Origin of the sequence: Peptoniphilus sp. DNF00840, assembly GCF_001553125.1 — a bacterium.
Lineage (GTDB): Bacteria > Bacillota > Clostridia > Tissierellales > Peptoniphilaceae > Peptoniphilus_A > Peptoniphilus_A vaginalis.
The window spans coordinates 1-50,038 of the sequence record NZ_KQ960255.1 but is presented as its reverse complement, the minus strand read 5'-3'; the positions used below and the strand labels follow the sequence as shown (position 1 = coordinate 50,038).

The following is a 50,038-nucleotide window of genomic DNA, read 5'->3' as shown; positions in this document are numbered from 1 at the left end:
TGAATAGTATTTTTATTAATACTACTGGATCGATGCTTGGTCTTCCGTTATCTAGTGAGTATTTATATTCTACTAATTCATAGATGAAATTAAAGTCTATGTATTTGTCTATTTTTCTTAATATGTGATTTTTTGGTACAAGTTGTTCTACTGATATGATCTGTACTTGATCTGTTTTTCTTTTATTGTTTTTTGATAGCATGTGACACCTACTTTCTTAATTCATTTTTACCCTTTTTTCTGTAAATTCAGATGATTTCATTAAAAAAAGCAGACTTTTTTGCCTGCTTTGTCATCAGTCTGAGGACTCACAAGAGTCCTTTCTTTCTCCTATTTAATAGTTTATTCGATTATCTCTTTCCATTCTTCCATATTATTAGATAATCTTAGATATTTATGAGTATGATAAGCTTCAACAAGTTCATAGTAACCCCAGTGTCCCTTGTAAGACATATCCTTATAATTATGAATTGAATTTTGATTTGCATCGATGAAATTCTTGTCAGGGAATCTGTCATACAATTTATTTAACATTGTGGCAACTTCTGCTCTTGTAATAGTGTTATCTGGTTTGAAAGTTCCATCAGGGTAACCCTTAATTCTTTCATTGCCATAAGCTTGGTTAATGGCAGCTTCAAACTTGTGACCTTTAACATCATCAAATGGAGCTACTGCACTGTTTTTCTTGTCAATATGGCTAATTAACTCGGCAAGTTCAGCTCTAGTAATCTTGTCATTAGGTCTGATGTTTTCGCCTTCTTTTTCTAACAAATAACCAGCCTTAAATGCCGCATTAATAGCACCATTGTACCAAAGATTTTCTTTAGTATCTTTATAAATCTTAGCAGACTTATCGCTTAAGTCTAATTTTTGAAGTCTTGCGACTACTGCAATAGCTTCAGCTCTTGTCATATCACCATTAGGTCTAATTGTGTCATCAGGATATCCAAAGATATACTTGTCATGAATATTTTCTTTTTTATCAGCTCGAACAAATACAGGATAAGTTTCTATATATTCATGAACCTTTGGTTCTGTAGGTTCAGGAATAGGAGCTGACTTTTTAGAACATAAAACTGTAAATGTTACATCATCTGGGTCTCCACCTTTTTGTGAATAAAGAAAGTCTCTTCCACCTTCTTCTTGAATAGCCTTCCAATTTACAAAAAGAGAATATATATTTGTGTCATATTTTCTTCTTAGGACGTCATCTTTTAAAAGATTTGGTATAACTTCTCCAAATATTTCAGGATGCTTATCTAACATATAATCAATTGCATCTTTTATTTTTTGATTATCTTTGTTAAAGTGAAGAGTGCTTGTCCAAGTTTCATCTTGAACTACAACATCATTACCAAATTCTTTACGCAGTTCATCCTTATATTCATTCGCTACCCAATCGTCCACATCAGTAATAAATGTAAATAGTACTTTTCCCCCTAATTTACCCTTTATCGTATACTTTTCATTTTCTTTTGCTTCATCTGAAAATTTTAATCCTGGAATGTCTAAATAAAATGTAGAATCCACAGACCCAATAGTATTACTTAAATCATATAAAGATGGCATTTTTTTCTTTGCTCCTTCAGTTAAAGGCATCTCAATTTTTAAAATTGTTTCCTTACTATCAGGATCTGTACTTCTCTCAACTTTTGAAATGTAAAAAACATCTTTGGAACCTTTTAATTTTAATGATTTTTCATCTATATTTTTAGGAACTATTATTTCTTTAGGAAATCTCAAAGTAGTTGAGAAAACACTACCTAGATTGAGTGCTGGCCAAAACCTAAAAATTTGCATTTTGCTAAATTCTACGCCACCATTTGGCATTCCTATAAAAGCAAAGGGGTCTGTTACTGCTTTCTTAATACTTGATACATCTAGTTTTGTAGTTAAATTAAATTCTTCATCTTTGTTAATAGAGAAATACTTATTAGATCCGGTATCTTTCTCATTTGCCAAGATATCTCCATCTAATTTTTGATTTGCCGGAAAAACACTAACTTCTTGTGACCATTTAGATAAATCTATAGGAGATAAAACTCCCAAAAGTCCAAGGATTCCTTTGCCCTCCACTTGAATGGATTTAGATTTGTCAATTAACCTTAAATTTCGTTCTACTTCTGGAACATAATCCATAACTGTATCGCCTTTTTTATAATGGATTGCCATTGGAATCTCTACATTTAAGACAGGTTTGTTCCAATTTGCAGTTTCTGAATTTAAAGCTATATCTGTTTTTAATGTTTTAAATTTTGCTCTAAATATAAGAGTATTACCATCAATAATTGCTTCTTGTGGATCATATAATTGTGAAAGAAAACTATCTTCAGACCATTGAGCTTTTATTTCATCTTTGTTAAATTTCATATTTTTAGGTAACTTTACTTTAAGTTCGTAATAAGAATTTTCAAGATCCCAGTCAGTAGTATTCCATTTATTTGTAGCCTCAGCCAATTGTTCCTTTTTAAACTTATCCTTAGCTCCCCAATCATTTCCAAATTTCTCATCTAACTTTTTTTTGTCCTCTTCATTCCATTGATCATCTGGAACCCACATACCCATGGCTTTTCCCATAAATTCTTTGTAGGAATGTTCTAAAATGCCACCAGGTCCGAACGTATCGCTCGTTATTTTAAGTACATTTTTGTCGTCTTTGTCTTCAGTTATCTTCAAAAAAGTGTTTACATCTAAATTGTCCTTATCAATAGTAAATTCAACTTTGTTTTGTTTTTCAAATTTTGCACTTTCAATGTTACTAAGTTCTAGTTCAACCTTTCTTGCTTTCTCAGCAAAGACATTGAATGGCATAATGCCTACTAACATTACTAGAGCTAAAAATAAGCTCAATGATTTTTTAATTATTTTTTTCATTTGTAACCTCCTTTTATTAAAAAATCAAAAAGAGCAAGAAAACAAAGCTATTAAATAGCCAAATTTTCTTGCTCTTAAAAAATTATATTCAAATAAGGCGAATGAATTTATGATTTCGCCTGAATATACATCTATAGTTGTCTGTCTGTCTGTCTGTCTGTCTGTCTGTCTGTCTTGATTCTAAAGATTCTCCTCATATCTTGTCAAGTCCTTTTTTGGTCTTATATCATGAATATATCACTTTTACATTTTATTTTCAACATTGAAAAATATTTTAAAGAATAAATATATGTAAAAACTTGCCACTTAGGCAAGTCATCACACTAGGCTATCTAAAAACATCATTAATATAAATCCAAAAACTACCCCATAAGTTGATTCTCTCTCGTAGCCATTTGAGTGGGTCTCTGGTATGATTTCATCGCTTATTACAAAGAGCATGGCTCCTCCTGCAAGGGCAAGGATGAAGCCAAGAGTTGCAGAGAAGATGGAAACAAGTCCAACTCCTAAGAAGGCTCCAATGGGTTCAACAAGTCCTGTTAAAGTTGCAATAGCAAAGGCCTTCTTGCGGGTGTAGCCTTCACGAACAAGGGCAAGGGCAACTGCAAGTCCCTCTGGCATATTTTGTAGGGAGATACCAAGGGCAACTGAAAGACCATTTGCAATATTTTCACCGCCAAAGCTTACACCAGTTGCAAGTCCTTCTGGAAAGTTGTGGATGGCAATGGCAATTACAAAAAGCCACATCTTGGATAAGTTCTTTACCTCTGCTCCCTCATGCCTATTGTCTATTAAGTGCTCGTGGGGTGCAAACTTGTCTATTAGATCAAGTAAAAGAGCCCCGAAAAAAATTCCAAGTCCTGTTGACACAACTCCCATAGTTCCATTAGCTATCTCAAGACTTGGTATGACAAGGGAGAAGCAAGTTGCTGCAAGCATAACTCCTGCCGCAGCTGCAAGGAGAATGTCCAGTACCTTCTGGCTCACGCCCTTTGCAAAAAATATAGGGATTGCACCAACCCCTGTCATGAGTCCAGGCACCACACAGCCTAGTATAAGAAAAGTTAAATTCATTTAATCACCTTAATTAAAAGTTTTACATATTAATTATACCACATTAATAAATTTAATTTTTTGTAAAAAATAAAAGCACGAAGGTCGTGCTTTATTATAATTTTTTAAAATCTTATAAAGTTAAAAATTCTTATGAAGTTGAAAATTTTTGCAAAGTCATAAATTTTTATAAAGTTATAAATTCTTGTAAGGTCATAAATCTTTGTAAAGTTATAAATTCTTAGAAAGTCATAGACTTTTATAAGTTTATAAGCTATTAACTGCTCTTCTTATTCCACCGGCTAGCTCGTCAAAGAATTTTGAAACCTTGTCAAAGAGATCTCCTAGGTTAAAGTTTCTAATTCCACTGACAATTAAGTGTTTATCAATTCTTTGATTTCCAATAAAGATGGAAATGTTAAAAAGTTTCATTAGGATAAGAATTCCTGCTATTATTCCCAAAATTTTTAAAGCTTTTTTCATTTTATCACCTAGGTCTTTAATTCTCTTTCAATTTCTTCATAGTTTTCCATGTACTTCTTGCACTCATTTATAAAATTCTTGTCGTGATGAAAGAATCTTAAATGAACTAACTCGTGAAGGACAACTGCCTCAATTTGTTCCAGGGGTCTTGCTGCTAGGTAGAGATTTATTTTTATATCTCCCCTCTGTGGATAGCAGGTCCCCCACCTCATCTTCATCTTCCTTATCTCATAGGACTTGGCTGAGAGTCCCGTCAAGGCTTCGTATCTTGGAAAAATTTCATCCAAGACCTTATTTAGTTCTCGTCTGTAAATTTTTTCAAGTTCTTCTTCTGAGGTGAAGTTTACCTTCTGACCAAACAAGTGGTTCTTGTAGCGTCCCCTTCTCTCGTCTTCCCTCTTTAATCTCTCAATGACTTCCTCATTGTTTTCGATAAAGTCCTTTATGGCTCTGTCACTCATAGACCTTGGGGCAGAAATTTTTATTATCCCGTCTTCTACCCTCAGCCTAAGGGACCTTATCTTCTTTCTATTTATTTCTATATCCATTATATCCTATAATAGGGGAGATAAAAGTCTTGAAAAGGATTCACGTAGCTTAGTAAACTTTAATCTCTTGTCATAAGTTTCCTTAGTTATCTCTGTGCACTCTTCAAGATCTCTCTTAAAGTCTTCCTTTAATTTTTTATTTAATTCTTCGTCATATAAGAATGCATTGACTTCAAAGTTTAGTTCAAAGGACCTTATGTCAAAGTTTGCTGTCCCAACACTTGCTAGATAGTCATCTGAAATCATAACCTTTGTGTGAAGGAAGCCTCCTTCATATTGGTAGACGTGAGCTCCCCACTTTAAAAGTTCTCCCAAGAAGGAAAGTGATGCCCAGTGGACAAAGAGGTGGTCACGCTTGGCTGGGAACATTATGTTGACCTCAACTCCACTTAGGGCTGCAACCTTTATTGCCTTTAGGAGTCCATCATCGGGAACAAAGTATGGAGTTTGGATGTAAATCTCCTTCCTTGCAGAAGTTATTAATTTCTCGTAACCATTTCTTATGGAGTCTGCCTTGGTGTCTGGTCCACTTGTGACAATATTTATGTCTACTCCGTCTTCTATCTCTGGAAAAATTTCTGTAGTGAAGCCCTTGGTATAGTCTTCTGATGCAAACTTGAAGTCTAAGAAAAATCTCCAGGCAAGTCCATTGACTGCTGGACCTTCTATCCTTAGATGGGTGTCTCTCCAATAACCCATGGGACCCTTGGATACATATTCGTCGCCGACGTTGAAGCCACCAACGTAACCAATCCTCTTGTCGATTACAGCAATCTTCCTGTGGTTTCTGTAGTTGATGTGGGTGTTGATCTTGTCAATAATACCTGGAAAGAAAATGGCAAACTTAACTCCAGCCTCTTCAAGAGACTTCCTGTCCCTTAGCTTCATCTTCCTAACACCCATACCGTCAACTAATAAGTACACGTCAAGGCCTTCCTTGGCCTTTGACTTTAGTATATTCATAAATTCAGTGGAGAGTCCATCTGATTTAAAAATATAATATTGAACGTAGATAGTGTGTTTAGCTTTTCTCAAGTCTTCAAAGAGGGCTGCAAACTTTTCTACTCCGTCGTTAAATATCTTTACCTTGTTGTCAGTGTAGAGCATTTCGTTTTCTGCCTTATTGAACATCTCAACCATATCAATGTGGTTGGCAGTCCTAGCTTTTGAAAACCTAAATTTCTTCTTTTTTATATCTATTAATTGAGCCTTTGCTTCCTTGCTTAGGATCTCGTCCTTCTTATGTTTACCCTTAAATATTTTGGACTTTGAAATGTCCTGTCCTATAAAGAGGTAGAGGACAAAACCAAGAAGGGGCAGGAAGTTAATAGCCATTACCCACAAGAGGGTGGATACTGGCTTCTTGTTGTCAAATAAAATTATAAAGGTGGATACTAATAAGTTTACAATAAATAGTAGTGAATAAACTTGAGCAAAGTTTTTAAGCATCCCAAAATATGCACTAAACATCTTCCACTCCTGTCCAAAGATTATTTATTTTTCTTTGATTTATATCTTGTTTGTGAGTTTAAAATTTTCTTTCTAATTCTAAATTCATTAGGTGTAATTTCTATTAGCTCGTCATCTTCAATAAACTCTAGTGCTTCTTCAAGACTCATCTTCTTAACTGGAGAAAGTCTTAGGGCTTCATCAGAACCTGATGCTCTGACGTTAGTTTGTTTCTTTGACTTAGTAACAGAAACTTCAATTTCAATTCCCTTTGGTGATTCACCAACAACTTGACCTTCATAAACATCTTCCCCTGGTTCAACAAATAGGGTACCCCGATCTTGGGCATTGTTAAGTCCATAGGCTGAAGCTGTTCCTGTATCAAAGGAAACAATAGAAGCATTTACCCTTCTTGGGATTTCTCCCTTAAATGGCACATAGGATTCAAAAATAGAATTTAGGATTCCAGAACCCTTAGTGTCTGTCATAAATTCAGTCCTGTAACCAATAAGTCCCCTTGATGGAATGATGAATTCAAGTCTTTGATAGCCCCCATTAGGTTCAACAATGTTAACAAGTTCGCCCTTTCTCCTGCCAAGTTTTTCTATAACAGATCCAGCGTAGACATTGTCAACATCAATAGTAACTCTTTCTGTTGGTTCTAACTTTTTGCCATTTTCGTCGTATTTATAAAGAACTTGTGGCTTAGAAACTTGGAACTCATAACCTTCACGTCTCATATTTTCAATTAAAACTGAAAGGTGAAGTTCTCCCCTACCAGAAACCTTAAAGGAATCAGTGGATTCAGTGTCTTCAACCCTTAGTCCTACGTCAGTTTGTAGTTCTCTATGAAGTCTTGCCTTGATTTGTCTTGAAGTCAAGAACTTTCCAACTCTTCCTGCAAAAGGTGAATCATTTACAGAGAAGTTCATGGAAATAGTTGGCTCAGAAATTTTTACAAATTCAAGGGCTTCTGTATCCTCTGTTGAAGTAATAGTATCCCCAATGTTGATGTCTTCAATACCTGTTACTGCAACAATAGATCCTGAACGTGATGAATCAACTTCAACCCTGTCTAGACCTTCAAATTCATAGATTTGTGCAATCTTAATATTTTCTTTAAAGTCTGGATCAAGTTTGTTAACCCTTACAAGCTTGTCGTTTTCGTTAATAATACCTTGCTCGATTTTTCCAATACCAATTCTTCCAATGTAGTCATTGTAGTCAATTGTTGAAATTAGAAGTTTGAAAGGTTCATCATCTCTTTGTTCTGGTCCTGGAATGTAATTAATAATAGTTTCAAAAAGTGGATCCATACTTTCCATTTTGTCATCTACATCAAGAGCAGAAATACCTTGCTTTGCTGATGCAAATACAAAAGGACATTCAAGAACAGATTCGTCAGCACCTAGTTCAATAAAGAGGTCAAGAACTTCATCCACTACTTCAAGTGGTCTTGCTTCAGGTCTGTCTACCTTGTTGATGCAGACAATAACTGGAAGGCTAAGTTCAAAGGACTTCTTTAACACAAACTTAGTTTGTGGCATAGGACCTTCAAAGGCATCTACTAATAGGACAACACCATTTACCATTTTTAAAACACGTTCAACTTCGCCACCGAAGTCAGCATGTCCTGGAGTGTCAATAATATTAATCTTAACTCCATTGTGGTTGACGGCAGTGTTCTTGGAAAGTATAGTGATACCTCTTTCCTTTTCAATGTCGTTGGAGTCCATTACCCTGTCCTTAACTTGTTGGTTTTCCCTAAAGATACCTGACTGTCTTAGAAGGGCATCAACTAGGGTAGTCTTACCATGGTCAACGTGGGCAATAATAGCTATATTTCTTATATCTTGTCTTTTCAAAAATTCTCATCTCATTTCTTCATGTTTCTATCCTATTTTAAGCTTAAATAAAAAAAAGTGCAACAAAAAAGACCTATAAACTGTGAATTTATCAGTTTATGGGTCTTTTTTTGTGTTTTGGATATAATTAAGAAGCTTATGCAGGGAATAAGTCTGATGCGAATGAACAATGAGCATTAGACTTGTGACTCGCACTTACTTCTTAAATCTTTCAACTAACTCGTCAAAAGTTACATCAACCTGATCTCCTGAGTGCATATTTTTCAAACTATATTTTCTAGTTTTTATTTCTTCTTCGCCAAGAACTATTACATAGTCCACCTTTGTTTGGTCTGCATACTTAAATTTCTTCTTTAACTTCGCAAATTCTGTGTAGACAGAAACCCTCACTCCCTTTTCTTTCAATTCACTTAGGAGTTTAATGCCGTCATGGATGCAGTCATCCATTGGGATAATTAAAAGATCGACTAGGGATTTTTCTTCACTAGAAATTATTTTTGCTTCATTTAATTGATAAAAAAGTCTTGATAGTCCAATGGAAATTCCAACACCTGGTAGGGTCTTGTCTGTGTAGTAGCTTGCAAGGTCTTCGTATCTTCCGCCTGAGCAAACTGATCCAATCTTTGGATAGTTATCAAGAGTGGTTTCATAAACTGTTCCTGTGTAATAGTCAAGTCCTCTTGCAATCTTTAGGTCTATGTCAAAGCAATCTTCGTCTATGCCAAAGTCCCTCATATAAGCAATAACTTGTGTAAGCTCGTCAAGTCCTTCTTGGAAGATCTCATCTTCTATTTTTAATTCTCTTAATTGTTCAAGAATTTCATCTACAGTTCCCTTAATTTTTATAAATTCTAGGATTTTTTCTCCAGAATCTCTTCCTATTCCATTTTCTCCTAGTTCTTTAAGGACACTTTCTTCTCCAATCTTGTCTAACTTGTCTACCGTTCTTAAAACATTCATGGAGTCTTCGATGCCAAGTGATGCAAAGAAGCCCTTTAAGATTTTTCTATTGTTAAGGTGGATTGTGAAATCTGTAAAGCCTAGGTCCTTAAAAGTATGGAAGATAACAACAGGGAATTCTGCATCATTTACAAGAGAAAGTTCTCCCATACCAATTGTGTCAATATCACATTGGTAAAACTCTCTAAAACGTCCCTTTTGAGCCTTCTCTCCCCTGTAGACCTTTCCTATCTGATATCTTTTAAAAGGAAAGGATAGGTCGTTCATGTGCTCAACAGTGTATCTTGCAAGAGGAACTGTTAAGTCAAACCTAAGGCTCATATCAGTGTCTCCCTTTGAGAACCTGTAAATTTGTTTTTCAGTTTCTCCACCACCCTTTGCTAGTAGGACTTCAGATTTTTCTATAACTGGAGTATCTATGGGCAAAAATCCGTGCTTTTCAAAATTTTTTCTTATAATGTCCTTCATCTCATTAAAGAGAATTTGATCCTTTGGTAGTAGTTCCATAAAACCTGGAAGGGTTGATGGTTTTACAATTGTCATAATATCACTCCTGTTTATACATTTTCATTTATCTTCATATTAATAAGTATAATTTTATCACATTTACTTAGCTTTTTGTACTTTTGCTTGCTATTATGTGAAAGTTTTGAAATTTATAAACAATTTAATAGGATTTCCTTAAAATATTTATAAAAAGTGGATAATGTCTTTGACTTGCCAAATTTTATTCAGTATAATCGAATGGTTAACGCTTTTAACAATATATTTTTAGGAGGAAAAATGGAAAGAATGGTAATCGAATTCGGCATGTTTGAAACGCTGTTTCTTGGCGTAATCGGTATCTATCTTGGAGACTTCTTGAGAAAGAAATTTCCAGTATTAGTTAAATATTGTCTTCCTTCTGCAGTAGTGGGTGGCACTCTTATTTCAATTATCACTATGATTTTATACTACGCAGGTATTATGGAGCCTAACTTTGACTTCAAACTTGTCAACACACTATTTTATTGTTTATTCTTCGCAGCTAGTGGTGCTGCAGCCAGCCTTGCCCTATTAAAGCAAGGTGGTAAGCTTGTAGTTATCTTTGCTGTTTTAGCTGCTGTACTTGCAGCTTGTCAAAACGCAGTTGCACTTGGAGTTGGTGGCCTAATGGGGGTTAACCCACTTATCTCAATGATGACTGGTTCAATCCCAATGACAGGTGGCCACGGTAACGCAGCAAGTTTTGCACCAATAGCTGTTGAAGCTGGTCAAACTGCTGCTATGGAAGTTGCCATTGCATCTGCTACCTTTGGACTTATTGCAGGCTCACTTATTGGTGGTCCTTACGGTAACTTTATAGTTAAGAAATTTGGATTTGAAGACCCAGAACTAGATAATCAAGAAAACACTCTTGTTGATACAGCTAAAACTGTTTTGATGAACAAGAAGACTATGATTTCTTCTGTAAACATGATGGTTCTTGCTTGTGGTATTGGCCAATTGATTTTCTTGGGCCTACAAAAGGGTGGTGCTAACATTCCAATTCACGTTTGTTGCATGCTTGGCGGTATCCTTGTTAGAGTCTTTCTTGATAAGACAGGAAGAGTTACTGATTCACTTCTTGAAGCAATTGACACTGTTGGAGATTTTTCTCTTGCACTTTTCGTTTCAATGTCAATTGTAAGTATGAAGTTATGGCAACTTGCAGACCTAGGACCTCAACTAATCGTCCTTCTTCTTGCACAAGTTGTTCTTGTTCTAGTATTCACTTACTTCTTAACATTTAGACTACTTGGCAAGAACTATGACTCAGCCGTTATGGCAGTAGGTCACCTTGGTTTTTCAACAGGCGCTGTTCCAGTTTCAATGACAACTATGAAGACAGTTTGTGACAAGTACAGATTCTCTAAGCTTGCCTTCTTCGTTGTTCCAGTAATTGGTGGATTCATTTCAAATATTTCAAATGCACTAATTATTACTAAGTTCTTGGACATTGCAATTAAGATGAACGCAGGTATGTAAGAAAAGTTTAAAATCTTTTAAATTTAAAATTATTTTAATTTGAAAATTTAAGCACTCAAAAAGGGCTATAGCGAAAACTATAAGCCCTTTTTAATTACTCTATTTATTTACAAATTTTATTCTTAGTAAAGTCCTGAAGCTTTTTCAGAAGTATTAATGAAGATGTTCTTAACTTGTGAATAAGCATCAAGCATCATCTTGTGGTTTTCTCTACCAATACCTGACCTCTTGTAGCCTCCAAAAGGTGCCCCTGCTGGAAGTTGGTTGTAAGTGTTAACCCAAACTCTACCAGTTTCGATTGCTCTTGCAACTCTTATTGCCTTGTTGATGTCTCTTGTCCAAACAGCACCAGCTAGACCGTAGTCTGAATCATTTGCCATTTTTACAACTTCGTCTTCATCCTTGAACTTAATTACAACTGCAACTGGTCCAAAAATTTCTTCTCTTGCAACTTGCATCTTGTTATCTGCATTTGTGATGAGAGTAGGCATTGTGAAATAACCATTTTCTGTGCCATTCTTTGTTGCCTTTTCGCCACCAACGACAATTGTTGCTCCTTCTTTTCTTGCAACTTCTACATAACCAAGAACTTTTTCAGTTTGTGATCTATTTACTTGAGCTCCAACTTGAGTGTCTTCTTCCCAAGGTAGACCAACCTTGATGTTCTTGAATTTTTCAATTGCCTTTTCAACAAATTCATCATAGATATTTTCGTGAACGAAAACTCTTGAACCTGCACAACATACTTGACCTTGGTTAAATAAGATACCCATAGCAAGGCCATCTATTGCAAGGTCCATATCGCAGTCATCAAAGAAGATGTTAGCAGACTTACCACCAAGTTCTAGGGTAGCTGGAATTAATTTTTCTGCTGCAGCTCCTGCAATTTTGTAGCCAACTTCAGTTGAACCAGTGAAGGCAAGTTTTGAAAGTCCCTTATGATGTTGTAGGTATTCACCAGACTTAGATCCAGATCCTGTTACAACGTTGATAACTCCCTTTGGCACTACATCTTTTATCAACTTCATAAGTTCTAATAGTGAAAGTGAAGTTGTTGATGATGGTTTAATTACAACTGCATCCCCTGCTGCTAGGGCTGGAGATAATTTCCAGGCTGCCATCAAGAATGGGAAGTTCCATGGAATAATTTGACCAACAACTCCAAGTGGTTCACGAAGAACTATGGATAGGGTGTTTTCGTCAATGGCATTAGCAGTTCCTTCTTCAGCTAGGATTGCTCCTGCAAAGTATCTAAAGTGTTCAGATGCTAGTGGGATATCAACATTTTTTGTTTCCCTAATTGGCTTACCATTGTCAAGAGTTTCAACCATGGCAAGGTGATCAGCATTTTCATCAATTATATCGGCAATCTTGTTTAAGATTTTTGCTCTTTCGTATCTATTTGTCTTTTTGTATTGGTGGAAGCCTTCCCAAGCTGCCTTAACTGCCTTGTCTACATCAGCTTCACTTGCTTGGGCAATTGATGCAAGTTTTTCTCCATCTGCTGGACAAAATACATCTAATGTTTCCCCATTTTCACTTTCTACAAATTCTCCGCCTATAAATAGGCCATACTTTTTATCTAAATTAATCTTTGGTTTAGTCATTTTACACTCCTTATTTTACTTTAATGTGTCATATAAAGCTTTCACATTAGAAATACCCCTCATAATTAATTTAAAAACCCATAAGTATATATTTTTAATTTTTTACTTAGAGAAAGCTCTCTGATTTCTTTCACTAAAAAAAGACTCTTTGCGAGTCCTTTTTTAAAAATTTCTAATTGATTTTATTTATCAATTTTACTTTAAGTATCCCATTCTAAAAATAAAATTTCTCCCTTGTCCTCATCAAGTACTAGGGCAACGAAATTTCCATACATTCCTTCAAAAATATTCTCAGAAGTTGCTTTAAAATAAATTTCACTCTTCATATCAAGTGATGTGTCAAAACCTCTCTTCTTAACTTCTAAAAGACAAGTTTCAACTTGAGATTTTTTATTTTCATCTGTAATCTCGTAAGCCTTTAATTCCTCTTTTATTTCTCCAAGATCCTCCTTGTCAAAGGATAATAAAATTGCAGCTTCCCCATCTCCATGAAAGCTCGGCTCCTTATAGAATTCTCTTTCCCTCTTCACAGACTTGGGAAGTCTTATCCCAAATTCATTTTCCACTTCCTTCACTGCTTGGTCTCTTGGATCAGACAAGAAATATAAAAGGGGTATAGCGGCAAGAAAAATTATAAACATTGTAATTAAAATTTTTTTAAATTTTTTATCAGTCATCTTCATCACCCTCGTAGCGTAAAATATCTCCAACTTGACATTCTAGGACCCTACAGATTTCTGAAAGTGTAGAAAATCTTACAGCCTTAGCCTTATTGGTCTTTAAGATAGAAAGATTTGAAAGGCTTATGCCAACTTCCTCAGACAATTCTGTCAAAGTCATCTTGTTCTTTGCAAGTTCAACGTCTAAATCAACAATTATTTTTCCCATGGTCCACCTCAAATCGTAAGATCATTTTCTTCTTTTAAATCAATGCCTTCCTTGATGAGGTCGCACAAGAGAAGAAAAATTTGTCCCACAAGCATGGACACAAGACCTGCCCCAACAAAAATAAAATTTGTTATGGACCCATCGAGGTTGAAGTTGGTGTAAAGGATGGCGAGTATAGACAAGAAAAAAATTCCTATAAAGGATAGGGCAACAACTTGAAGATCAAAAAGGGTCTTCCTATCAAAAACTCTGTCCTCCCCATAATTTTTTAATGCCAAGAGTCCAAAGACTAGGGCAAGTATAAGTCCCAAGACCATGGCATTACACAAGACCATCATGGGATACTGCATATTCATAAACATTGGGTAGATTCCCGCCACTAACTTAGAAAATTTATAAACTCCATAGAGTCCGCAAGTTAAGATAAAAATAGCAAGAATCAAAAGTCCTCCAATAAATTTAACTCTAAAAGATTTCATAATAAGCTCCTTTCTTTTCCTTTATTATAATAAGTATTTTTATGTTTTTCAATAATTATTTATTGTTTATCAATAAATAATTTATCTTTTGCATCAAATTTATCAACTCACTTTCAATTTTTTATCTAAATTCTTCTATTTTATAACCCCGACATAAACTCCCAAAAATTTTTAATTATTCAATCCTTATAATTAATTCAAAATTTAAGATTTGTGAAATCCTTTTTATTATTCTTAAGAAAGAATCTCTTTTCTTGGACAAAGTTTTTAAATATAGTAACAAAATTCTATATAAATAAACTATTAGTAAAAAAGATTTTTCTAATCATAAAAAGTGTTCATACTTCGCCTAATTAACAAGCTTCCTTTATAATTTTTGGTCCTTATGTTATAATATAGATAAGAAAAATTTTAATTAGGGGGAGGACGTACATATTATGGAAAAACCTTGGGAGTTTGATGATTTTATTTTTGACGGCGATGTTTTAAAGGGAATGACAAGAAAGGGCAAAGACAAAATCAAAAATGAAGAATTATTTGATATGGTAGTGCCTACTGAAGGACCTGACGGAACAAAGATTAGAGTAATTGGAGAACAATGCTTCTTTAGAAGAAAACTTAACTCTGTTGTAATTCCTGATACTGTAGAAGTAATCCAATACGAAGCTTTTGGTGTTAATAATCTTACTGAAGTAGAAATACCTGATTCAGTTAAGAAGATTGACGCTTACGCTTTCTACAGAAACAAATTAACTGACGTTAAGTTACCAGAAAAAGTTGAATTTATCGGTGACAATGCTTTCTCACTAAACCAAATTGGTGAAATTGCTTTTCCTGATACACTTGAATTCATTGGCGTAAGTGCTTTCTACAAGAACAATCTTACAGAAGTTAACTTACCTAAGAACATTAAAGAAGTCGACATGTATTCATTCAGAAAGAATAACATTCATGAAGTTAAAGTTCCAGCTGGTATGGAAAAACTTGACCGCAGAGCTTTCGAAGAAAACACTGTTGTTAAAGAAGCTTAATATTTATTATAAACTGTTGCTTTGGGGCAACAGTTTTTTATTTCCTTTTTTCAAGTACAAATTAGTTCACAAAAAAACTGCTGCTTAAAGCAAAAATGTTTAAAGCAACAGTTATTTTTTTACATTTCTATTTTTGTGCCTATTCCCTTTTCCTTGGCAAGCTGGTAGATCTTTTCTCCTGCCACAAGGTCTAGGCCTGCAAAGCCTACAGTCTTGAACCAAGTTATTTCTTCCTTGGACTCTCTTCCCACTTCTCTTCCAAGTAGGAGGTCGCCAAGTTCCTGAGCAACTTTCTCTTTTGTAAGTTTTCCTTCTTTCATTGGAATTATAACATCCCCTGCCTCTTCAATGACACCTTCATTAGTATCAGTGAAGATCTTATCAGCCCTCATCAAAAGTTCTGGAGGAGTTTCTTGCATGTCAGGTGTATAGGACCCAACGCAATTGACATGGACCCCCTTCTTCACCTTATTTCCATCAAATACAGGCTTCTTAGAAGTTGTAACAGTAGTTATTATGTCCACCTCTCCTAGGACTTCATCAAGTTCCTTAATCGCAAGTATTTTTGTCCCATATTTTTTTAATTTTTCATCCATCTCTCTTGCAAAGACCTCTGCCCTCTCGTAGTTCACATCATAAACGTAGGCTTCTTCTATGTCTCTTACTGCAAGTACTGCCTCAAGTTGAGTTCCAGCTTGGCCACCAGTTCCTATTAATAGAAAAGATTTTGCATCTTCATTGGCTAGGGCCTCAGTGGCTGCCCCTGAAGCTGATCCAGTCCTCAGTCTAGTAAGTATTGTCCCATCTAGGATTGCCTTTACAAATCCATTTTCCCTGTCAATTAAAATCATTGTTGATGGAGATGTAACAAGACCCCTCTCAATGTTTTCTGGATAGATGTCGATTATCTTCATGCCAAGGGCATTCTTGTCCTTGATGTAGCCCGGCATAAAAATCGCAGTGCTTGATGAGTCCTTGTCTACGTCAATTACAGTTCTTAGAGGAATGTCCGACCCTCCCTGGCTGTAATTTTTTAAAGCTTCCTTGTCTGCCTCAATTATGTCTTTTATGTCAACTGCCTTTAAAATATCTTCTTCTCTTAAAATTAATATTTCCATTTTTCCCTTCCTTCTCTCTTACAAAATTTTCAAATTTAATTTCTTTTTTATAGACCTAAGTATTATAGAAGTAATTAGTGAAATAATAAAAATCCAAAAAATTTCTAGGATGCTTACTAAGACCTTACTTAAGCCAGCAAAGTTTACATAAGTTAGCCCACGGCTGCCCAAAAAGTCCAAGAAGACCAAGTGGATTATAAAAATCACAAAAATATTTTCAGAAACTATCCTTAGAAAAGTCTTTAGCTTTTGACTTTCAATTTTTGTCTTCATACCCATGCCAAAAAGCGAATATGCCAGACCAAAAATCAAAATGTTGTTGCCTTCCCAGGCGTAGAGGTTTAAGCCTTCTCCACTCATCTTAATTACACTTAGGACCAAGAGGATATAGGATGTGATAAAGATTAAAACATAAAAGCCCGACTTCCTGTAAAGAATTTTGGACTTATACTTTTTAAAATATCCTCCCAAAAGGGCAAACATTACATAGTTGTAGGCCCCGCTAAGTTCATAAAATTTAAGGATTTTAAAAATCCTTATATTAAAGACTGTTATTGCAAAATTTATTGTAAGCGAAATTATAATCCAAATTCCCAAAATATATTTTAATTGACCCTCTTCCTTCTTCACAAGAAAATTTCCAAGTGGAGCAAAAATATAGATAAAAATTATTATAAAAATATAGTAGAGGTGATTTTTAAAGTTCCCATCTAAGATGTCGGATACCATGCTTCCAAGGTCAATTGGCTTATGGTAGTGGAAGAATGTAGAAAGGCAGGACAAACTCCTGTAAAACATTTCTGCCAAAATAAAGTAAATGAAAAACTTTACAACCTGTCTAGCAACTTTCTCATAAGAAATCTCGCCTCTTGTGTATAGAAGGTAACCACTTGCCATACAGAAGGCTGGGACGCAAAACCTAAAGAAGGACCCTGCAAACAAAAAATATTTCCAAGTCATAGTCCCCATGTCATAGGCTGATCCAGGTGCAAGGACGTGGATGGCAATAGTTGCTATTATTGCAAAAAATTTTATTAAATCTATCTTATAATCTCTCGTGAACTCCTTCATACCTAACTCCTCAAATAATTTTAATTTAATTTTATCATAAAGGCCGCCCTTTACAATGAAAGACTATAAAGATTTTTATCATCACACTTATTCAAAGGTCTTTGTAAAATTTTTTATATTTAATTGGACTTATTGGACTTATTGGACTTATTGGACTTATTCTACTTCTTGAACTTCTTAAACTCTTCTATCTCCCTAGCTTGTAAAAAATTTATCCAAAAAAGAAAGACAAACAAAAAGACGCCGATCTCTCGACGTCTTAAAAATTTATTTTATTACATTCTATTAAGTTGAACCATTTCTTCAAATGTTTCAAGTTGAGTCTTAGCTTGACCGAAGTCAGTCATTTGTTGGTCATAACCAAGTTTGATTAGTGGAATACCAGCTTTTTCGTAAGCTTGTTTTAATGATGGATATTCCATTTCTTCTGTGTCGTTGAATGTCATCATGAATACTAGACATCCATCAGCATCGTTATCAACTGCTAGGTCAACAACATATTTTGGTCTCTTCCAAATGTCTGGATCGTAAAGAATTGGATCTTCGTCCATTCTTGCAAATTGATCAGCAAGTGCCATGTATGGATCTTCAATTGAAGTATCAACGTCAACCTTGAATCCTCTTGATTCACTTGCAACGTCATCAGCTACTACACAGATGTTGAATTCGTCAAGTACTTCAAGAAGTGCAGGGTTGTCAGTGATAACACCAGAAGTTACTACTCTTGGTCCCTTACATTCTTCTTTTGGCATAGCCTTAAGTGCTTCAATAAGTTCTTTTAACATCTTGTTGTGTTCGTCTTTTAGCATGTGGTGTGATGCCTTAAGAACGTGACTTCTGTCAGATGCCTTAATAGTTTGTGAATAGTCTCCACATAGTTTAACAAATTCTCTCTTAAGAGCTCTGTTTTCGTTGTAAACTTCGAAAGCTTTCTTAAGGTTTTCGTCAGTAATCTTAACGTCACAAATTTCTTCAAGTCTTTCAGCAGCTTGCTTGAAAATTGTAGCATTGTATTTTTTACCAAAGTCTTCTTTTCTGTGTTGTGCATGGTTTAAGAATACCATAGGAATCTTTCTACCAACAGAAACTTTGTAATTTTGAGAGAATGGTCTTAGTGTATCATCAAGTGTTGTTACCATTGATGCGCTAAGTCCGTCAAGTGATCCGTCAAGACCCATTTCTAGACATCTAAGTGCTAGTGAGTAGTAGAATGTTGGGAAATATTCTTTAGCCTTATCAATTGGACCTTGTCCTCCCCAAACTCCGTATGGAACAAGTCCACCTGCATAGATTATTTCTTCAGGTGCGTAGTAAGGGAAAACACCAACTACCTTCTTACCTTCTGCAAGATACTTGTCGATTTGTTCTCTTCCGTTTTCTGCTATATGTTTAAATTCTTTTAATAATTCTTTTATATCAGTCATTTTGCACCCCTATTAAATTGTAGCCTTAGACCAGTCAGTTTCTTTAGTGTTTTCAAAGTTAGTGTAGATATCTTCTCCCTTAGCAATTCTATCTGCCTTTCTTTCGTTCATAATTTCCACTAAACCTTGAACTCTTGTCTTGTATTGTTCTTCAGAGAAGTTTCTTTCGTCAGCTTGGTCACCGTCAAAGTGAACTACTGGAATATCAAGGTCTTCTCTCCATCTTCTTTCGATTTCAGGCATTGCTCCTGACCATGGTTTACATGATCTGTTGTAGTTAACAAGTGCTCCAGAAACTCCGTTTTCTTTAGCCATTGTTTCTCTCCATTCAACACCGTCTTCGATACATACTGAACAAGGTGCTTTACAGTAAGCTGCAGCCATTTCTCTAACAGTTGTGTATTGGAACCCAAAAGCAGGTGCATATACTACTGCAGTTACGTTAACGCCATTTTGTTTTAATGGTTCAAATAAGTGTCTAAGTCCTGGCCAGCAAGGGATACCTTCAAATAGGATTCTGTGTTCTTCTGGGTATTCCCAAGTAGAAGTTCCTTCCTTAACTGATTGTTCGTATTCAGCTGCTAGAAGTTCAAAACCTTCAGCTGCATCAATTTCACATCTTGCAGCAACGATGTCTGCCATGTGGTTAAATAGGTCGAATCCAGAAAGTGGAGATGGTTGGTAAGCCATGTATGAACAAGCCTTTAACCATGCAGCAGCAGTTCTGTTTGCAATTTTACAAGCTTCTTCGAATTTCTTTTCATCAAACTTCTTACCAGTAAGTTTTTCAAGTTGGTGAATAGCATATTCGAATTGACCCATTAAGTAATCAACTTTTTCTTCAGGTACATTAACTGTATTTTGGAATGGAATATCAATCATAATCATTGGAATGTCATGCATTCTTGCGATATTTTCATACCATTTAGTCATCATGTTACAAATGTTGTTACAGCAAAGTACGAAGTCTGGTTGTGGCATCTTTCTTGAGTCAGTTGGTTCTCCAGCTGCGTAAGCAAGTGAAATTCTTGCGTAACCACAAATATCGTTGTCGTATCCCATATCTTCAGCTGTTTGGCAAAGTCTTAAACCGTCTTTTTTAGCTGCAGTTGTAGCTGCGTGGTTTTCTGGATATACAGCGTGTAGTCCAAATGCCTTTGCAAGTTCGATAGGGAATTTAGATGATGACCATCCAACTAATTCTCCTCTTTTTTTTGCATCCCATGCTGCTCCGTAAACTCTATCTACTACATTTCTTAATGCTTGAGCTGCAGGAATATTTCCTTCGATTGGTCTTGGTTTTTTACCAGGTATTTTTTGAATTGTTTCAGCCATAGTTTACCTCCTAAAATAAATTATGCATTAGCCTTTTTTTCTTTTAATTTTTCTAATTTACATTTTTGATATCCAAATAGCGCTGCACCAAGAGCACCATTTAGTTGACATAAAGGTGAAGTGTAGATCTTGTGACCTGTGTTTTCTTCAAGGGCTCTTACCATACCCTTATTTAGAGCAACACCACCTGTGAATATTATGTCATCATTTAAACCAACCCTCTTTGCAAGAGAACCAACTCTTGCGGCGATTGATTTGTGAATCCCCTTAACTATATCTTCAATCTTCGTTCCACTTGCCAGTTGCGAAATAACCTCTGATTCAGCGAAAACTGTACAAGTAGAAGAAATACTAACGTCTTTAGTAGACAGTTCGTCTAACTCTTCTAGTTTGGAAACATCTACTTCAAGAACCTTTGCGATAACATCTAAGAATCTTCCTGTTCCAGCTGCACACTTGTCATTCATTACGAAGTTTTCAAGCATACCATTGTCTCCAATTTTTAGAGCCTTGGCATCTTGTCCCCCAATATCAATGATTGTGCGAACATTTGGGAATAAGAAGTATGCACCCTTAGCGTGACAAGAAAGCTCAGACATTTGGAAGTCAGCTTCTTCTAGTGAAGTCCTTCCGTATCCAGTAGCTAAAACATAGGAAATATCTTCTCTTGTCAAGTTGGCATTTTCTAGAGTTTCTTTAATAGTTCTTGATGGTCCACTAGTTCCAGCTCCTACATCTATACAAGAGCTTGAAATAATCTCCTTGCCATCTTTTAAAATAATACTCTTTGAGGCTGTCGAACCAATATCGACGCCCATTGTATAAATAGCTTCTGCCATACAATCTCCTCTTTATTAACATTAATATCTTACTCTTCTTAATTCTACTATACTTATGTATCTTTGTCAAAAAACCTAGTAGCTAAGAAGTTGAAAATATCAGGCTTTCATGGACTTGAGGCTTTACTATTTATAAGTTTAAAATACAATTTTTTACTTATAGTAAGGTTTATTGTAATATGCAAAAATATTGGATAATCCTTTTGAGATTATCCAATAAATTGTCATATTTTTATATTTTTTAATATTATTTAATATTATTTAGTCTATCGTAATCTCTAATGATTCTTGGAGTAAGCATTTGGTGAACTGGACAAATAGATTTTGGATCTTGGTAAGCACTTTCAGTGAAAGCGATGATGTAATTTCTCCATAGATTCATGTTTACTATTTCGTCTACTAGACCATACTTAGCACAAGAGAATGGTTTTGATTTTTCAGCATAGTCTTGAATTAAATCGTTCATCTTGTCTATTGTAGGTTGAAGATCTTTTCCAGCCTTCTTATCTTTAGCAAGTCTTCTAGAGTACATTGCTGTAGCTGCTGTTTCTCCATTCATTACGTTGATTTCAGTTGCTGCAGAACCAAGTGAGAATGCATTAGTATCATTTCCTTGAGGTCCACCAAGTACATAGTGAGCTGCTGCAGTACCCTTTCTCATTGTAATTTCCATTTGTGGAAGATCAGAGTTTTGGATTGAATAAATAAGTGATTGACCAAGTCCTAGTAATTCAGCTTTTTCTGCATCATCACCTACGTCGATACCAGTAGTATCTTGTAGCCAGATGATAGGAAGTCTGTCTCTAGCACAAAGTGTTACGAATTCATTCATCTTTATTAGACCTTGTCTATAAAGCTTTCCACCGATTGAGATGTGTTTTGGATCATTGTAGTATTCTGGATAACCCATTAATAGACCTTGAACGTTAGCTACAACACCAACTAAAAGTCCATTAACTTTTGCAAGTCCAGTTACCATTTCTCTTCCGTATCCCTTTTTGTATTCCATAAATTCAGAACCATCGAATAGTCTTGAAATTACATCATAAACGTCATAAGCTTTTTTACCATTTTGTGGGATTATTGAGTACATGTCGTTAGGGTCGAATAGAGGATTCTTTGGATCGTCTACTCTGAAGAATTCTCTTTGGAATTTTGGAAGCATTGAAAGGTACTTTCTAATTCCTTCAAGAACGCCTTCTTCTTCAACGTATACTTCTCTCATAAAACCAGTTTGTGCAAAGTGAACGCCAACTGATCCTGGAGGTGTTGTTTTCTTAGCGTTTGCAGTTTGATCTGCAATTTGGTTAGCTCCTTCTTCGTCGATATAACCCTTAGGATTCATACCGCCAAGGATTCCAGCTCCACCAACAGCCATATTTGCATCTTTGTGAGCAATAATAATTGTAGGTGAAATTGAGTGGTATCCACCACCTGCTGGGTTAGTACCATAGATACCAACAATTACAGGAACTCCACATTGGTTAAGTCTAGAGTTTCTGTAGAATGGAGTACCGCCACCACGTCTGTTTGGATAAACTTTTTCTTGTTCGTCAAGCTTAACCCCAGAACAGTTTAGAATATAAACTAGTGGTATTCTAAGTCTTTCAGCAGTATCTGATGCTCTAAGAAGATCATCAGCTTGTCCTGCAATCCAAGCACCTGCAAGTTTCTTGTTATCGCTGGCAACAATGTAAACCCATCTGTCGTCAACTTTAGCAAGACCCTTTATGACACCTGTAGTTCCGTGATCATTATCACCAGGATTGTAAATTGTGTTTAGTGGGCACCATGTACCTTCGTCGATAAGATCAGCAATTCTTTGAAGTGCTGTCATTTCTCCACGTTCATTTACTTTTTCATCTGGTTTACCAGCGGCAAGAGCCTTTTCAGCAAATTCTTGAATTTCTTCTTCAATTTCTCTAAGTTTTTTGAAGTTTTCTTCGTCTACAGCTTTTAAAGGTTTACCAATTGTCTTCATATTTTGGAAATATGAACCAAGTGAATATTGAGCCATTTGTCCTCCTATATTATTCTTCAACAGGCTTCTTAATGAAAGCTTCGCCTGGGTCTATTTCTTCTCTAATAAGTCTGATTACATTTTCGTCTGGTGCTTCAAGTTCAACTGCACGAGATACGTCAATGTCAAATCCAGTGTTTTCAAGTACATCTTCTGGAGATGAAGATGGATAGTATCCTGCAAGATACATTCTCTTAGTGTCTTCATCAAATTTTAAGATACCCTTATCAGTTACAACCATTTGTGGTCCAACATTTTCAGGAATACCTACTCTAGTTCTTCCACCAGGGCCATCGATCCAACCTGGAGAAGTGATATAGTCAACTTTATCTATAAATCTTCTCTTTTCGTGTTGCATCATGATAATTGTATTTACGTAAGTTGCAATACCGTTAGCTCCACCAGATCCTGTAAATCTTGTCTTAGGGTGGTGGTAGTCACCGATTACTGTAGAATTAACATTTCCGTATGGGTCGATTTGAGCTCCACCGATAAATGCGATCATTCTCTTTTTGTCATGTCTCCATTCGTTAGCTTGGAATCCAACGTATGTTGCGTTTGTCCAGTGAACACCACAGTGTGCCATAAATCTGTTGTCACCAACTGATCTTGGAACTTCGATTGGGTCACAGTCCATAAGTCCTGATTCTACAATTAGATAGCAGTTAGGAGCGTAAACTGCCTTTGCAAGAGAAGCACCAATTAGTGGTAGTCCTGTACCTACAATTGCGATTTGACCATCTTTAATTTGTCTTGCAATTGTAACTGCTTGCATTTCCTTATTAGTATAGTTATCGTATCTAGCCATTATTTTTCTTCTCCCTTCTTTAGTACGTCTGTTGCGTATCCAAATCCTGGAACATTCTTAAGTCCAATTACTCTAGTTGCTCCTAGCTTATTAAGGTATGCATTGTGATCTTCAACTCCGTACACCCATTCGTCTAAGAATGCATTGAAATCTTCTTCTGTCTTTGATTTAACATTGTACATCTTATAGAAATCAGCATCATAGTCGTAGTATTTGTAACATTGTGAAGGGTGAGCTCCAAATGGTGCGTGAACTACTGCGTCAACACAGAATCCTGGAATCTTATTTTCGTCAGCGTCGAAGCTCTTAATGTATTCGTCACTTACAAGTTCTTCACAAGTTACGATAACTTTTCTTGCTGCGATTGCAATATCAACATCGTGGAATGTGTTTCCAAGAATTCTTGTAGTTCCATCTGGAGAAGCCATTTGTACGTGAATGATTGCAGTATCAATTTCTGGAACTGGTGCTGCAACTAATTTTTCGCCTTTTTTGAATGGGTTTTCAACATAGATGAATTTGTCATTTGGAAGTTTGTCGATTTTTTCTCTTTCTTCCTTAGAAATTCCCCATTCGTCTACTAAACTTGAACCCATCATAAGTCTAACTGGTAGGTATGGAAGGCCAAGTGCAGCTGCGTGAATTCTTTGCATTTCAACGTCTTGAGAGTAGTCTTCCATTAGAAGTTCTCCCTTTTCAACTGCTGCTCTAAATCTTCTTGATACGTTTGTATATCCTGAGTTAGCAGTGTAGCAATTTATGTATGCTTTTACTCTGCCAGCTCCAATTAGTGTGTCCCAGTCTCCCCCTGCAGGTCCTGCTTCAACTATAAAATCTTTTTGTCCTTGACGTAAGATTTCGTTTACTGCTGCGTAAGGCTTTCTGTTTGTTGTAAATCCCCCAAGAGATATTACATCGCCATCTTCAACATATTTTGCTATGGCGTCTTTAAGATTCATTACTTTACTCAAGTTAAAACCTCCTTATTGTTCCATATATAACTTGATTGCATAAATATTCAGCTCACAATGGAGCTGAATGAATTAATGACTAAATAGAATTAAGAATACACCTGCTGCTACGGCTGAGCCAATAACTCCCGCAACGTTAGGTCCCATTGCGTGCATTAGTAAGAAGTTAGTAGGATTGTATTTTCTACCTTCAACTTGTGAAACACGCGCTGCCATTGGTACAGCTGATACACCAGCTGATCCAATTAGTGGATTAATTTTTCCACCAGTTACAATATATAAAATTTTTCCAAAAATAACACCGCCTGCTGTTGCAAAGCAAAATGCCATAAGTCCAAGAACTATAATCTTTAAAGTTGCTGGTTGTAGGAAAGTTGATCCGTCTGCTGTTGCTCCAACTGTTGTACCAAGCATGATAGTAACAATATTCATGAGAGCATTTTGTACAGTGTCAGATAATCTAGCTACTACTCCTGATTCCTTAAATAGGTTACCAAGCATTAGCATACCAAGAAGTGGTGCTACGTCTGGTAGAAGTAGTGATGTGAAAAGTACTACTACAACTGGGAAAATTACTTTTTCTAGTTTAGTTACTTTTCTAAGAGAAGTCATTACTGTTTCTCTTTCTTTTTTAGTAGTAAGAACCTTCATAATTGGCGGTTGAATCATAGGGATAAGCGCCATATATGAGTAAGCTGCTACTGCGATTGGTGCTAGTAGGTGTGGTGCTAATTGTGATGTTGTAAAGATAGCTGTTGGGCCATCTGCTCCACCGATAATACCAATTGATGCTGCTTCTGGTCCAGTAAATCCAAGCTTAATAGCTACGATAAAGGCAACATAAATACCAAATTGAGCTGCTGAACCAAGTAATAGTGAAATTGGATTAGCAATAAGTGGACCAAAGTCAGTCATTGCTCCTACACCCATGAAAATTAGACATGGAAATAAGTTAGACTTAACACCATTATACATAATTGCTAGTACACCAGATGATTGCCATGGGTCTGCCACGTCCATTAAGCCTGCTAATGGTAAGTTTCTTAAAAGCATACCAAAAGCAATTGGAAGTAATAATAGTGGTTCGAATTCTTTTTTAATCGCTAGATAAATAAGAATGAAGGATACGATAAACATTACCACATTTTGCCACTGTAATGCTGCAAATCCCGATTCACCAAGAATCCCCTGTAATGTTTCTAATAACATGTTCCGACCTCCTATTATTGAACACTTGCTAGTACTGCGTCAGTATCTACTGTTTCTCCAGCTGTTACTTTAAGTGTTACTTTACCTGCACAAGGAGCTACGATTTCATTTTCCATCTTCATAGCTTCAAGAATAAGAATTACATCTCCTGCTGCTACTGTATCTCCATTGTTAACATTAATCTTAAGAACAGTTCCTGGCATTGGTGCCACTACATCTCCTGCTCCGCCTGCTGCAGGTGCTGCTGCTGGAGCTGGTGCTGCTGCAGGAGCTGGTGCTGCTGGTGCAACAGGTGCTGCTGCTGGAGCTGGTGCTACTGGTGCAACAGGTGCTGCTGTTAGTGAACCTGGTGTAAGTGATGCATATCCTCCACCAACTTTTTCAACTTCTACTTCAAAAACTTTTCCATCTACTTTAACTTGATATTTCATTAATTTCTCCTTTTCATAAATAATAGAATAACCTAAAATAATTTATTTCTTTTCGTTTATAGATACGATTCTAAAACTTTCAACTCTCGATCTTTCTTCCATGCTGATTGCTCCAACTATAGCTGCTAATTGTGCAGGGTCCATTGAATTATCAACTGGTTTTGCTGCTTTTGGTGCAGCTTTTTGAGCTCCTTGACTTGCTTTTCCTGAGTCTTCCTTACCTTGAATGCCTCCTACTATCTTAGTAATAATAACAATTGCTATTAATAAAGAAATAAGGGCTAAGAATACTACAGATAAACCTGTCAACGCTACGCCAAAGGCTTGCCCAAGGGTAAGACTAACATCTCCTAACATTATCACACCTCCCCAAGTGATTTCATATTACGGAATCCATTCCAGCTTTTAAGAATATTATAACAAAGACCTATAATTAATTCAATTAAAAAACTCTATGTATCATCAATTAATCAAAATCTTTTGCAAATCAATTATACATTAAAAAGTGAGCAAAATAAAGGAAACCCTTTTTAGAAAAATTTATCGGTTAAACAAATTTTAAGTATTTTTAGCTATTGATTACATTTGTTAAAAAAAGATTTAATTATGATTTATTTTTATCTAAAAATTTATTTTCTGGGCAAAATCTTTGACTAAATGAAAAATCAAATTTTTTATCCTTCCCTTTTTATAAAATTTTTTACTAAAATTATCTTTTTGTAAGCTTTTTTTATTTTCATTCACCCTAAACCGTTTCTACAGAAGACTGCTATCGCCGTTTGAAAAGTGGATTTAAGTTCTAAGGCTTATTTAATAAGTTAAATAATTGGAGTTGGCTACGTCTCGCCATGTGCGAAGTTTGTTGAGGGCGCATTTGAATCCCTAGTCCAAATCTTTGATTCGGTTACAAGTCTCATTCAAAATATTCCCAAAATACCGACTAAATGGAGGATAGACTAACTAGAATCTGACTGCCTAATTATGTGAATTGAGTTTAGACTTCGCTTTTAATAAATAATATTAAAAAAGAAGAAGGTTTTAAGCCTTCCTCTTTAAAAATAACTTTTTCTAATTTTCATTTTTCCAATAATAGCCTGCTGGATCTTCGTCTTTGCCAAACCAAATATGAGAAAAGTTATCGTCTATGCCTACTCCCATAACTTTTAGGTCATCCCAACCCTTATCACCAACTATAACTTTATTGTGACTTGGAGAACTTTTCCATCCTTCTAAAAACTTTTCAGGACTTCCGTAGCCCATAGCGGAAATTTCAAAGCCATCTCCTTGGTAGCTTGTAATTTCTCTTGGTTTGTCCCACATACCACTTGCAAAAGTGTGGTCTGGAGTATAAACAACTGGCGACCAGTTGCCGTTAGCTGACCACGAGTGGAGATTACCTTTGATGCCACGTCTGTCTTTAGCTTCATAAGGCTTGTAGGTTTCTGAATCTTTTACATGGGCTCTGGCAACTTCTGTCAAAGATTTTGAAACACTAAATTCAGGCTTTCCAATTTGTCTTCTATATTCATTAACTCTTTCAACAAGTTCTGCTTCTCTTAAAGTAAAGCCTTGATCAATTAGACTATAAAATCGAGCTGTTAAATATTTTTTGTCTACTTTGCCCTTTAATTTACCTTCTCGGCTTGTAAATATTTCTACTGTTTTAGTTTTTTCATTATAGTCAAGACCAAAGTCAATATAGGTACTTAAGTCTCTTAATTGGACGTAATTGTTCCCATTTATAAGTACGGTGCTAACACTTTGATCTTTTCCATCTATCTCGAAACTCGAATGATTAAAGCAGGCATAGTTAGCATCTTTTAGAGGCTGTAAGTCTGTAGAAAGCTTTTGATAAGCCTGATGATTAGTAAGGCTAACCTTGTTTTTGGCTTCGTTATAAGTTACGTTAAAAGATGACTCTGTGTCCTTTAATAAGGCAGCTAAGTCTCTTACTTTTACATGATTTTTATCATTAATTAAATAGGATTCCATTTTTACCATATTGCCGTCAATAGAAATTTCTTGACTGGTTTTTGGGTATTTAGCCTTAGCTCCGACAACTGAGCTTAGAAGAAGTACTAGGGTAAGACTAAGCATTGCAGATGTTTTTTTCATAGGTTCCTCCAAAATTTTATTTGACTTTATTATATCATAGACTTTGTTTTAATTGTGGAAAATGGTGGGTTATAATAAATTTTATCTACTATTATAATTTTATTTTCAAATTCATAGGACAAGTATGCCAAGGTGTTCAATTAAAATCTTTGTCCCCAAGAAAATTAAAATTACTCCACCTGTAACTTGAGCCTTGTCCTTTAAGGCAAGACCAAAGAACTTCCCAACTTGAACTCCAAAAAAGGAAATACCAAAAGTTGTAAGTCCAATAAGTAGGACTACAAGAGAAATTTTCATTTTTAAAAAGGCAAAGGAAACTCCAACTGCCAAGGCATCAATAGATGTCGCTATTGCCAAGATAAAAAGATTTTTTATGTCTAGTCTATCTTCTTCTATTGGGCAAGTTTTTTCTCTTGCCTCTCTTATCATATTTAGCCCAATAAATCCAAGTAGGACAAAGGCTATCCAATGATCTATCGCCTGAAGTCTTTCAGCAAAGATTGAGCCCAAAAAATATCCCATAAGAGGCATCAATCCTTGGAAGACTCCAAAGAAAAGAGCAATCACAAAGGATTTCTCATAAAAATTTTTCTTAATTGCAAGTCCCTTACAAATGGCTGCTGCGAAAGCATCCATGGAAAGACCAACTCCAACTAAGAATACCCATATTAAATTCATCTTCACTCACCAATCATTCACTCGTCACAAAAAAATAGATGCCTTATAGCATCTATCTTTATCTTATTTTAAAAATTATTTAAGCAATTCATCTAATCTTGCCTTGTCGAATCCAACGATTTGTTGGTCGTCAACACAAATTACAGGAACTCCTGTGTATCCCATAGCCATTAATTCTTGTCTTGCTTCTTTATCTGTTTGCACATTCTTTTCTTCGAAGGCAACTTCCTTATCCTTAAGATAGTCTTTTGCCATTGTGCAATAAGGGCAAGTATTACTTGTATATACTGTTACTTTACTCATATTCATTCCTCCTAACTACTTTTTCATTATACTCCAAGGTCCTTTATAAAATCAAACCTTTTGAGATTTCTTCTATATAAATAAAAATTCCTTCTATTATAAATATATAAATTTTTATTTAAAGCTATAACTTATGCTCAGCGTGTTCAAGTCCGTCCTTAAAGATGCAAAGGACGTGATCATCGTCAAGAGAATAGTAGGCCCTTCTCCCACGTCTTTTTACCTTAATTAGGTTTTGGGACCTAAGTAGGGCAAGTTGATGAGATATTGATGATTGACTCATACCCAGTAGTTCTGAAATATCAGACACGCATAGGGGCCCATTCATCAAGGCGTAAATTATTTTTATCCTTGTTGGGTCCGATAGGGTCTTAAATATTTGGGATAAGTTTTCAATTAAGTTTTCTCTTCTATTAAAATTTGATATATCTTCTTGAACCTTTTCAGGTATATCGTCGATTAAGTTTATTTTCATAATTCCTTACCCCACACTTTTAAAGTTTACACTTAAGATAATAAACTCTTCCAGGCTAAGGGTCTCTGCCCTTCTTCCTTCATCAATTACACTAAGCTCAAGGGCTCTTTTGATCTCGTCCTTGCTGTAAGGAAGTTTTGAGTTGGAAAAAGAATTTAACAAGGTCTTTCTCCTTGTGGTAAAGGCTGCCCTCACTATTTTAAATAAGAAGTCTGTGTCAAGGTCTTCTCTTTCCTTCATTTTTAAGTTTACAACTGCTGAATCAACATTAGGCTTAGGCATAAATACTGAGCTAGGAACTTGGAACTTATACTTGCAGTCTGTGTAATAATTTATAAAGACCGAAAGAGATCCATAGTCCTTGTTGCCAGGTTGAGCTGCTAGTCTCTTTGCAACTTCCTTTTGTACCATTACAGTTATAGAAACTAAATTTACCTTTGATAAAAGTAACTTTTCTATAATAGGTGTGGTCACATAATAGGGTAGGTTTGCAACAACCTTAAAGCCCTCGTCACCAAATTCTTCTTCAGCAATTTTTTCAAGGTCAAGTTCAAGGAAGTCACCATAGATAACTTTTACATTTTCTATATTTAAGGTTTCCTTGTGAAGGTCTCTTAATTTTTCATCTATCTCGACTGCTAGGACCTTCTTTGCCCTTAGTGCCAACTCCTCTGTCATGGTTCCAACGCCTGGACCAATCTCTAGGATATTGTCATCTTCACTTATTTCTGCTGCATCAGCAATTTTTCTAACAATATTTCCATCTATTAAAAAGTTTTGTCCCAGAGACTTTGTAAATCTAAAGCCATACTTGGAAAGAATTTCTGAAAGTTTGCTGGGTTTATATAATCTATCTATGGGAGTTCACTTCCTTCATAGCCTCTTCAAATTCTTCCCTTCTTATGCCAAAGGAATTTAATTTGCTAAGAGTCTTTTTTCCATTTCCATATCCTATCTTTAGGATTTCAGAAAGCATCTCACGTCTTCTGCTTGCATCATCAGAATTCACTAGGTCATTTTTTATCAAGTCAGCCATGGTAAACTCTGTTGACTTTTCTGTCTTTGTTGCCCTAGCAGCCTTTAGTGCCTTTAGGATTTCTTCCGGCGAAGCATTCTCTACTCCAATGTCCCCATGTTTTGTGGAAACCCTTTGAGAAAGGTAGGCATGCTTGGCAGTGGGAATTTCATCTGCAATTCTCTTCCTAATTTGTGATCCAACGTAGTCAGAGTCAGTGAAAATTATTATTCCCTTCTTCTTGTCCATTTCCTTTAAGAGATTTATTAATTTTCTTCCGAAAGCAAAGCCGTGAGTGGTTATAATCTCTGCATCAACTGCCTTTTTAATGGCAATCTCATCGTCACGACCCTCTGCGACAATTACTTCTTTAATTGTCATCTTCATATTCCAAAAAACCTCTTTGTATTTTCTGCCGTTATTTTTTCCACTTCTTCTGGATCAATTTGCCTTAGGTCTGCAATGTATTGGCAGACAAACTTTACAAGCTTAGGTTCATTCCTCTTTCCCCTGTAGGGAACAGGTGTCATATAAGGGCAGTCTGTCTCAAGTAGGAGCCTATCAAGGGGCACCTTCTTTGCAACTTCCTTTGGAGTCTTGGCATTTTTAAAAGTAACCGCACCACCAAGGGCAATGTAGTCCCCCATCTTCTCATACTCTTCCATCATCTCAACTGATTGAGAGAAGCAGTGGATCAAGGCTGTGAATTCATATTTTTCGTGGGCCTCTTTTAAGATGTCAAAGGTATCCTTCACTGCATCACGAGAGTGGATGACAATATTCTTGCCAAGCCTTGCTGCAAGCTCAATTTGTCTCTTAAAGACTTCCTTTTGGACATCTCTTGGAGAGTTGTCATAGTAGTAGTCTAGTCCAATTTCTCCAATTGCCATAACTTTTTCATTTTTTGAAAGTTCAATTAATCTTTCTTCCACCTGGTCATTGTAGGTCTTTGCCTCATGAGGGTGGACCCCAATGGCTGCGTAAATATTTTCATATTTATTTGCAAGTTCCACTGACCTCTCAGATGATGGGAGGTCAGAAGAGTTATTTATTACAAGTTCTATTCCATTATCACCTAGGCTTTTGATTAGGCTTTCTCTATCTTCATCGAAGGCAGGATCATCTAGGTGGACATGTGAATCTATCATCTTATCTCCTATCTAACTTTTGCTCCTGATTTAAGGTCTGCTAAAATTGATGCAAGGCTTAGATTCTTTTCATCATCTTCTGCTGCAAGAATCATTCCCTTGGATTCAACTCCTCTTAACTTAATTGGCTTTAGGTTTACAATCATTAATACCTTCTTGCCAATTAAATCTTCTTTCTTGTAATGGTCCTTGATGCCAGATACAACTTGCCTTTCCATATCGCCAACTTTTAATTTTAATACAAAAAGTTTGTCAGCCTTTGGATGGTCCTCTACATCAAGAACTTCAGCTACCCTTATATCAAGTTTGTCAAAATCATCTATAGTAATTTCTTCTTTTATATCTTCTTTTTCTTCCTTCTTTTCCTTCATAATTCTTGACTCTAGTAGGGCTGTGTTTTCTTCGTTAAATCTTTCGATTTCCGCTTCAATGTCAAGTCTTGGGAAGATAACTTCTCCCTTTTTAACCCTAGTGTCATCAGGAAGTAGGCCAAATACTCTTGAATCATCCCAGCTCACTTTTTCATCAAGACCAAGTTGTTCCCTAATCTTTAGAGAAGTTTCCTTAATGAAGGGATAAATTAAAACAGAAACAATTCTCAAACTTTCTGCCAAGTTATATAAAACAGTGTTTAGTCTGTCCTTCTTGTCATCATCCTTTGCAAGCTTCCAAGGTTCAGTTTCGTCAACATACTTGTTAGTTCTCCTAATTAGCTTCCAAATTGCTTCTAGGGCAACGGAAAATTCGTAGTGTTCCATTGCTTTTTCAACATTATCTACAACAGACACTGCAAGATTTTCTAAATCATCATCAACATCTTCTCTTACGCCCATATCTTTGATAACTCCGTCGTTGTACTTGCCAATCATAGAAACAGTTCTTGAAAGTAGGTTGCCAAGGTCGTTAGCCAAGTCAGAGTTAAGTCTTTGCATAAACTTTTCTATGTTAAAGGATCCGTCAGAACCAAAGGAGAATTCACGAAGTAGGAAGTACTTAAGAGCGTCAACTCCATAAAGCTTTATTATTGGTTCAGGATAAATAACATTTCCCTTAGACTTACTCATCTTGTCATTGTCAAATAGAATCCAGCCGTGACCAAATACCTTGTCAGGTAGAGGTAGGTCAAGGGCCATTAAAATTGCTGGCCAAATAATAACGTGGAATCTTATGATTTCCTTTCCAACAAAATGGACACCAGCTGGCCAAAAGTCGTTAAACTTTTCTTTATCAGTTCCATAACCAATTGCAGTTAAGTAGCAAGTTAGGGCATCAATCCAAACGTAGACAACGTGTTTAGGATCAAAGGGAACCTTAACTCCCCAGTCAAAAGTTGATCTTGAAACAGAAAGATCTTCAAGCCCACCTTCGCCTTCAAAGAAGTTTTTAACCATTTCATTTTTTCTAAAGGCTGGCTCAATAAATTCTGGATGGTCTTCATAATATTTTAAAAGCTTGTCCTTATACTTAGAAAGTCTAAAGAAGTAAGACTCTTCGTTAGTAAGTTCAGTTGGTCTGCCACAGTCAGGACAAGTGTGCCCCTCTTCTAGTTGTGCTTCAGTCCAGAAAGACTCACAAGGCTTACAATAGTAGCCCTTGTATTCACCCTTGTAGATGTCACCCTTGTCATAAAGTTTTTGGAAAATTTCTTGGACGTCCCTTTCGTGGTCCTCATCAGTTGACCTAACAAAATAATCGTAATCAATATCCATAATTGACCAAAGCTTTTTGATGTTCTTAACAATTCCATCAACATAAGCCTTTGGCTCCATGCCAAATTCCTTAGCCTTATCTTCTATCTTTTGACCGTGTTCATCAGTACCAGTAGTAAAGAAAACATCATAGCCTTGCATTGTCTTAAATCTCTTAACGCAATCAACTGCCACAGTACAATAAGTGTGACCAATGTGAAGATTATCACTTGGATAGTAAATTGGCGTTGTAACATAAAATTTTTTATTACTCATAAAACCTCCATAAAAAAACCCAATCCACTGGGATAAGGCCTTGGCATAATCTGTCAATATTCCGATAAATTTCTACATATATTAAAATAATTATAACTGAATAAGATCATAAAATCAATTTCACCCTCTAATTTATCAACTTTCACTTAGCTATAAATAATAAATTTTTCTGATAAAATTTCTATCTTGTTGTATAATAGATAATTGTTTCATAAATTTTTTATAAATAATTTTTAATCAGGAGGTTTTTATGAATAAAAACATACTTAAGGGCCTAATCTTCTCTGGTCTTATTGGTCTTGTTGCCTACTTCTTGGGCAAGAGCTTCCCACTTGTTGGCGGACCAGTCTTTGGTATCCTACTTGGAATCATTTTAAATAATTTTAAAAGACCTGCGTCCTTTGAAGCCGGAATTAAATTCACATCTAAGAAAGTTTTGCAATACGCTGTAATTCTCTTGGGTTTTGGACTAAATCTTAGTGAAATAATTGTTGTTGGTCAGTCATCACTTCTAATTATTCTCTCAACAATTTCTACTGCCTTAATTATTTCCTTTGTTGTTGCAAAAATTCTTAAGATTGATACCAACATTGCAACTCTTGTTGGTGTTGGCTCATCAATTTGTGGTGGATCTGCTATTGCTGCAACTGCACCTGTTATTAATGCAAAGGACGAAGATGTTGCAACTTCAATTTCTGTTATATTTTTGTTTAACATCATCGCCGCTATTATCTTCCCAACTCTTGGGGTTAAGCTTGGCATGACTCACACAGGCTTTGGCATGTGGGCAGGTACTGCCATAAATGATACATCTTCTGTTGTTGCTGCAAGTGGAACTTGGTCCACAATGTTTAATGACGACACAGCTCTTAACTACGCAACAATTGTTAAGCTAACAAGAACTCTTGCCATTATCCCAATCACTCTTGGACTTGGCATCATCAAATCAAAGGAAAGCACCGAAAAGGTTAGCGTCCTAAAAACTTTCCCAACTTTTATTTTGTTCTTCCTTCTTGCATCAATTATCACAACTTTCCTTCCACTACCTGACGCCTTCTTGTCATCAATGAAGTTCTTGTCAAAGTTCTTTATTATCATGGCAATGTCAGCAATTGGTCTTAACACTGATATCAAAAAATTAATTTCTCAAGGTGGCAAGGCAATCATCGAAGGAGCCCTTTGCTGGATAGGAATTATTTTTGTCAGCTTGTTTATGCAACACCTACTCAATATTTGGTAAGACTTTATAAGTTAATAGTATGTAAGATAGCAGTCATTGATTGGCTGCTATTTTTTTGTAAACTTTTATAGAGAAAAGTCATTATAAAAATTAATAGCTATGAGACTTTCAAAATTTTTTAATGCAAGCGACAAGACCAAAAAAAGTCAAAAAATAAAGGCCCTCTCGAGCCTCATTTTTATAAAACCATGGACAAGAATTCCTTTGCCCTTTGTGTCTTTGGATTTGTGAAAAATTCTTTTGAGTCTTCGTCTTCTGCTATGACTCCCTTGTCCATAAAGAGAACCCTGTTGGATACGTCTCTTGCGAAGCCCATCTCGTGAGTTACAACAAGCATTGTAAGACCTTCTTCTGCCAAGTCCCTCATAACATTTAGGACTTCCTTAACCATCTCTGGGTCAAGAGCTGATGTTGGTTCATCAAAAAGTAGAACTTCTGGGTTCATGGCAAGGGACCTTGCTATTGCCACCCTTTGCTTTTGTCCACCAGATAGGGACATTGGCCTTGCGTCCCTAAAGGGATACATTCCAACTTTTTCAAGGAACTTGTCTGCTATCTTAACTGCCTCATCACGAGACCTCTTTAGGACCTTAACTTGTCCTATTACACAGTTTTCAAGAACAGTCATATTGTTAAATAAGTTAAAGGATTGAAAAACCATTCCCACCTTAGTCCTGTAATCATTAATAGAAGATTTTTCTTCTAACATGTTCTCTCCATGGTATCTTATTTCACCAGAGTCTGCTTCCTCTAAGAGGTTGATACACCTTAAAAGAGTTGACTTACCTGACCCAGATGAACCAATTATTGAAACAACTTCGCCCTTTTGGACTGTAAAATTTATTCCCTTTAAAACTTCATTTTCTCCAAAACTTTTTTCCAAGTTTTCTATTTCAAAAATGCCCACCATCTCACACCTCTTCCTTTACTTCTATAACTTCTGCTGTTGATTGAGACCCGTAAATCTTATAAGTTCCATCTCCGTCTAATTTCTTTTCAACAAGTTTCATTACTTGACTCACACTTATTGTTAGGACTAAATAAATAAGAGCTGTTATAAAGAAAACTTCGAAGTATCTAAGATAAGTTCCTGCAGCTGACTTTGAAATGAAGAATAATTCTGAAACAGAAATAACATTAAGAACTGAAGAGTCCTTGATGTTTACAATAAATTCATTGCCCACTGATGGGATAATATTTCTCACAGCTTGAGGAAGAACAACTTCTGTCATTGTTTGCCAGTGAGTCATTCCTATAGATAGGGCTCCTTCAGTTTGTCCCTTGTCTACAGAGATAATTCCACCCCTTATTATCTCTGCCATATAAGCTCCTGTGTTGACAGAAACTATAATTAGGGCTGAAGGCATAGCTGCCATATTCAAATTAAAATATTGAAGGGATCCATAATAAAACATCATAGCCTGTACCATCATTGGAGTTCCCCTAATAACTTGAATATAAACGCTAATTATAACATTTAAAATCTTTAGGCCCACCCTCTTAAAGGCAGATGACTTTTTATTTACTTTTGTTGTTCTTACTATTGCAATTAAAAGACCTATTAAAAAACCAATTAAAGTACCAACAACGGCAATTATAATTGTATTAATAGTCCCCTCAACAAAGAGGGGGCCATATTCTTTTAATAAAAATCCAATCCATCCAAAAAAACTACTTGGCATATTTATCTCCTATATCTTATTCACCTAGTGGTTGGTTAGCCACAGCTTCTTCCATTATTTTTTGTCTTTCATCTTCAGAAATTTTTGAAAGAGCTGCGTTTACCTTATCAAGAAGTTCCTTGTTGCCCTTTTTAACTCCTACTGCAATTGATGTATCTTCAACAGAAGTTTTGAATCCCTTGCCGTCAGCAAATTCAACAAAAGTTAAGTCCTTATTTGCTGCTACTGCTGATAAGGCTCCTGGTCTTTCAGAAACATATCCGTCAATCTTTCCACTTCTTAGAGCAACAATCATTGCTGGGAAAGTTTCAAGAGCAGTTGATTTATTTACGCCTTCCATTTGATCAATAACATCATAGTGGAAAGTGTTAAGTTGACCAGTGATATTTGCTCCCTTAAAATCATTTATGCTCTTTGCATTGGCATAAGGAGAATCCTTTTTAACAACAATTACAAGGTCTGATGTGTAATAAGTGTCTGAGAAGTCAAGAGTTTCCTTTCTTTCTGCAGTTGGGCTCATACCAGCTATAATAAGGTCAATTTTTCCAGATGTAATAGCTGGAGTAAGACCATTCCATTCAGTTTTTACAATTTCAAGTTTTTTGTTCATTGATTCAGCAATTTTCTTTGCGATTTCAACGTCATATCCACCAGCGTATCCACCTGTTGCAATTTTGTAGCCATGCTCTTCACCAGTTTGTGTCCAGTTAAAAGGAGCGTAGTCACATTCCATACCAACCCTTAATGTGTCTGAGTCAGCTGGTGCTGCAGCTGAACCTCCATCACCCTTTGGGTTACAAGCTGTTAAAAGCATTGTTCCTGCCATAGCTCCAATAAGTAATAATCTTCTTGCGTTTCTTCTTAAATTCATGATATACCTCCGTAAAATTCTTCGGTAACTATCAAAAAGTAATAAAAAAACAGTTTGGGAAAACCAAACTGTTAAAATGTCTAAATATGTAAAGACAAAGTATTTAACCTTAGATAGCTCCCCACTAAAACGTGACAGTCATACAAATATTATTTGCATGCCCAGCATATTATCTGTTACCAATAATACACTTCGGCGAAATTTCCTTTCATCTCCCTTCACTGCATGGTCTTGCTCTGAAAGATTACTGATAAATCCCGCGCCTCTATCGTATTTTTCAATACAATTTATTTAATTGTTTCATCAATTATATAAAGGAGATTTTTAAAAGTCAAGGACAATTTTCATTTTCTTGAAAAATAATTATAAAACTTTTTTTGTGCTATTTACTAGTATAACAAACTTGACATTTTCGTTTATTATGATAAACTTTAAATACAAAGTAAGTTTTAACTTTGCTTTAGACGAACGGACTGGAGTTCTAAAACCCATATCCATTGCAGAGTGGGAAACTGTGAAAAACCCGAAATAGAGAATGTCCTATGGCATTCTCTATTTTTATGAAAAGGAATTTTATGATTACAACATTTAAAGAAAGAGTAAAAAATACAATAATAGATTGTTCAAAAATTTATTATAAAAATTTTATAAAAAAAGAATTTTTAATATATTCCAAATCATTTACCAACGCTTCATTTTATACAATTACAGCAAAAAAAGATAATTATTTACATTTAACGGGATTAAATACTCGACTATCACCAAATATGTTTTTCGATAAATGTTTTAGTGGAACATTACAAGAAAATGACTTTGAAATAAATTCTAAACAACAAAAGGGTTCTGTTAGAAGAAAAATTAAAATATTAAGCGAAGCTATGAATATGCCTCTCTTAATAAACGATATGCAAATAGAAGAAAACTTTGAAAAAAACAACATACTTTGTTCTATTGCCACAGCAAATACAAGCTTCACATTGGGATTTACTTTGTTAAAAAACTCTAAACCAAAAACATTGCTTAAGGGTTTTCAGTTAACTAATCCTGGTGAAATAGATTTATTTGTACAACATGATAAAGAAACAAACGAGAACAAAATTATCATAAATAAAATAGAGTTACATAGTATTTTCGATGAAATAAAGCTACAAGTTCCGCATTATTTTAATGAATTTAATGAAACTGATATTAGGTAAATATTAAATACAAAACTTTAAAATATTTATTTAAAGTTTTTGATATCATCAAATACCGGTTTCAAGAAAATATGAATATTATTGCTCCTGGAAGAAAATCTAAAAGAATGGAAAAATTAGTCACAAAAGTTTTATTTTTTGACTAATTTTTAGTACTTATATTTTGTATTTTACTTCCCTTTTTATATCATTGTAATAAATAAACGACCCATCCTTATATTAATAGATGAGTCGTTTTTATTCCCTTTATTCTAAAACTCTAATAATTAAAATTATTTTTCAATTTTCTCTTGAAAAATATCTACAATTGTTTTTTCAGTTCCAATCATTCCAGGTGAAGCTATTGTTCCCATATTTTTCATTGTTTCTTCTGGTGTATCTCCATTTATACCATGAACTTTATTAATATGAACTCCATTTAGGGCAAGCTCACAAGAATCAAATGCTGCTGAAACTGCTGCTATTCCCTTCATAGTACATCCTTGATTTCCACCATCACAAATCATACCTGTTATACTAGAAGCCATATTATTAATAACATATTCCATTGTCTCAAGATTTCCATCTCTTAAATAAGCTAGTCCACAAGCCATACCTGTTCCTGCTGCTATAGCACATCCACAGAAAGCTGATAATCTTCCAGAATATTCTTTAATATACATACAGATTAAATAACTTAAAGCTGTAGCTCTAATCAATTTTTCTTTTGGAAGGTTTCTGATTTTGTATGAAGCGTATAATGGCATTGTTGCAATAATACCGTGGGCCCCTGATCCTGTAATACTCATAGCTGGTTTATCTAATCCAATTACCCTAGCTTCTATTGCACCATTACATAAAAGTTGAGCTGTTTTCAATTCATTGTCAGAGAAAATTTCATCATTATTCATTTTCTTTAACTGTCTTGCAAAAGTTGTTTTAGGACTATTCAATCCTTCTTCAAAAAGCTCATAATTAACTTTAAATGCTTCATTGATAAACTCTATTTCTTCGTATGGAACATTATTAACATATTCTAAGATCTCTTTTAGCGTATATTTTAAAATTAATGGAGTTTCATTGTCACCCTCTTCTTCTGTGTGATGATTTCTTTCTGCTTCAAATATTACTTCTCCATTCAATTCAATTTTTACTATATTTGTGTGTTTATCTTCAATTGTAACTATACACTTGTCTGTATCAGTTTCAACAGTAGCTTCAATGAAAATCCTAGAAGTAATGCCAGATAGTTTTACACCAATTTTCCCTTCATCTACTAATTTTTTAGCTACTTCATTATCTTCAGGAGTAACATCTGAAAGAGATTCTAAGCCTTTTTCTGGATTGCCTGCTACTACTCCTAAAGCTGCCGAAAATATATTTCCAACTTCTTCAGAATTAGGTATTCCACAAGTAAAAGCGTTTTTATACATTCCAGAGTTCATTGAAACTAGGACTGATTTTATTTCTCCTTTTGTATAACTCCTAGCCTTAGAGCAAGCAAAAGCTATAGCTCCTGGTTCAGTAACGCCTAATGCTGGAACCATATCCATTTTTATTAAATTAGTTAATTTTTCCATAATTCTCTCCCTTCGATTAAGTTGTACCAACCTTTTCTTTTATTTTTCTTTTTCTTCAAATATTCTTCCTTTGCCAGTAATACATAGGATTAAAGTCAACACCCAAATAACCCATGGATAAAATGCAGTAAATATCATATCTGTTGCCTTTAGATCAGGTAGGAATCCGTATGTACCTTTCATAGAAGAAAGTCCACCTAATAATAATAGAACGCATCCACCATAAGGTAAAAAGAATGGGAATGAACAAATTGTTGTGGCTAATATATTTGCTCTACGATATGGATGTAGATCACTTTTTTTGCCAATCGCATTAACAAATGGAGCAACACATATATTTGCAATTGTATTAATTGCAGCAATTAATATTCCAAATATTGTTACTAAAGAGAATATTGCTATTTCTGATCCTCTAGGTGTTTTTATTACTGAGTTTGTAAGCCAATCTACAACAGCATCCATACATCCACTAGCAACTAACAATTCCCCCATAGATACAACTATTAATAGTAAAATTGAAACATTTAACATTCCACCGACACCATCAGGTATTGCTCCTGAAATAACACCGTCTTTTATACTAATTAATGCTGATAAGTCAAATAGACCAAATACAAGACCTATAGCAATAGCTACTACTATACCAACACTTAAACAAGCAAAAATATTTTTACCATTAACTGATAAAAGTATAACTATAATTGTTGGAATTAATAAAAATAACCCTTTTGGTATTTGATATTGACTTAATAATTTAGCCGCTTCACCTGGGTCAATAGCTCCTTGTCCACTAGATCCTAAAACAAAAAACATAATTGCAGCAATAATAAATCCTAGAATAACCACAGGAAAACGCAACTTAACAGTCGGCCCTATTTCAGCAACACCATCTTTATATTGATATTCTTGTGTAGTTGCTGCAATAATTGCTGTATCAGATACTGGAGCTAAATTATCCCCTACAGCTGCTCCCGATAGAATAGCACCTGCTAAAATTGCTGAGCTTGAACCTAGAAGTATTCCTGCTGGATAAAGAATAAAACTCATAGTTGATATAGTGCCAAATCCTGAACCAGTTGCAATAGCAAATAAAGCCGAGAAAACAAATGCTGCTAAAGTGAATGTAGCTCCACTCATTTTTAGTTTAACACTTAACCATACTAACCCCTCAACTATATGACCACTTTTAAGAATATTTCCATATATTCCTATTACTAGCCAAAGCATTACAGCAGTAACACCAACTTTGGAACCTAATCCTTGCAAAATTACATCCCAATAATCTTCAATATTCTTAGCAAATAACATACCCACTAAGATACCAACTACACCTGCACCTATCATCATATTTAAGTCTGCTGCGTTTATAAAAGATAATGTAATTGTAACAGATATAAATATTAAGAAAGGTATCAATGCCATAAAACTTCCACCCCTAAAATCTAACTTCTTTTTCATAACTCTCTCTCCTCTCTGTTTAGATTTTGTATATGAAATTTTAATAAAGGGAACAATATAATTATAAATACTAAATTATTTTACACTAATATGATATAAATATAATGATTTACTTCGCGAAAATTTTTATTAACGATATTATAGTTCAATTACTTAACGAAAGTCAAGCAAATGCTTTCTTTACTAAACTAAATTTTTATAAAGTTATCAAGTCTTACAATCTTACAAGTTTCCTTTAACTAATAAAGAATTATCCCGCAATAAATTTCTGAATAAAAAATATAGTGCAAGATAGGAATTACTTCCCTTCTTACACTATTTATCCTACTAAAAAAGCTCCCCTCAGGGAGCCCTTAAAATTTTATTTATTTCCACATGTCAACTTCAGAAGTTGAGTTTAGTCTTTCTCTATTGTGAGAGTTTGCTGCATCAAGAATGTTGTAGTAAGCCCAGAAGCCTTCACTAACGTCAGAGAACTTGTTAAGTGATGAAGTGTTCACATTGTTAAGTGAGCTTTTGTTTGTATTTCTGTTAAATACAGAGTTTAGGATTGTAACAGCTTCTGCTCTTGTGATCTTTGCGTTTGGTTTGAAGCTTCCATCTGGATAACCAGTTACATTTTTGTTACCATAAAGTTTGTCAATTGCATCCTTTGCCCAGTGGTCTTTAACATCTTTGAAGTCTGATGTGCTAGCTTTTTCATTTTTAAAACTGCTAGAAAGCTTTTGTTCAAATTATGCTCTCTTTTTAACGTAGCCAGAAATCATTTGTGCAAATTCTGCTCTTGTTATGCTTTCATTTGGTTTAAATGTTCCATTAGGGTAACCAGAGATTAGTCCCATACCAACAACATAGTTGATTGCCTTTGAGTACCAATCGTTGCTTGCATCAGAAAATTTTGTAGCTTGGGATGTTCCAAAGTTTGCTCCACCATTTAGAAGGGTAGCAAACATTTGAGCTGCTTCTGCTCTTGTTACATTTGCTTGTGGCTTAAATGTTCCATCTGGATAGCCCTTGATGTAAGCAATTGCCTTAACTTCTTCTACTGCATTCTTTGTTACCTTGTATTCAATCTTAGTGATGTTTTTGTCCTTATCTCTAGCTTCGATTTTAATTGTTTCGCCATTTATTAGGGCTCTGTTTAGATATGCTGTAAATACTCCTGCGTTGTTTACATAAGTTGTGGAGATTTTATTGCCATTTGCATCGTAAACTGTGATTTCATCATCAGTATTTGCAGTTCCCTTTACAACTTTTTGTCCGTCAAGGGCTTCTGTAACTTTGAATTTTTTGTTTTCAACAGTTTTTGAATCTGTGTAGAATCTTAAATCTTTAAGATCACTATCATTGATGCTTTTGCTTAGAGTAAGTGTGAATTTTCCATCCTTGTCAGCTCTAACTGTGCCAAGTTTTTCTCCATCAAGATATACTGTGATAAAGTCAAAGGCATGACCCTTAACTCTTCCTGTTAGGACACTTCCAGAAGCACTTAAATCAGTAGCATCTACTCTTGTGCCCTTTATATTTCTGTAGTTGTCGTTTTTAATTTCTTTTTCTGCTGATTCATATCTACCATCTACAGCTTTTACTAAGTAAGTTTCTCCTTCTTTAAGATTTACACTAATCTTAATGTCTCCATTGCTGTAAGCTTGACCTATTCTTTCATAGCTAGAGTAAAATCCGTATCCATATCTTGAGTTTGCTAGTTTAATATAAATATCAGCATTTGATGAAGTATATCCTGTTAAATATTTTCCATCATATTTAAGGTTTGAAAGTGAAAGTCTTTCTCTTTGTCTTCTTTCTTCTTCTCTCTTTTCTCTTTCTTCTTTATCTTTCTTTTCTTTAGCTTCTTTATCTTCTCTTGCTTTCTTTTCTTCTGGTGTTTCTTTCTTTTCTTTATTTGGATCTACATTTCCAGGATCTTGTTTATCCTTTGGTTTTTCTGCTCCAGGTTGTGCTTGTGTTTCGCCTTTATTGTTTGGGTTTCCTGTTCCAAGTGTTGCTGACCCTGGTGTTGGTGCTTGTGTTGTTGCACCTGGAGTGCCTGTAGCTGGTTTTGCTGCTCCTTGATTAGGTGATGGTTTACCTGCAAAAGCAGATACTGGGATTGATGCTGCTAGCACTCCTGCTAGAGCAAGTGTTAAATATTTTTTGCTATATGGTTTCATAAAAATTTCCTCCTAAATCAAAAATATAAAATATATTTATACTCTTATTTCATACTATGTTACTGAGTTTAAAGCTTATTTGTGATAAAAAAGTGATAATTTAGAGCTTTTTATTGGATTTAATCTTTTCTTAATAATTTGTAATTTTACAGAAATAAAATTTTCTATCAAAAAAAGTAATAAAAAGAAAAAAAATTTAAGTCCTCACTTAATAAGAATTTTTATTCATTAATCAAGTTCTAAAAATCTACAGACCCTCATCATAAATTCTTTGCAAGTAAAAAGGACCTGCCTAAGCAAGCCCCTAAATTTATTTTACTTTGACAGACAAGTCGTCTACTTCTACTTCAACTACAATTGTGTCGCCGTCCATTACGTCGCCCCTAATTATCATCTTTGAAATAATAGTTTCAAGCTTGTGAGAGATGTATCTCTTAACAGGTCTTGCACCATATTGTGGGCTAAAGGATGCATTCAAGATAAATTCCAAAGCTCCATCTGTAACTTCGATGTGGATGTCTCTATCTGCAAGTCTCTTTTCAACTTCGGCAATGCTTTGTTTGATGATGCCATAGATTTCACTCTTTTGAAGTGGTTTGAATAATACAATTTCATCAACCCTGTTTAAGAATTCTGGCCTAAAGGATGCCCTCAAGTCATCCATAACATTTTCTCTCGCATCTTCTTTGATCTTGCCATCTTCATCGATGCCGTCAATTAAGAAGTGAGATCCAATGTTTGATGTCATTATAATAACTGTGTTTTTAAAGTCAACAGTCCTGCCTTGGTTGTCAGTAAGTCTACCATCATCAAGAACTTGTAACAAGATGTTGAATACATCTGGATGGGCCTTTTCGATTTCATCAAAGAGGATTACTGAGTATGGTTTTCTCCTTACTGCTTCAGTAAGTTGTCCACCTTCATCATATCCTACATATCCTGGAGGGGATCCAACAAGTCTTGACACAGAATGTTTTTCCATGTACTCGGACATGTCAATCCTTATTAGGTTTCTCTCGTCATCGAAAAGTGTTTCAGTAAGTGCCTTGGCTGTTTCAGTTTTACCAACTCCAGTTGGTCCTAAGAAGATAAAGGAACCTATTGGTTTGTTTTTATCTTTAAGTCCAGCTCTTGCTCTTAAAACTGCGTCTGACACAAGTTCAATAGCCTTGTCTTGACCTATTACCCTCTTGTGGAGGATATCTTCAAGACCTAACAATTTATCTCTTTCAGTCTTATTTAATTTTTCAACAGGGATTCCTGTCCACCTGCTAACTACATAGGCGATTTCATCTTCTGTGACTTCTTCCTTCACCATAGATGATTCGTCTTTTGTAGATGCTTTTTCTCTAGCTGCAAGTTCTTCTTTTAACTTTGGAAGAGTTCCGTATTTTAATTCAGAAAGCCTTTCAAGATCGTAGTTTCTTTCAGCTTCTTCTATTGCGTGGTTAGTGTCTTCGATTTTCTTCTTGATGTCCTTTGTGGAATCAAGTTCCTTCTTTTCTGCTTCCCACTTAGATTTTAATCTGTCAAACTCAGCCTTTTCTTCAGAAAGTTCTTCTTGAAGTTTTTTAAGTCTTTCAGCACTTGCCTCATCAGTTTCCTTTTTAAGGGCTTGATTTTCAATTTCAAGTTGCAAGATTTTTCTTCTAACTTCGTCAATTTCTGTTGGCATTGAGTCGATTTCTGTCCTAAGCATTGCACAAGCTTCGTCCATTAGGTCGATTGCCTTATCTGGCAAGAACCTGTCAGTGATATACCTGTCAGATAAAGTTGCCGCAGCTATAACTGCTGAGTCAGAGATCCTAATTCCGTGGTAGATTTCATATTTATCTTTTAGACCACGAAGGATTGCAATAGTATCTTCAACACTTGGTTCCTTTACCATAACCTTTTGGAATCTTCTTTCAAGGGCAGGGTCCTTTTCGATGTACTTTCTGTACTCGTCAAGAGTTGTTGCCCCAATAGCGTGAAGTTCACCACGAGCAAGCATTGGCTTTAAAAGGTTAGATGCGTCCATAGCACCATCAGTCTTGCCTGCTCCCACAATATTGTGGATTTCGTCGATAAATAAAATTATATCTCCATTGGATTTTAAGACTTCATTTAAAACAGCCTTTAATCTTTCTTCAAATTCACCACGATATTTTGCACCAGCAATTAGGGCCCCCATATCAAGTGAAAAGACAGTTTTGTTTTTTAAGCCTTCTGGCACGTCTTCAGAGACAATTCTTTGAGCAAGTCCACCAGCAATGGCAGTCTTACCAACTCCAGGAGGACCAATTAGAACTGGGTTGTTCTTAGTCCTACGAGAAAGAATCCTGATTACGTTACGAACTTCTTCGTCACGACCAATAACTGGGTCAAGCTTGCCTTCACGAGCAAGTTCAGTTAAATCTTGACCATACTTTTTAAGAGCGTCGTAAGTTCCTTCTGGGTTGTCAGTAGTAACGTGTTGGTTGCCCCTGATTTTTTTAAGGGCATTTAAAAATCCATCCGCATCAATCTTGTTCTTATTAAAGATAGAAGAAGAATCAGTCCACTTCATATTCAAAAGAGCAAGGTAGATGTGTTCAACAGAAAGGTAATCATCACCCATCTTCTTCTTAAAGTCCTCTGCCTTTTGGAAAAGTTCCCTATAAGAAGAGTCGGCATAAACTTCTGCACCTGATTGTTTTGGAAGTCTTTCAATAACCTTTAAGACGTCACTTTTTAACATATCAGGGTTTTTGTCCATATATGTCAAGACCCTAGGAATAAGGCCTTCCTTGTCATTTAAGAGGGCATAGTTGATGTGAATTTCTTTTACCTCTGGATTGCCGTATTCCTTAGCAATATTATATGCACCTTGAACGGCTTCAAGGGATTTTTGAGTAAATTTGTCAAAATTCATATAAACACCTCATTTGTTCAATATATTTAATCAATTAAAAATTGTTATTTACTTAATTTTTCTAATTCCTTATATAATTTTTCTTGTTCTTCAGTTAAGTCCTTAGGATTTACAATATTAAAGACCACATAAAGGTCCCCCACATTTCCCTTAAGGTCCTTAAAGCCCTTAGAAGAAATCCTCATCTTGTTGCCGCCAACAAAACCTTGAGGAATCTTTAACTTTAACTTACCATTAAGAGTCTCTACAGTCTTAGAAGATCCAAGAGCAGCTTCCCATGGATAAATGTTAACAGTCCTTGTAACATCAAGCCCATCGAGGACAAGATCTTTTTCATCCTTGATGTTGATCTTGAACAAGATATCGCCAGGAAGACCAAACTTTTCTCCTTTTACCTTGACCTTCTTGCCCCTAGTGATTCCAGCAGGAACCTTGACAGCGACATCATATTCCTTTTGCTTGTAAGTTAAAGAAACATTCTTTGTCACACCTTCAAAGGCCTCCTTAATAGAAATAGAAAGCTCAGATTCAAATTTATTTCTAGCCTTCTTTTGGGACCTTCCTCTTCCCTTGGAAGAGAAATCTCCGAAGATGTCATTTAAGTTAAAGCCACCAGAGAAATTGCCACCAGACTTAGAAGAACCAAAAATAGTTTCAAAGAAGTCTGAGAAGTCTGCACCGCTTCCTCCTGTGGTATAAGTGTAACCATATTGAGAAGGGTCGAAATCATAGCCAGATGAAAAATCATAATTAGATCCGAAAGTATCATATTTCTTTCTCTTGTCGGGGTCTGACAAGACCTCATAGGCCTCAGAGACTTCCTTAAACTTTTCTGCAGCTGCCTCGTCGCCTTGGTTGACGTCGGGATGATATTTTTTCGCAAGCTTCCTATAAGCCTTCTTTATCTCCTTTTCATCTGCATCTTTAGAAACTCCAAGGATTTCATAATAATCTTTGTATTTCAAAATGTAACCTCCTCATATATATAAACATTTAATCTTACTCTAATTATATCCCAATAAAAAATATTGCAACATAATAGAAGTTAATTAAATAGATTTAAAATTAAGACCTTTATCTAATTTCCGTTTCCGTTTCCGTTTCCGTGAAATTAAAATAAAAATCATAGTCAAATTTAGTTTGACTATCTTTGACTATCTAAATTATACAACATCATTAGCACTCTTGCAAGTAGTCTGCTAATTTATTTTAAAAAATTTTTATTGCCTTGTTTCTATGAAAACGATATACTGTAAGTGTAAAACTAGAAAACAATATTTTAGAGAGGAGTAAACCATGAAGAAACTAAACATTAAAAAAATATCTATCTACTTATCTTTTTTACTTGTATCAATGTTAGTATTTACAGCTTGTAGTAAAAAAGCTAATGCAGATGGTCCTACAATTGCAGTTTCTTGGTCAACTGATGAAGTTGATAAAGATTCAAAGGATAAGGTAGATATAGACACTCAAATGTATGCTGACGCCTTAAGAAAAGCTGGTGCAAAAGTTGTATTTCTTAATGAAATGAAATCTCTTGACCAAGCTAAAGAAGAAATCAAAGATGTTCAAGGCGTTGTCATAACAGGTGGCGATGACTTAAATCCTGCTTTATACAACGAAGAACCAATTCCTACTTTAGAAGAAATTAATCCTAGAAGAGATGATTCCGACGTATTCTTACTTAAGGCTTTGTTAGAAGAAGATAAGCCTACATTAGCAACTTGCAGAGGAATGCAACTTACTAATGTTTTATCGGGTGGAACATTATATCAAGATATAATGGTACAACATCCAACTGACATAATTCACAGAGATCCAAATAAAAAAGTTTTTGTGAAGCATGAAATAAATGTATTTCCTGACAACATCTTAGCTGAAGGATTCGGAAAAAATGGTAACGTAGAAGTTAACTCTTGGCACCACCAAGCAGTTAAAGATTTAGGAAAAAATTTAGAAGTTTTAGCAGAAGCTCCTGATGGTACTATCGAAGCAATAAGAAGAACTGATAAAAAATACTTCTTAGGCTTACAATTCCACCCAGAAGCAATGATAATGGAAGATAATAATAAAGATGCATTAAACCTTTATAAAACTTTCATAGCAAAAGCACAAGAATTATCAAAAGAAGCAAAATAATTTTTTTATTCTAGTTTTACAAAAGCACAGAGGAGCAACTTAGCTCCTCTTTCTTATTAATTTTTATTATTTTATTCCCTTCTATATCAAAAGTTTTATAAATTTATTAAATATTTTAAATTTCTTATTGTCTTATTCGTGTTACTATGATAAACTGGTAACAGATTATTTAATACACTTTTTTAATTAAATTCCTTTTACTCGCCGAGGTCGTCTCGGCAATTTTTTTTGTCCTTTTTTATGACTTAAGGATTTTTTATAAGCCCATAGCTTTTCACGACTTTATAAATTTTTATGAGTCTATCTTGTCTTATGACTTTGTAATTTTTTATAGCTTTGTAATTTTTTATGACTTTATAAATTTTTGCAAGCTCATAAATCTTTACAGGTTTATAAAAATTTATGACGCCATAATTTCTTACAACTTCCTCAACTTTAATTAAGATTTTTAAATTATTCATTTTAAAAGCAATTCCCTTTGACCCTTCTTTTTAAAAGTGATAAAATGAAATTACCATAAAGAGAAGGCGAGAGACAAGCTCATCGACCCTTCAGCAACCTACCATGAGGCAAGGTGCTAATGCTTGTATGATGGATACATATTAATCTTGCATCCATCTTTCGATGGGTGCTTTTTAGTACCATAAATAGTGTAAGAAAG

The 50,038-nt window shown here is 35.2% G+C and carries 44 protein-coding genes, 2 pseudogenes and 2 riboswitches; of the genes and pseudogenes, 5 read left to right on the top strand and 41 right to left on the bottom strand.

Annotated features, from left to right (window positions below; genetic code table 11):
* From HMPREF1864_RS08735 to hisS, 8 genes and pseudogenes are all read right to left on the bottom strand, one after another.
* Window positions 1–202 (bottom strand): annotated as a pseudogene (locus tag HMPREF1864_RS08735) (IS5/IS1182 family transposase); the annotation flags it as partial.
* Between the two features lie 140 nt (window positions 203–342).
* Window positions 343–2,874, bottom strand: a complete 2,532-nt coding sequence (locus HMPREF1864_RS08730) for an S-layer homology domain-containing protein (protein ID WP_231723523.1) — start codon at window positions 2,872–2,874, stop codon at window positions 343–345.
* A gap of 318 nt (window positions 2,875–3,192) precedes the next feature.
* Entirely contained in the window at window positions 3,193–3,948 is a 756-nt protein-coding gene (locus HMPREF1864_RS08325) for a ZIP family metal transporter (RefSeq protein WP_062572324.1), read from the bottom strand.
* Window positions 3,949–4,194: 246 nt separating this feature from the next.
* On the bottom strand, window positions 4,195–4,410 hold the full coding sequence (locus HMPREF1864_RS08320) for a hypothetical protein (protein WP_062572323.1): 216 nt from the start codon (window positions 4,408–4,410) through the stop codon (window positions 4,195–4,197).
* A gap of 8 nt (window positions 4,411–4,418) precedes the next feature.
* Entirely contained in the window at window positions 4,419–4,958 is a 540-nt protein-coding gene (locus HMPREF1864_RS08315) for a M48 family metallopeptidase (protein ID WP_062572322.1), read from the bottom strand.
* A gap of 6 nt (window positions 4,959–4,964) precedes the next feature.
* The gene (cls, locus tag HMPREF1864_RS08310) at window positions 4,965–6,428 is read right to left on the bottom strand and encodes a cardiolipin synthase (RefSeq protein ID WP_062572321.1); all 1,464 of its coding nucleotides are present in this window, start codon (window positions 6,426–6,428) and stop codon (window positions 4,965–4,967) included.
* Between the two features lie 20 nt (window positions 6,429–6,448).
* A complete protein-coding gene (typA, locus tag HMPREF1864_RS08305) occupies window positions 6,449–8,272 on the bottom strand; it encodes a translational GTPase TypA (protein WP_062572320.1) in 1,824 nt (607 codons plus the stop codon).
* A 195-nt stretch (window positions 8,273–8,467) separates the two neighbouring features.
* Window positions 8,468–9,775: a histidine--tRNA ligase gene (gene hisS / locus HMPREF1864_RS08300; RefSeq protein WP_062572319.1), complete on the bottom strand. Its 1,308-nt coding sequence runs from the start codon at window positions 9,773–9,775 to the stop codon at window positions 8,468–8,470.
* A gap of 240 nt (window positions 9,776–10,015) precedes the next feature.
* Here hisS and HMPREF1864_RS08295 point away from each other — a divergent pair, with 240 nt between their 5' ends.
* Entirely contained in the window at window positions 10,016–11,239 is a 1,224-nt protein-coding gene (locus tag HMPREF1864_RS08295) for a sodium/glutamate symporter (protein ID WP_062572318.1), read from the top strand.
* Window positions 11,240–11,361: 122 nt separating this feature from the next.
* Here the strand turns inward: HMPREF1864_RS08295 and HMPREF1864_RS08290 are convergent, their stop codons facing one another.
* The 4 genes from HMPREF1864_RS08290 to HMPREF1864_RS08275 all read right to left on the bottom strand — a co-directional run bounded on the left by HMPREF1864_RS08290 (window position 11,362) and on the right by HMPREF1864_RS08275 (window position 14,213).
* Window positions 11,362–12,846 carry an aldehyde dehydrogenase family protein gene (locus HMPREF1864_RS08290; RefSeq protein ID WP_062572317.1) on the bottom strand — a complete coding sequence of 495 codons (1,485 nt, stop codon included), beginning with the start codon at window positions 12,844–12,846 and terminating at the stop codon, window positions 11,362–11,364.
* A 200-nt stretch (window positions 12,847–13,046) separates the two neighbouring features.
* Window positions 13,047–13,523, bottom strand: coding sequence for a hypothetical protein (locus HMPREF1864_RS08285; RefSeq protein ID WP_062572316.1), 477 nt, complete (start codon window positions 13,521–13,523; stop codon window positions 13,047–13,049).
* Window positions 13,516–13,734: a helix-turn-helix domain-containing protein gene (locus HMPREF1864_RS08280; protein WP_062572315.1), complete on the bottom strand. Its 219-nt coding sequence runs from the start codon at window positions 13,732–13,734 to the stop codon at window positions 13,516–13,518. The genes HMPREF1864_RS08285 and HMPREF1864_RS08280 overlap by 8 nt, the downstream gene beginning before the upstream one ends.
* 8 nt (window positions 13,735–13,742) lie before the next feature.
* Window positions 13,743–14,213, bottom strand: a complete 471-nt coding sequence (locus HMPREF1864_RS08275; RefSeq protein WP_062572314.1) for a DUF2975 domain-containing protein — start codon at window positions 14,211–14,213, stop codon at window positions 13,743–13,745.
* A 437-nt stretch (window positions 14,214–14,650) separates the two neighbouring features.
* On the opposite strand from HMPREF1864_RS08275, the gene HMPREF1864_RS08270 reads away from it, so the two are divergent.
* A complete protein-coding gene (locus HMPREF1864_RS08270; protein WP_062572313.1) occupies window positions 14,651–15,244 on the top strand; it encodes a leucine-rich repeat domain-containing protein in 594 nt (197 codons plus the stop codon).
* 119 nt (window positions 15,245–15,363) lie between these two features.
* Here the strand turns inward: HMPREF1864_RS08270 and HMPREF1864_RS08265 are convergent, their stop codons facing one another.
* The 19 genes from HMPREF1864_RS08265 to metG form a co-directional block, all read right to left on the bottom strand.
* Complete coding sequence (locus tag HMPREF1864_RS08265; protein WP_062572312.1) at window positions 15,364–16,362, bottom strand: ornithine cyclodeaminase; 999 nt, start codon at window positions 16,360–16,362, stop codon at window positions 15,364–15,366.
* A gap of 18 nt (window positions 16,363–16,380) precedes the next feature.
* Window positions 16,381–17,433 (bottom strand): acyltransferase, encoded by a 1,053-nt coding sequence (locus tag HMPREF1864_RS08260; protein ID WP_062572311.1) that lies wholly within the window; start codon window positions 17,431–17,433, stop codon window positions 16,381–16,383.
* Between the two features lie 275 nt (window positions 17,434–17,708).
* Entirely contained in the window at window positions 17,709–18,857 is a 1,149-nt protein-coding gene (locus tag HMPREF1864_RS08255; protein WP_062572310.1) for a 2-hydroxyacyl-CoA dehydratase subunit D, read from the bottom strand.
* A 12-nt stretch (window positions 18,858–18,869) separates the two neighbouring features.
* Window positions 18,870–20,192, bottom strand: a complete 1,323-nt coding sequence (locus HMPREF1864_RS08250; protein ID WP_062572309.1) for a 2-hydroxyacyl-CoA dehydratase subunit D — start codon at window positions 20,190–20,192, stop codon at window positions 18,870–18,872.
* Between the two features lie 20 nt (window positions 20,193–20,212).
* Window positions 20,213–21,031 (bottom strand): acyl-CoA dehydratase activase, encoded by an 819-nt coding sequence (locus HMPREF1864_RS08245; protein ID WP_062572308.1) that lies wholly within the window; start codon window positions 21,029–21,031, stop codon window positions 20,213–20,215.
* A gap of 247 nt (window positions 21,032–21,278) precedes the next feature.
* Entirely contained in the window at window positions 21,279–23,048 is a 1,770-nt protein-coding gene (locus HMPREF1864_RS08240; protein WP_062572307.1) for an acyl-CoA carboxylase subunit beta, read from the bottom strand.
* A 13-nt stretch (window positions 23,049–23,061) separates the two neighbouring features.
* Complete coding sequence (gctB, locus tag HMPREF1864_RS08235; protein ID WP_062572306.1) at window positions 23,062–23,859, bottom strand: glutaconate CoA-transferase subunit B; 798 nt, start codon at window positions 23,857–23,859, stop codon at window positions 23,062–23,064.
* Entirely contained in the window at window positions 23,859–24,830 is a 972-nt protein-coding gene (gctA, locus tag HMPREF1864_RS08230) for a glutaconate CoA-transferase subunit A (RefSeq protein WP_062572305.1), read from the bottom strand. Before gctA ends, gctB begins: the two co-directional genes overlap by 1 nt.
* Window positions 24,831–24,902: 72 nt before the next feature.
* Window positions 24,903–26,039: a sodium ion-translocating decarboxylase subunit beta gene (locus tag HMPREF1864_RS08225; RefSeq protein ID WP_062572304.1), complete on the bottom strand. Its 1,137-nt coding sequence runs from the start codon at window positions 26,037–26,039 to the stop codon at window positions 24,903–24,905.
* 14 nt (window positions 26,040–26,053) lie between these two features.
* Window positions 26,054–26,470 (bottom strand): biotin/lipoyl-containing protein, encoded by a 417-nt coding sequence (locus HMPREF1864_RS08220; RefSeq protein ID WP_062572303.1) that lies wholly within the window; start codon window positions 26,468–26,470, stop codon window positions 26,054–26,056.
* Between the two features lie 42 nt (window positions 26,471–26,512).
* Window positions 26,513–26,827, bottom strand: coding sequence for an OadG family protein (locus tag HMPREF1864_RS08215; protein ID WP_062572302.1), 315 nt, complete (start codon window positions 26,825–26,827; stop codon window positions 26,513–26,515).
* Between the two features lie 711 nt (window positions 26,828–27,538).
* The gene (locus HMPREF1864_RS08210) at window positions 27,539–28,585 is read right to left on the bottom strand and encodes a CAP domain-containing protein (RefSeq protein WP_062572301.1); all 1,047 of its coding nucleotides are present in this window, start codon (window positions 28,583–28,585) and stop codon (window positions 27,539–27,541) included.
* A gap of 111 nt (window positions 28,586–28,696) precedes the next feature.
* Window positions 28,697–29,263, bottom strand: a complete 567-nt coding sequence (locus tag HMPREF1864_RS08205; protein WP_062572300.1) for a manganese efflux pump MntP — start codon at window positions 29,261–29,263, stop codon at window positions 28,697–28,699.
* Between the two features lie 75 nt (window positions 29,264–29,338).
* Entirely contained in the window at window positions 29,339–29,566 is a 228-nt protein-coding gene (locus HMPREF1864_RS08200) for a glutaredoxin family protein (RefSeq protein WP_062572299.1), read from the bottom strand.
* Between the two features lie 124 nt (window positions 29,567–29,690).
* A complete protein-coding gene (locus HMPREF1864_RS08195) occupies window positions 29,691–30,041 on the bottom strand; it encodes an ArsR/SmtB family transcription factor (protein WP_062572298.1) in 351 nt (116 codons plus the stop codon).
* A gap of 6 nt (window positions 30,042–30,047) precedes the next feature.
* Complete coding sequence (gene rsmA, locus HMPREF1864_RS08190; protein ID WP_369817845.1) at window positions 30,048–30,863, bottom strand: 16S rRNA (adenine(1518)-N(6)/adenine(1519)-N(6))-dimethyltransferase RsmA; 816 nt, start codon at window positions 30,861–30,863, stop codon at window positions 30,048–30,050.
* Between the two features lie 28 nt (window positions 30,864–30,891).
* Window positions 30,892–31,443 carry a ribonuclease M5 gene (gene rnmV, locus HMPREF1864_RS08185; protein WP_062572296.1) on the bottom strand — a complete coding sequence of 184 codons (552 nt, stop codon included), beginning with the start codon at window positions 31,441–31,443 and terminating at the stop codon, window positions 30,892–30,894.
* Entirely contained in the window at window positions 31,440–32,204 is a 765-nt protein-coding gene (locus HMPREF1864_RS08180; protein WP_062572295.1) for a TatD family hydrolase, read from the bottom strand. The genes rnmV and HMPREF1864_RS08180 overlap by 4 nt, the downstream gene beginning before the upstream one ends.
* A gap of 8 nt (window positions 32,205–32,212) precedes the next feature.
* Window positions 32,213–34,168: a methionine--tRNA ligase gene (gene metG / locus HMPREF1864_RS08175; protein WP_062572294.1), complete on the bottom strand. Its 1,956-nt coding sequence runs from the start codon at window positions 34,166–34,168 to the stop codon at window positions 32,213–32,215.
* A 250-nt stretch (window positions 34,169–34,418) separates the two neighbouring features.
* Between metG and HMPREF1864_RS08170 the strand changes: the two genes are divergently transcribed.
* Window positions 34,419–35,408, top strand: a complete 990-nt coding sequence (locus HMPREF1864_RS08170; protein WP_062572293.1) for a YeiH family protein — start codon at window positions 34,419–34,421, stop codon at window positions 35,406–35,408.
* 178 nt (window positions 35,409–35,586) lie between these two features.
* Here HMPREF1864_RS08170 and HMPREF1864_RS08165 read toward each other — a convergent pair whose 3' ends face one another.
* Genes HMPREF1864_RS08165 through HMPREF1864_RS08155 form a run of 3 tightly spaced genes read right to left on the bottom strand, consistent with a single transcriptional unit; the run spans window position 35,587 to window position 37,961 of the window.
* Window positions 35,587–36,318, bottom strand: a complete 732-nt coding sequence (locus tag HMPREF1864_RS08165; RefSeq protein ID WP_062572292.1) for an amino acid ABC transporter ATP-binding protein — start codon at window positions 36,316–36,318, stop codon at window positions 35,587–35,589.
* A gap of 1 nt (window position 36,319) precedes the next feature.
* Window positions 36,320–37,090 carry an amino acid ABC transporter permease gene (locus tag HMPREF1864_RS08160; RefSeq protein WP_062572291.1) on the bottom strand — a complete coding sequence of 257 codons (771 nt, stop codon included), beginning with the start codon at window positions 37,088–37,090 and terminating at the stop codon, window positions 36,320–36,322.
* Window positions 37,091–37,106: 16 nt separating this feature from the next.
* Window positions 37,107–37,961 (bottom strand): transporter substrate-binding domain-containing protein, encoded by an 855-nt coding sequence (locus HMPREF1864_RS08155; RefSeq protein WP_062572290.1) that lies wholly within the window; start codon window positions 37,959–37,961, stop codon window positions 37,107–37,109.
* 106 nt (window positions 37,962–38,067) lie between these two features.
* Window positions 38,068–38,237: riboswitch (Lysine riboswitch) on the bottom strand.
* Between the two features lie 299 nt (window positions 38,238–38,536).
* On the opposite strand from HMPREF1864_RS08155, the gene HMPREF1864_RS08150 reads away from it, so the two are divergent.
* Window positions 38,537–39,157 (top strand): PBECR4 domain-containing protein, encoded by a 621-nt coding sequence (locus HMPREF1864_RS08150; RefSeq protein ID WP_135100539.1) that lies wholly within the window; start codon window positions 38,537–38,539, stop codon window positions 39,155–39,157.
* A 272-nt stretch (window positions 39,158–39,429) separates the two neighbouring features.
* Here HMPREF1864_RS08150 and HMPREF1864_RS08145 read toward each other — a convergent pair whose 3' ends face one another.
* The 7 genes and pseudogenes from HMPREF1864_RS08145 to HMPREF1864_RS08125 all read right to left on the bottom strand — a co-directional run bounded on the left by HMPREF1864_RS08145 (window position 39,430) and on the right by HMPREF1864_RS08125 (window position 48,203).
* Window positions 39,430–40,716 carry an L-cysteine desulfidase family protein gene (locus tag HMPREF1864_RS08145; protein WP_062572288.1) on the bottom strand — a complete coding sequence of 429 codons (1,287 nt, stop codon included), beginning with the start codon at window positions 40,714–40,716 and terminating at the stop codon, window positions 39,430–39,432.
* Between the two features lie 39 nt (window positions 40,717–40,755).
* A complete protein-coding gene (locus tag HMPREF1864_RS08140) occupies window positions 40,756–42,174 on the bottom strand; it encodes a Na+/H+ antiporter NhaC family protein (protein WP_062572287.1) in 1,419 nt (472 codons plus the stop codon).
* Between the two features lie 365 nt (window positions 42,175–42,539).
* A complete protein-coding gene (locus tag HMPREF1864_RS08780; protein ID WP_255353777.1) occupies window positions 42,540–42,674 on the bottom strand; it encodes a hypothetical protein in 135 nt (44 codons plus the stop codon).
* Window positions 42,675–42,743: 69 nt separating this feature from the next.
* A pseudogene (locus tag HMPREF1864_RS08775) lies at window positions 42,744–42,842 on the bottom strand (S-layer homology domain-containing protein); the annotation flags it as partial.
* 66 nt (window positions 42,843–42,908) lie between these two features.
* Complete coding sequence (locus tag HMPREF1864_RS08135) at window positions 42,909–44,345, bottom strand: S-layer homology domain-containing protein (protein ID WP_231723522.1); 1,437 nt, start codon at window positions 44,343–44,345, stop codon at window positions 42,909–42,911.
* Between the two features lie 310 nt (window positions 44,346–44,655).
* The gene (gene clpB, locus HMPREF1864_RS08130; RefSeq protein ID WP_062572286.1) at window positions 44,656–47,238 is read right to left on the bottom strand and encodes an ATP-dependent chaperone ClpB; all 2,583 of its coding nucleotides are present in this window, start codon (window positions 47,236–47,238) and stop codon (window positions 44,656–44,658) included.
* Window positions 47,239–47,282: 44 nt separating this feature from the next.
* Window positions 47,283–48,203 carry a DnaJ domain-containing protein gene (locus HMPREF1864_RS08125; protein WP_062572285.1) on the bottom strand — a complete coding sequence of 307 codons (921 nt, stop codon included), beginning with the start codon at window positions 48,201–48,203 and terminating at the stop codon, window positions 47,283–47,285.
* A gap of 331 nt (window positions 48,204–48,534) precedes the next feature.
* Between HMPREF1864_RS08125 and HMPREF1864_RS08120 the strand changes: the two genes are divergently transcribed.
* Entirely contained in the window at window positions 48,535–49,377 is an 843-nt protein-coding gene (locus HMPREF1864_RS08120; protein WP_062572284.1) for a gamma-glutamyl-gamma-aminobutyrate hydrolase family protein, read from the top strand.
* A gap of 511 nt (window positions 49,378–49,888) precedes the next feature.
* A riboswitch (SAM riboswitch) is annotated at window positions 49,889–49,975 on the top strand.
* Window positions 49,976–50,038: the final 63 nt, after the last annotated feature.

Excerpts from the sequence above, each read along its gene's own strand:
- HMPREF1864_RS08325 (WP_062572324.1), bottom strand. The coding sequence starts at position 3,948 with ATGAATTTAACTTTTCTTATACTAGGCTGTGTGGTGCCTGGACTCATG.
- HMPREF1864_RS08155 (WP_062572290.1), bottom strand. The coding sequence starts at position 37,961 with ATGAATTTAAGAAGAAACGCAAGAAGATTATTACTTATTGGAGCTATG.
- cls (WP_062572321.1), bottom strand. The coding sequence starts at position 6,428 with ATGTTTAGTGCATATTTTGGGATGCTTAAAAACTTTGCTCAAGTTTAT.
- HMPREF1864_RS08275 (WP_062572314.1), bottom strand. The coding sequence starts at position 14,213 with ATGAAATCTTTTAGAGTTAAATTTATTGGAGGACTTTTGATTCTTGCT.
- HMPREF1864_RS08195 (WP_062572298.1), bottom strand. The coding sequence starts at position 30,041 with ATGAAAATAAACTTAATCGACGATATACCTGAAAAGGTTCAAGAAGAT.
- HMPREF1864_RS08170 (WP_062572293.1), top strand. The coding sequence starts at position 34,419 with ATGAATAAAAACATACTTAAGGGCCTAATCTTCTCTGGTCTTATTGGT.
- HMPREF1864_RS08265 (WP_062572312.1), bottom strand. The coding sequence starts at position 16,362 with ATGGAAATATTAATTTTAAGAGAAGAAGATATTTTAAAGGCAGTTGAC.
- HMPREF1864_RS08320 (WP_062572323.1), bottom strand. The coding sequence starts at position 4,410 with ATGAAAAAAGCTTTAAAAATTTTGGGAATAATAGCAGGAATTCTTATC.
- HMPREF1864_RS08315 (WP_062572322.1), bottom strand. The coding sequence starts at position 4,958 with ATGGATATAGAAATAAATAGAAAGAAGATAAGGTCCCTTAGGCTGAGG.
- HMPREF1864_RS08285 (WP_062572316.1), bottom strand. The coding sequence starts at position 13,523 with ATGACTGATAAAAAATTTAAAAAAATTTTAATTACAATGTTTATAATT.
- HMPREF1864_RS08255 (WP_062572310.1), bottom strand. The coding sequence starts at position 18,857 with ATGACTGATATAAAAGAATTATTAAAAGAATTTAAACATATAGCAGAA.
- HMPREF1864_RS08295 (WP_062572318.1), top strand. The coding sequence starts at position 10,016 with ATGGAAAGAATGGTAATCGAATTCGGCATGTTTGAAACGCTGTTTCTT.
- HMPREF1864_RS08205 (WP_062572300.1), bottom strand. The coding sequence starts at position 29,263 with ATGAATTTAATATGGGTATTCTTAGTTGGAGTTGGTCTTTCCATGGAT.
- hisS (WP_062572319.1), bottom strand. The coding sequence starts at position 9,775 with ATGACAATTGTAAAACCATCAACCCTTCCAGGTTTTATGGAACTACTA.
- HMPREF1864_RS08160 (WP_062572291.1), bottom strand. The coding sequence starts at position 37,090 with ATGCCAAGTAGTTTTTTTGGATGGATTGGATTTTTATTAAAAGAATAT.
- gctB (WP_062572306.1), bottom strand. The coding sequence starts at position 23,859 with ATGGCTAGATACGATAACTATACTAATAAGGAAATGCAAGCAGTTACA.
- HMPREF1864_RS08730 (WP_231723523.1), bottom strand. The coding sequence starts at position 2,874 with ATGAAAAAAATAATTAAAAAATCATTGAGCTTATTTTTAGCTCTAGTA.
- HMPREF1864_RS08240 (WP_062572307.1), bottom strand. The coding sequence starts at position 23,048 with ATGGCTCAATATTCACTTGGTTCATATTTCCAAAATATGAAGACAATT.
- HMPREF1864_RS08135 (WP_231723522.1), bottom strand. The coding sequence starts at position 44,345 with ATGAAACCATATAGCAAAAAATATTTAACACTTGCTCTAGCAGGAGTG.
- HMPREF1864_RS08220 (WP_062572303.1), bottom strand. The coding sequence starts at position 26,470 with ATGAAATATCAAGTTAAAGTAGATGGAAAAGTTTTTGAAGTAGAAGTT.
- HMPREF1864_RS08290 (WP_062572317.1), bottom strand. The coding sequence starts at position 12,846 with ATGACTAAACCAAAGATTAATTTAGATAAAAAGTATGGCCTATTTATA.
- HMPREF1864_RS08180 (WP_062572295.1), bottom strand. The coding sequence starts at position 32,204 with ATGATAGATTCACATGTCCACCTAGATGATCCTGCCTTCGATGAAGAT.
- metG (WP_062572294.1), bottom strand. The coding sequence starts at position 34,168 with ATGAGTAATAAAAAATTTTATGTTACAACGCCAATTTACTATCCAAGT.
- HMPREF1864_RS08215 (WP_062572302.1), bottom strand. The coding sequence starts at position 26,827 with ATGTTAGGAGATGTTAGTCTTACCCTTGGGCAAGCCTTTGGCGTAGCG.
- HMPREF1864_RS08210 (WP_062572301.1), bottom strand. The coding sequence starts at position 28,585 with ATGAAAAAAACATCTGCAATGCTTAGTCTTACCCTAGTACTTCTTCTA.
- HMPREF1864_RS08250 (WP_062572309.1), bottom strand. The coding sequence starts at position 20,192 with ATGGCTGAAACAATTCAAAAAATACCTGGTAAAAAACCAAGACCAATC.
- HMPREF1864_RS08225 (WP_062572304.1), bottom strand. The coding sequence starts at position 26,039 with ATGTTATTAGAAACATTACAGGGGATTCTTGGTGAATCGGGATTTGCA.
- clpB (WP_062572286.1), bottom strand. The coding sequence starts at position 47,238 with ATGAATTTTGACAAATTTACTCAAAAATCCCTTGAAGCCGTTCAAGGT.
- HMPREF1864_RS08280 (WP_062572315.1), bottom strand. The coding sequence starts at position 13,734 with ATGGGAAAAATAATTGTTGATTTAGACGTTGAACTTGCAAAGAACAAG.
- HMPREF1864_RS08165 (WP_062572292.1), bottom strand. The coding sequence starts at position 36,318 with ATGGTGGGCATTTTTGAAATAGAAAACTTGGAAAAAAGTTTTGGAGAA.
- HMPREF1864_RS08200 (WP_062572299.1), bottom strand. The coding sequence starts at position 29,566 with ATGAGTAAAGTAACAGTATATACAAGTAATACTTGCCCTTATTGCACA.
- HMPREF1864_RS08270 (WP_062572313.1), top strand. The coding sequence starts at position 14,651 with ATGGAAAAACCTTGGGAGTTTGATGATTTTATTTTTGACGGCGATGTT.
- HMPREF1864_RS08150 (WP_135100539.1), top strand. The coding sequence starts at position 38,537 with ATGATTACAACATTTAAAGAAAGAGTAAAAAATACAATAATAGATTGT.
- HMPREF1864_RS08140 (WP_062572287.1), bottom strand. The coding sequence starts at position 42,174 with ATGAAAAAGAAGTTAGATTTTAGGGGTGGAAGTTTTATGGCATTGATA.
- rnmV (WP_062572296.1), bottom strand. The coding sequence starts at position 31,443 with ATGAAGATGACAATTAAAGAAGTAATTGTCGCAGAGGGTCGTGACGAT.
- HMPREF1864_RS08245 (WP_062572308.1), bottom strand. The coding sequence starts at position 21,031 with ATGGCAGAAGCTATTTATACAATGGGCGTCGATATTGGTTCGACAGCC.
- HMPREF1864_RS08120 (WP_062572284.1), top strand. The coding sequence starts at position 48,535 with ATGAAGAAACTAAACATTAAAAAAATATCTATCTACTTATCTTTTTTA.
- HMPREF1864_RS08145 (WP_062572288.1), bottom strand. The coding sequence starts at position 40,716 with ATGGAAAAATTAACTAATTTAATAAAAATGGATATGGTTCCAGCATTA.
- HMPREF1864_RS08260 (WP_062572311.1), bottom strand. The coding sequence starts at position 17,433 with ATGAAGGAGTTCACGAGAGATTATAAGATAGATTTAATAAAATTTTTT.